This is a genomic window from Kitasatospora sp. NPDC096147 (assembly GCF_044763225.1).
Taxonomy (GTDB): Bacteria; Actinomycetota; Actinomycetes; order Streptomycetales; family Streptomycetaceae; genus Kitasatospora.
Genome location: NZ_JBIWFX010000002.1, coordinates 337,128 through 379,440, shown reverse-complemented (window position 1 = coordinate 379,440; position 42,313 = coordinate 337,128). Strand labels below are relative to the sequence as shown.

Sequence of the window (42,313 nt, the reverse complement as noted above, 5' to 3'; positions counted from 1 at the left end):
GAAGACGACAACCCGCATGCCGGGCACGGACACCCACCTGCAAATGAACCCCCGCACCCGGCATGCAGGTTCGGTTCTTCCGACTCGCGCAGTTCCGCGCGCCCCTGACTGCCCTCCGGGCAGCCCAGCGCCCGACACACAGCGAGTACCGACAAGCAGGCGGGCCACCAGACAGCCGCCCAGGGGCGCGAGGAACGGCGCGCAGCGGAAGACGACAACCCGCATGCCGGGCACGGACACCCACCTGCAAATGAACCCCCGCACCCGGCATGCAGGTTCGGTTCTTCCGACTCGCGCAGTTCCCCGCGCCCCTGACTGCCCGAAGGGCAGTCCTGGCGCGCCTCACCCCCGGCGGGCGGATCGCAGCAGGGCCCGGCCCGGGAGGGCGGTGGCGGTGAGGGCGAGGAGGATGACGGCGGCGGCCAGGGGGAGGGCGAGGGTGGCCGGGACGTGGGGGGAGCCGCCGGTGAGGCCGCGGGCGATGGGGAGCAGGGTGATCCAGGCGATGGTGCCGCCGAGCAGTAGGCCCGAGGAGGCGACCAGCAGGCTCTCCCAGCGGAGCATGCCGCGGACCTGGCGCCGGGTGGAGCCGGCCAGCCGGAGCAGGCCGAGTTCGCGGCGGCGGTCGAGGACGGTCATCACCAGGGTGTTGGCCGCCGCCACGGCTGCGAAGCCGCCGAGCACCGCGGCCATCACCGTGTTCGCCCAGCCGCTGGCCTCGCGGTCGCGGTCGGCCTGGGCGCCGTGCTCGGCCGCGTCGGTGACGGTGACCGCGCCGAGGCCGGTCAACTCCCGCGCCACGGCGGCCCGGTCGGCTCCGTCGGCGGCCCGGACCAGCAGCCGGGCGTCGTAGCCGGTGGTGACGTGGGCGGCCAGGTCGGTGCGGGGCAGGACGGCCTCGCCGAGGCCGAGGCCGCGTTCGTAGGTGGCCACCACGGTCGGGGTGACGGGAGTGCCGTCGCCCAGCCAGAGGCTCGCCTGCTGACCGACCGTCACCCCGAGTTCCTCGGCCACGCTGGTGGCCAGGGCGACCGTGCCGGGGCGGGCCAAGCCGGCCAGGTCGCCGCTGCGCAGGCCGAGGTCGAGGACCTTGGCGTACGAGGCCGGGTCACCGGAGAGGCCGAGGGCGGTGGCGGTGGCCGGGGTGTCGCCGGCCCGGAAGGCCACGGCGGTGTCGAGGACGCCGACGGCGGCGCCGACGCCGGGCAACGCGGCGGCCCGGGAGGCCAGTTCGGGGCTCAGGCCGGCGCCGGTGGAGCTGACCACGTGGTCGGCGACCAGGCCACGGCGGGCCTGGTCGCCGGCCGCGTGGGTGAGGGTGCTCTGCAGGAAGAGCAGGGTGCCGCAGAAGGCGGTGACCATCACGATCGGGGTGATCGCGGAGGCCAGCCGTCGGGCGTTGGCCCGGGTGTTGTCGGCCGCCAGCGAGGCGGCGGCGCCGCGCAGCCGCAGCGGCCAGCCCAGCACCGAGGCGGAGATCCGGGCCAGCAGCGGGCCGAGCAGGCCGACCGCCAGCAGCAGGCACATGACCACGCCCAGCGCCGTGTTGGCGGCGTCCGCGCCGCCGAGGTGGGCGGCCACCCCGGCCAGGGCCACGCCGCCGGCCAGCGCCAGCAGCCCGAACAGCAGCCGGACGGTGCCGAGCCGGGGACGCTCCGCTGCGGACTCGCTGAGCGCCAGCCCGGGCCGCAGCTTCGCCGGACGGCGGGCGGCCAGCCAGCCGCCGAACAGGGCGGAGAGCAGGCCGGCCCCGACGGCGGCCAGCACCGGGATCGGCCCGGTGCTCAGCCGCACGCCCTCGGCGACCATCCCCCGGTCCGTCATCTGCCCGAACCAACAACGGGCCAGGGCGAATCCGGGCAGCACCGCGAGCGCTCCGGCCAGCGGGGCCAGTAGCGCCGCCTCGGTGGCCACCGTCCGGCGGATCTGTCCCGGGGTGGCACCGACCGCCCGCAGCAGGGCGAACTCCCGGGACCGCTGGCCGGTGGCCAGCGCGACGGTGCCGAGCACCACGAAGACGGCGGTCATGGCGGTGATGCCGCCGAAGGAGCCGCCGAGCGCGGTCAGCAGTTCACGGGTGTCGGTGAGCCGGGGCTGCTCGGCGGTGGTGCGGTCGTCGCCGGTGAGGACCTCGGCCGGGCCGGCCACCGTCCGTACCTGGGACGCGAGTTCGGCGGTGGGGACGCCGGGCTTCGGCTGCACCGTGACGGCGTCCACCCGGCCCGGGTGGCCGGCCGCGCGGGCCGCCTCGGCCGGGTCGAGCCAGAGCCCGGTGCGGTCCGGCAGGGTGCCGAGGACGCGGTAGGTCCGCTCCCCGGTCGGTGTGGTGACGGTGAGCCGGTCGCCGGAGCGGTACGGGGTGTCCGCGCCGGCCAGCAGCCCGCCGGGAGCCGGCGACCGGTCGGCGAGCGCGCCGACGGTCGACGGACCGTCAGGGGTGGTGACCGGGAAGGAGAGCTCCGGGACGGCGGCGGCGACGCCCGGCAGGGTGGCGATCCGCTCGGCCAGCGCGAGGTCCACCCTGGCCCGCTCGGGGAGCGTGACCCGGGTGGTCTCGGGCCCCTCGCCGGGCACCGGGAGGGTCACCTCGGCACTGGCCCGGGCTGCCACCACGACGGGGGCGCCGGCGTACTTCACCGGCGGGAGCGAGGCGGTCAGGCCGGTCTGGAGCAGCGCACCGCAGGCGATGGTGACGACGGCGCCGAACAGCAGCGCGACGAAGCTGCCGACGAAGGCCGACGGGCGGGACCGCACCGAGGCGACCGCCAGACCGAGGGCGCTCATGCCGCCACCGCCGAACCGGCCTGCGCGGCACGGGCGGTGAGCCGGAAGAGGTGGTCGGCGACGGTCTGCGGGTCCGGGCGCTCCAGGGCCGAGACCAGCAGCCCGTCGGCCAGGAACAGCGCCCGGTCCGCGTGCGAGGCCGCCACCGGATCGTGGGTGACCATCACCACCGTGGCGCCCAGCTCGTCCACCGCGCGGCGGAGCAGGCCGAGCACCTCGTGCGCGGTGCGGGCGTCGAGGGCCCCGGTGGGCTCGTCGGCGAAGACCACCTCCGGGTCGGTGACCAGTGCGCGGGCGATCGCGACCCGCTGCTGCTGACCACCGGAGAGCTCGTGCGGGCGGCGTCCGCCGTGGTCCGGCAGGCCGACCCGGGCCAGCAGGTCGTCGGCGCGGCGGCGGTCCTGGCGGACGCCGGCCAGGCGCTGGGGCAGCAGGACGTTCTGACGGACGGTCAGCGAGGGGAGCAGGTTGAAGGACTGGAAGACGAAGCCGATCCGGCTGCGGCGGAGCCTGGTCAGCCTGTTCTCCCCCAGGGTGGCCAGGTCGGTGCCGCCGAGCAGCACCTGGCCGGCGTCCGGGCGGTCGAGGCCGGCGGCGCACTGCAGGAAGGTGCTCTTGCCGGAGCCGGACGGGCCCATCACGGCCGTGAACCCGCCCCGCGGCAGCACCAGGTCGATGCCGCGCAGCGCCTGCACGGCGCCGTAGCGGCGCTGCACGCCGCGCAGTTCGACGGCGGCGTCGGGGTGGGCGGGGTGGTGGTGCTGGGCGGCCATCACGGTCCTTCCGGGGCGGGATCTTCGGCACCTCCCACGCTAGGAACGGGACTCGCCGCGGACCATGGAGGCCACAGGCGTCCTCGGGGTGGGGATAACCCCCGGGGTGCGGCCCCGGGCCCGACCGGCCCCGACCGCCGACCGGCCCTGCCGCCGACCTGCCCTGTGCCCGACCGGCTCCGAATCCGACCGACTTCGAGCCGGCCCGGCCCCGGACCGGCCCCGGACCCGACCGGACGGGGCACCTGGGCGTCGCGAGCTGACCAGTCGGCGGACGGGGCGGTAGGGGCCCCCGGGACTGGCTAAGGTGGGTCGGTCTGGCCCATGCGATGCGTTCGGAGGCGGTATGTCGGCGACCCGGTACACCTACCTGGGGCCCGAGGGCACCTTCACCGAGGCGGCGCTGCGGACGCTGCCCGAGGCGGCGACCCGGGAGCTGGTGCCGATGGCCTCGGTGCCGGCGGTGCTGGACGCCGTGCGGGCCGGTGAGGCGAGCGGGGCGTTCGTGCCGGTGGAGAACTCGGTGGAGGGTGCCGTCACCGCGACCAGTGACGAACTCGCCAACGGCGGGCCGCTGATGATCTACCGTGAGGTGCTGCTGCCGATCTCGTTCGCGCTGCTGGTGCGTCCCGGCACCACCCTGGACGACATCAAGACGGTGACCAGCCACCCGGTGGCCCAGCCGCAGGTCCGCAAGTGGCTGGCGGCGCACCTGCCGGAGGCCCGCTGGGAGTCGGCGGCCTCGAACGCGGACGGCGCGCGGCTGGTCCAGGAGGGCCGGTTCGACGGGGCCTTCGCCGGGGAGTTCGCGGCACCGATCTACCAGTTGGAGCCGCTGGTCACCGACATCCACGACGCGGCCAACGCGACCACCCGCTTCGTGCTGGTCGGCCGGCCGGGCCGGGTCTCCTCACCGACCGGGGCGGACAAGACCTCGATGGTGGTCTGGCTGCCGGACGACCACCCGGGCGCGCTGCTGGAGCTGCTCCAGGAGTTCGCGGTGCGCGGCATCAACCTGATGCGGATCGAGTCCCGCCCGACCGGCGAGGGGCTCGGCCAGTACTGCTTCCTGATCGACTGCGAGGGGCACCTGAGCGAGCGCCGGGTGAGCGAGGCGCTGATGGGCCTGCGGCGGATCTGCCCGCAGGTGCGCTTCCTGGGGTCCTATCCGAGGGCCGACCACGGGGCGCCGACCGCGATCCGTCCGGGGACTTCGGACCGGGATTTCAGCGCCGCCGCCGACTGGCTCTCGCGCTGCCTGGACGGGCGCGGCGAACTCTGAGCCGGTTCTCCGGGCGTTCTGTCCGGAACTGATCCGCATCGACCGGTGACGACCGTTCCGGTCGTTTCACGACACGCGGGGCGCTTCACCCGCCCGGTGCAGTGACCGCCCCGGTCCGCCGTCCGCCCCGTCGGGGTGGACGGCGGACTTCGTCCACAGGCCCCCGGGGGCCGTCCACAGCCGGTTCTCCACCGAGTTATCCACAGGCCTGGGGATGAGTCGACAAACCGGCATATCCACTGGACTAGCTGGTCAGATCATCTTCTTAGGGTTGGTAGCCGACTAATCGGACCAGAGTCACCCCTGATCCGGCAAATCACCCGGCCGAGTGGGTAAATTCCCTTACCCGTGTGGCCGTATCGAGGTTTCAAACCTCAATTCCCAGGTGGATCACGGCCGGAAGCGTCATATCCGACTCATCCACAGGGCAGCCGGCGAGCCTGTGGACAGCGACTCCCGAGGCCGTTCTCCACAGCAGTTATCCACAGGCTCCGGGCAGTTATCCCCAGGTCCGCGACAGTGCCCCCGGGCCGCCCCGGAGGGTGCGCGGGGGCACACTCCCACAAAAACGGACAAAAATCCATGGATCGGACACGGGGCGCCACCCGGAAATCCGGTCCGGCCGGAACCCGCCGCCCCGGTAGGCTGGCCCCGTGATTGACCTTCGCCTGCTCCGTGAGGACCCCGACCGAGTGCGCGCCTCGCAGCGCGTCCGTGGAGAGGACGTCGACCTGGTCGACTCCCTCCTCGCCGCCGACGAGCGGCGCCGCTCGTCCTCCACGCGCTTCGACGAGCTGCGCAGTGAGCAGAAGACCCTGGGCAAGCAGGTCTCCAAGGCCCAGGGCGAGGAGAAGGCCGCCCTGCTCGGCCGGACCCGCGAGCTCTCCGCCGAGGTGAAGGCCGCCGAGGCCGAGCTGCGCGAGGCCACCGAGGAGGCCGACAAGCTCGCCCGGAGCCTGGCGAACCTGATCGACCCGGCCGCCCCGGTCGGCGGCGAGGAGGACTTCGTCACCCTGGAGGAGATCGGCACCCCGCGCGACTTCGCGGCCGAGGGCTTCGAGCCCAGGGACCACGTCGAGCTGGGGAAGATCCTCGGGGCGATCGACACCGAGCGCGGCGCCAAGGTGGCCGGTGCGCGCTCCTACTACCTGACCGGCGTCGGCGCGCTGCTGGAGCTCGCCCTGGTCAACATGGCGATCGCGCAGGCGACTTCGGCCGGCTTCATCCCGATGATCACCCCGGCCCTGGTCCGCCCGGCGGCCATGGACGGCACCGGCTTCCTGGGCCAGGCGGCGGAGAACGTCTACCACCTGGCGGAGGAGGACCGGTACCTGGTCGGCACCTCCGAGGTCCCGCTCGCCGCGTACCACATGGACGAGATCCTGGACGCGGAGAAGCTGCCGCTGCGGTACGCCGGCTACTCCTCCTGCTTCCGCCGCGAGGCCGGCACCTACGGCAAGGACACCCGGGGCATCATCCGGGTGCACCAGTTCGAGAAGGTGGAGATGTTCGTCTTCACCCGCCCCGAGGACGCCGAGGCCGAGCACCGCCGCCTGCTCCAGTGGGAGAAGGACTTCCTGAACGCGCTGGAGCTGCCCTACCGGGTGATCGACGTCGCCTCCGGCGACCTCGGCTCCTCGGCGGTCCGCAAGTTCGACATCGAGGCCTGGGTGCCGACCCAGGGCAAGTACCGCGAGGTCACCTCGACCTCGAACACCACCGAGTACCAGTCCCGCCGCCTGGCCATCCGGCTGCGCGACGAGAACGGGGTGCGCCCGCTGGCCACCCTGAACGGCACCCTGGTGGCCGTGCCCCGCACCATCGTGGCGCTGCTGGAGAACCACCAGCAGCCGGACGGCTCGGTGGTCGTCCCCGAGGCGCTGCGGCCCTACCTCGGCGGCCGTGCCGTGCTGGAGCCGGTGAAGTGACCCCGCTGCCCTACCGCCTGGTCGCGACCGACCTGGACGGCACCCTGCTGAACTCGGCGGAGACCGTCTCGGAGCGCAACCGCGCCGCGCTGGCCCTGGCCACCTCGGCCGGGGCGCGGCACATCATCGTGACCGGGCGGGGGGCGCGCTGGTCCCGGGGCGTGTTCGACGAGATCGGCTACACCGGCCTGGCGGTCTGTGCCCAGGGCGCCCAGGTCTACGACGCCGGTGAGCACCGGCTGCTCACCTCGCTCACCCTGGACCGGCGGCTGGCCGCCGCGGCGCTGGCGGTGATCGAGGCCGAGATCGGCACCCTGGCGGTCGCGGCCAGCCAGGACGGCCTGGACGGCGAGGTGATCACCGGACCCGGCTACGAGCTGGAGATCGGCACCGGTCTGCCGATCCGCCGGGTCGGCCGGGACGAGCTGCTGGCCGAGCCGGTGACCAAGCTCTACCTCCGCCACCCCGAGCTCACGGACGACGAACTGACCGCCGTGGCCCAGAAGCTGGTGGGCGATCAGGTCAGCACCGTGATGGCCGGCCCCGGCGTGGTGGAGCTGCTGCCGCTGGGCCTGTCCAAGGCGACCGGGCTGGCGGTGGCCGCCCACCGGCTGGGCGTGAAGGGTGCCGACACCATCGCCTTCGGTGACATGCCGAACGACGTCCCGATGTTCGGCTGGGCCGGGCACGGGGTGGCGATGGCCAACGCGCACGAGCAACTGCTCGCGGTGGCCGACGAGGTGACCACCGGCAACGACGAGGACGGCGTGGCCGTCGTCCTGGAGCGGCTCTACGGCTGAGCCGCCGGGCCGCCCCCGCCGAGGGGCAGCCCCCAGTCGTCCCAGGGGTCCGGTGCCACCCGCACCGGGCCCCTGGCGGCTTCCCCGACCGCTTCCCGCAGGGGCACCGGACAGCCGAGCGGCTCGCCGTCCAGCTCGGCGTACGCGCGGCGCAGGTTGCCCAGCAGCACCGGGCCGGTGGCGGGGCCGGCCTGCCGGGCCGCCTGCTCGGGGGTGAGGTCCCTGCTCCAGCCGTCCATCGCCAGGGCCTGCACCCGGCGCAGCTGACGCTCGGTCAGGTCGAACGCCTCGGTACCGGCCAGCGGGCCGTGACCGCAGACCACGGTGCCCGCGCCGAGGGTGCGCAGGGTCCGCACCGCCCGCCGCATCCCCTCCACCGAACCGTCCCGGGCGCAGACCGGCACGGTGCCGGCCGAGAGCACCCCGCCAGCGAACAGGATGCCGTCGGCGGGCAGCCAGGCGACCACGTCGTGGCGGGTGTGCGCGGGGCCGCAGGAGAGCAGCTCGATCCGGCGGCGACCGCTGTGCACCGTGAGCCGGTCCTCGAAGGTGAGGGCTGGGAGGGCGGCCGGCGGGCCGGGCTCGGCCTCGGCCCGGGCTCCCGCGTGCGCGACGGTGAGGGCCTCGGGGAAGGCGCCCCGGCCGGTGGGGGGCGCGCCGCAGGTGTGGGTGGCCAGCACCAGGCGGACCGGCCCGGCGCCGAGGGCGGCCACCGCCCCGGCCACCGCCCGCTCCCGGGCCGACGGCAGCGCCCCGATCACCGTCACGCCCTCCGGGCCGACCACCAGGCCGGTACAGTCCGGGCGGCCGTCCGGCCCGGGACGGACGAACAGGTGGACGCCGTCGGCGAGTTCGGTCAGCCCGGACGGGGTCGGCGGGGTGGCGGCCGGGCGGGGCAGGGGCAGGGCCCGGGGGGAGGTGGGCCCGCCGTGGCGGGTCTCCGGCCTGGTCATGGTGGGCCCCTTCCGACGGAGCTGCGTGAAGTGCGGGTGGTGTCACGGCGGCCGGAGGCCGACCGCCGGGGCGGGTCCGGGTACGGCAGTGCCCCGGGCGCCCGGTGGGGCGGGCGCCCGGGGTCGGGCCGGGGCGGGTGGTCCGGTGGGGCGGACCGGCCTCGGCGGGGCGGAGCTGACACGGGAGGAACTGACGCGGGCTCAGCCGACGCGGGCTCAGCCGGCCCGGGGCGGGCCGGCGGGGACGGCGCCGGGGGCGGCCCGGGCGGTCGGCGGGCCCGGTCGGGCCGGCCCGGTCAGGAGACCGGGGCCAGCACGGCCGGGCGGTCGTCCGCGACGGCCGACGCTCCGGCCCCGGGCCCGGCCTGGGCACCGAGCCGGAACTCGCGGTGCAGCGCGACCACCGACCGGGTGCAGTCGGTGTCCGGCACGGTGGCCGAGATCCGGGCCTGCGAGGTGGCGATGGAGAGCGGCTCGACGCCCGCGTCCAGCAGGGCGGAGAGCATCCGGCCCGCGCAGCGCGGGTCGCTCATCAGCCCGGCGCCGACGATGGAGACCTTGGCCACTCGGCTGTCCACGGTGATCGCGCCGCTGGAGGCGGCCAGCACCTCGGTGGCGGCGGCGACGTCCTTGCGGGCCACCGTGAAGTCCCAGCCGCACCGGCCCTCGCCGTCGGCGAAGCGGGTGACCACGTCCACCGTGACGCCGGCCTCGGCCAGCTTGGCGAAGCCCTCGGCGCCGAACGGATTGCCGTCGGCGGCCAGCGAGTCCACGGTGATCCGGGCGGTCTCGGCGTCATGGGCCACCGCGATGACCCGGTCGTCGGATTCCAGCATGTCGCATCCCTTCGGGTCCGAGGCCACGACGGTCCCCGGGCTCTGGTTGAAAGCACTGCGTACGTGGATGTCCGCCCCGGCCCGGCCGGCCAGTTCGACCGACCGGGTGTGCAGCACCCGGGCGCCGGCGTAGGCCATCTCGGCCATCACGCTGTTGCGGACGGTGGGGATGTGCCGGGCGTCCGGCACCAGGCGCGGGTCGGCGTTGTAGATGCCGTCCACGTCCGTGTAGATCTCGCAGGCGGCGGCGCCCAGCTCGATCGCCAGCGCCACGGCGGAGGTGTCCGAGCCGCCCCGGCCGAGGGTGATCACGTCACCGGCCGCGTTGACGCCCTGGAAGCCGGCCACCACGACCACCTCGCCCAGCGCCAGCGCCGCCCGCACCAGGGTCGCGTCGATCGCGCTGATCCGGCCGTCGGTGTGCGCGCCACGGACCTGGATGCCGGCCTGTCCGCCGAGCATCGAGCGGGCCGGCAGGCCCATCCCGTGCAGGGCCATGGCCAGCAGCGCGGCGGACTGCGCCTCACCGGTGGCCAGCAGCTGGTCCAGCTCCCGGGGCGGCGGCGCGGAGGTGGCGGTGTACGCCTCCTCGACCAGCAGGTCGGTGGAGTCGCCCCGGGCGGAGACCACCACCACAGTGGGGTGACCCTGGCGGCGGACCTCGGCGACGATCTCGGCGGTCCGGGTCAGCCGCTCGGGGGTGGTGCCCATCGAGGTGCCGCCGAACTTCAGGACACGGATCGGGATTTCCATCGGGGTTGACGTCCTCTCAGCTGTGCACCGGGGCCGGTGCGGTGGTCTCGGGGGCCTCGACGGCCCCGGCGTCCGGGCGGAGCCCGGTGGCGGACGGGTCGACCGCGGACGGGCCGTCGGCCGACGGCTCGGCGGGCACCGCCATCGCGGCGAAGTGGCGGCGGCCGGCGGTCACCAGGGCCACCACGGCCAGGCAGCCGAGCGCGCCGCCGAGGAAGGAGAGCGGCCCGAGGCCGGCTCCGACCAGGGCCAGCCCGGCCACCACCGCGAGCGACTCGGCCACGCCCCAGACGAAGGTCAGGGCGCCGATGGCCAGTGCGGGACGGCCACCGGAGACGTTCACCGCCAGGGTCTGGTAGACCGGGCCGTAGACCATCTCGCCGAGCGTGATGGCCAGCACCGCCACCAGCAGCACCGGCATACCGGTGCCGACCGCCACCAGCAGCCCGGTGCCGGCCGCCATCGCCAGATTGGCCAGCAGCACCAGGGCGGGCTCGCCCAGGCCCCTGGTCCACCGGGTGACCAGGGACTGCAGCGCCACGATGGCGACGCTGGCGACGGCGAACAGCAGGCCGATCCGCCGCACCCCCAACTCCGGTGTGGCGTACGCCGAGAAGACGCCGTAGAACTGCGCGTAGGCGAGTGTGGTGAGGAAGTTGGCGGCCAGCAGCACCGCCACCACCGGACGGGCGGCCCGGCGCTGCGCGGTGGCCCCGGCGGCGGCCGGGGGCGGGCCCGGACGCACCGCGAGCCGGGTCGCCAGCACCACGCCGACCAGGGCGAAGGGCAGCGGGGCCAGCGGGTAGAGCGGCTCGGAGACGGTCAGCACCAGTGAGGAGAGCAGCGGAGCCAGCCCGCCCGCCGCGTTCAGCGCGATGTTCTCGTAGCTGAACGCGCTGCGGGTCTGCGCCGGGTCGAACTGGTGCACGATCAGCGTGAGTTGGGCCAGCGTGGCGAGCGAGCCGGCCAGCCCGAAGACCACCGCGAGCAGCAGCCAGCCGCCGACCGCGCGCAGCCCGGCCAGACCCGCCAGGCAGAGCGCCCCGGCCACCGCCGCCATCACCAGCTGCGAGCCGATCACGAAGGCCCGCTCACTGCCCGGCCGCAGCACCTTGACGAAGAGCAGCGAGCCCAGCCGGTTGGCCAGCACCGCACCGCCCACCACCAGACCGGTCTGACCGGCCGTCAGCCGGTCGCCGGCGAGCAGCCAGACCGGCAGGAAGGGGTAGAGCACGCCCCAGGTGCCGTAGCTGAAGAACCGCAGCACGTACGGCGTCCAGCCGCCCGGCGGTCCGCCCGCCGGTGCCGCCGCCGCGCTCATGAGGTCGGCGTCCAGGCCGGGCGGCGCGGCCCCTCGGTGGTGTGCACCACGACGGCCGCCATGGCCCGCTCGGCCGGTCCGGTCGGGCCGGTCAGGATGCCGAGCCAGGCGGCGTCCCCGGTGCCGGCCGCGCCGACCCGGCCGCCGTCCGGGACCATCTGGGTGTGCAGCGAGACGCCGTCGTCCGGGGCCTCCACCGAGGTGATCACGGCCTCCTGCGCCAGCCCGTAGTAGTAGCAGGTGGTGGAGCGCGGCTCGGCGGTGCGGAACCAGTCGGGGGCGGGCGAGGTCGGCAGGTCGGGCACGCCCAGGGTGAGCACGTGGGCCAGGATCTCGCCCTGCTCCACCCCGAAGGCGATGGCCAACTGCTCGACGTGGCCCGCTCCGCCGAGCCGGCCGGCGTTGGCGTCGATCAGGTACGCCTGCTCGCCGGAGACCAGGAACTCGCTGTGGAAGTACCCCGAGCGCCAGCCGGAGCGGGCGGTCAGCGCGGCCACCGCGTCCCGGCAGCGCTCGCGGACCCGGGCCGGCAGCAGGTGGTCGGCGGGCAGCAGGTTGCTGATCTCGGTCCAGCCGATCCGGCCGCGCTGGGAGAAGCCGAGGAAGACCACCCGGCCGTCCTCGACGTAGCCCTCCAGGCTGACCAGGGTGCCCCGGACGTCGGCCTGCAGCACCCACGGGTGGTCGTCGGCGTCCGGCATGCCGGACGCCTCGACCGCCTCGCGCACCGTCAGCGCCGTCGAGCCGGGCGGGAGTTGGGCGATCCCGTGGGCGCCGGCCTGCTCGGCGGGCTTGAGCACGTGGCCGTACGGGGCGGGGCCGACGGCGGCCGGATCGACCGCCAGTCGGCGGGCCTCGCCGGTGCTGAAGCGCACCGTCGGCGAACCGAACTCCGGGATCAGCCGGGCCACTTCGGCCTTGTTGGCGAGCCGGGCGGCAGCCGGGTCCGGGCCGGACAGGCCGTAGGTGGCGGCCAGCTCGGCGATCAGCGGGAACTTCTCGTCGTACAGACCGGTGATCGCGTACGCCTCGGCCGCGATCTCCGGGTGCTCGGCGAACAGCCGCAGCACCGCCGCCCGGTCCTCGATGTCCACCGGGTGCACGGTGGAGCCGGCCAGCGCGGCGGCCGACCCGGCGGCGAGGGTGCCCGGATCGAGCAGGAAGACCGGCTGGTACCCGGCCGAACGGAGCGCCTGCGGAAGGTACTTGAGGCTCACCGCATTGGCCCCGAGGATGATGATCTGCTTCATGGGTGCTCTCCCTTGGGGACGGCCGGCGTGCGCGGGGTGGCTTGCGGGGCGGGGTCGGAGGCGGCCCGGCGGCGCCGGGCGGGTGGCGCTCCGGGCCGGTGACCCGGAGCGGGCCGGGGCGGAGCGCCTGCGGGCGGGCGGATGGTGGACGGTGGAGCGGTCTCGGCCCGCCGGGCGGCGACCAGCACTCCGGCCAGCAGCAGCAGGACGCCGAGCAGTTGGGCGGCCGAGGGGCGCTCGTCGAAGACCAGCGCGCCGAGCGCCACCGCCCCGGCCGGCTGGACCAGCAGCAGGGTGCTGGTCAGCGCGGCCGGCAGCACCGGCAGCGAGCGGGAGATCAGCAGCCAGCCGACCACCTGGGAGGAGGTCGCCAGCAGGGCCAGCCAACCCAGCGAGGCCGCCGGGGACGGCCCGAGCGCGAAGTCGCCGAGCAGCAGGGCCAGCACCGCCGCTGTGACCGCCCCGCCGAGGGTGGCCTCGAACAGCGGGGCCACCACACCGGGCCGGGCCCCCGCACCGCCCTCGGCCGGCCGCATGCCGGCCCGCAGGACCAGCAGGTAGACGGCGTAGCAGAGCGAGGTGACCAGCCCGTAGACCACCCCGAGCAGCGGGTCGTTGCCGTAGCCACCGCCCCCCAGGCCGCCGACCAGCACCACGCCGGTGAGCATCACCGGCATGGCGGCCAGCAGCCGCCGGGACGGCCGCTCGCCGAGGACCGACCAGGCGGCCACCGCGACGAACAGCACCTGGAGGTTGCCCAGCACGGTGGCCAGCCCAGCTCCGAGGTTCTCGATGCAGTGGCTCCAGGCCACCAGGTCGGCGCCGAAGGCCACCCCGGCGGCCCGGGCGTACCAGCGCGCCCGGCGGGTCAACCGCCCTGCCCCCGTGCGCCGTTCGAGCAGCAGGGCCAGGCCGAGCAGCGGCAGGGCGAGGGCACAGCGGAGCGTGGCCGCCGCCCCCGCCGAGGCTTCGGAGAGCCGGACCAGCACGGCCGAGGCCGCGATGCAGGACGCCCCCGCCAGGACGGCGGCGACGTGCTCCCCGGTCCCCCGCTGCGTGCCCACGGCCGCCTCAGCTCCCCGCCGGGGCGAGGGCCGGGCCGGCCGGAGTGTCGGACGGGGCCGCCGGGGAGGCCGGGCCCGCCGCGCGGGCCACGGTGGTCAGGGCGTCGAGGCCGAAGGCCACCTCCTCGGCGGTGGTGCGCGGCCCGACCGCCAGCCGGACGGCGGCGGGCACCCCGGCGCGCAGCAGGTAGCCGGGGGTGTGGGCACCGTCGATCAGCCAGCAGGCCACCCCGGCCAGACACAGCCGCTCCCACAACTCGGCGGCGGGCAGCCGCTCGTGGGTCACGCAGATGATGCCGGTGTGGTGCGAGCCGGTGGCGTGCACCCGGATGCCCGGTACCTGGCGGGCGCCGTCGCGCAGGGCCAGCGAGAGTGCGGTGATCCGGCCCCAGTCGTTCGACCGGGCCTGCCGCAGGGCGGTCTCCAGCCCGACGAAGGAGGCCACCGCCTTCTCCCCGAGCTCGAACACCCGGGCGCTCCGGTCCGAGCGGCCGATCCTGCCGTCCGGGGCGAAGCCGTGGGTGTGCACGTCCACGCTGACCGGCTCGGCCGCCGCCGCGCGGAACTTCTCCGAGATCACCGAGATCCCGGTGCCGCGCGGACCGAGCAGCGACTTCTTCCCGGTCGCGGTGAACAGGTCGGCCGGGGTGGCGGTCAGGTCGACCGGAATCAGCCCGGCCGCCTGGCAGGCGTCCACCACCAGCAGGGTGCGACGCCCCCGCAGCAGCTCGGCGACCGGGCCGAGCGGGGTGGCCGCGCCGGTGCAGGACGGCATCTGGGTGACCGAGAACAGCGCGACGTCGTCGGTGAGTTCGGCCGCGCACCAGTCCAGGTCGAGATCGCCCGCCGGGGTGAGCGGCACCTCGCGGATGGTGAAGCCGGCGGTCCGCTGGAGGTGCCGGAGCAGCAGCAGGTTCCCGGCCCACTCGAACGGGGTGGTCCAGACGACGTCACGCGCCGTCAGGTCCAGCAGCGCGACCGCGCTGTGCCAGGCCCGGGTGGCCGAGTCGGAGAGCGCGACGTCCTCCGCCCGGCAGCCGAAGAGGTCCGAAACCGCCTGGTACACGCCGCCGTTGAGCAGCTCGCCGTAGGCCCGCTCGGCGAAGTAGGAGCCGACCGTGGCTTCCAGGTCGAGGAAGTCGGCCACCGCCCGCCGGGTCTCGGGGGTCTGCAGGCCGGAGCCCGCCGTGTTCAGGTAGGAGGTCCAGGTGCTGGTGGGGTGTCCGAGTGCCACGGTCTGCTCCCGTCAGCGCTGTTCGCCGGAGTGGGCGTAGGTCAGGGCGGCGCCGTCACCGGCCGTGTGGGCCAGCGTGAGCACCTCGGCGAAGGTCCGCGAGGACGCCTTCGGATCGCCGCCGGCCCGGCGCCAGGCGCGGTACTTGGAGGCGTAGCTGATCATCGTCTCGGTACCGCGGCGGCCGTGGCCCCTGGTCAGCACGCCGCCCCAGAGGGCGTCCCAGCGGGCGTAGGTGGCGTCCTCCAGCAGGATCGCGTGGGCCTTCTTCATGTTCCAGAACGGGATGCTCATGTTCAGGTGGTGCACCAGGTGGTAGTTGTCGTGGTGCCGCCCGAGCAGGTAGTTCTCCACCGCCCAGCCGTGCCGGTTGCGGGTCATCAGGATCGGCGAGCGCTCGCTCTCCGGCATCGGGTAGTGCTCGGCCAGCTCGGAGAGCCAGCCGACCGCGATCGCCGTGGTGAAGAGCGGCACCAGCCAGAACAGCAGCACCAGGTGCCACGTCCCGGTGGCGATCGAGACGCCGGCGATCAGCAGCCACTGGATCGCCAGGGCGACCCGCTCGACCGGCAGGCTGACTGGCATCGAGAGATTGGTCTCGGCGCCCTTGTAGAACAGCCGGTCGCGCACGATGTACTTCACGTAGGTGAGCGTCCGCAGTCCGAGGACCGCACTCAGGATGTTCTCCAGGAAGAACCGGCGGTCCGAGACGCGGTGGTCGTATAGGCCCAACTCGCGGTGGAACTCGTAGTCCGGGTCCTTCTCCGGATCGCCCAGGTAACGGTGGTGGAATCCGATGTGGGTGGTCCGGTACGGCGAGTACAGGTGGAAGATCAGGTATCCCGAGAACACCGTCCCCAGCACCAGGTTGAGGAACGCATTGCGGGCCAGCACCTTGTGCGAGGACTCGTGCAGCAGATTGGCCATCGCACGGTGGGTGGAGCCGATCTGGACCAACGCCAGCGGGTAGAGCCACCAGGAGATCTCCAGGCAGGCCCAGACCGCCACCGCGACACCCGCGTAGTCCGCCAGCAGGGCCAGCGGGGCATGCCAGTTGTCGATCCTCCCGAGGCCGCGCAGACGCTTGCGGACCTCGGGGTCGATCCGGCTGAAGTCGTAGTCGACGTGTCCGCCGGGACGCTCGATGGTACGGACGGGCGGCGCCATGGTCCCTCAACTCCCTGTCGTCGGTGTCGCGTTCCACTGCACTCCGGAACCTAGGAGCGGGCGGACACCGAACGGGCCCGGCTACGACTTGAGTCACATGCCGTTGACCCCGAAGGCACACCCGGGAGAAGAAACGGCGAGGACCTGACACTTTCCGCCGTACGCGGCTGACGCGGCGTCAACACCTGGGTCACCGTGGATTGCAAGCGAGGGGGTAGGGCGCCGCGGAAACAGACCGGAACACCCGGTTCGGTTAACGCCCGCCCGACGAAGAGCGAACCGACCCGGTACCCGAGGGAGAATCCATGCTTCGCCCCTTGTCCACGTTCCACGAGACAGGAGCGCTCCCAGCCATGCCCGGTGGAGAAGTCCGTGTCCTGATTGCCGACGAGAACAGCCTGTTACGCGACACCCTGGGCATCCTGCTCGACGCACAACCCGATATCTCGGTCGTCGCCCAGACCGGCGAACTGGCCGCCCTTCCGGGCCTGGTGGCCGCCACCCGGCCCGATCTCGTGCTGTTCGACATCCACATGGCCCCGGCCGGCGAGCGCGAGGCGATCGTCAACCGGCTGCTGCACGGGGTGCCGGCCACCCGGGTGCTGATCGTCTCGATGCTGGACCACCCCGGGCTGGTGCGGGCGCTGCTCGACCTCGGGGTCCAGGGGTACCTGCACAAGAGCGTCGGCTACGGCGCGCTGGTGGCCGCCGTCCGGGCCCAGCACGGGCCCTACCAGACCGTGGCGGTGCCGATGCCGCGCTCGCGGCCGGTGGCCGCCGACGGGCCGTCGCTCTCCGGGCGGGAGGCCGAGCTGCTGACGCTGGTCGCGCTAGCCCTGAGCAACCGTCAGATCGCGCTGCGGCTGGGCATCAGCGAGGGCACCGTGAAGCGGCACCTGAGCAACATCTTCGCCAAGCTGGAGGCCGTCTCCCGGCTGGACGCGGTGAACAAGGCCGCCTCCCTCCGCCTGATCGACCCGGCCCCCGCCCCGGCTCGCACCCGCCCGGCACCGCGCCACCTGGCCGCCGCCCGCCTCTGACCGGGCGCTCCGCGCCCCCGGGCCGAAGGCCCCACCCGCACGCAACCCCGGACCGAAGGCCCCACCCGCACGCGATCCCGGGCCGAAGGCCCCAGGGGCGCGGGGAACTGCGCGCAGGGGAACGCCAGCACCTGCCACCGGCCCACCAAGCCGAACCGGCAGGTGAGCGGCCTCCCGCCCCGCGCAGTTCCTCGCGCCCCTGGGTCGCTGCAACCGAACGTCGCGCCGCACCGGCACGCCCCCGGGCCGAAAGCGCCACCCGCACGCGACCCCGGGCCGAAGGCCCCAGGGGCGCGGGGAACTGCGCGCAGGGGAACGCCAGCACCTGCCACCGGCCCACCAAGCCGAACCGGCAGGTGAGCGGCCTCCCGCCCCGCGCAGTTCCTCGCGCCCCTGGGTCGCTGCAACCGAACGTTGCGCCGCACGGCCACCACCGCACCGCCGACGGCCCTGCCGGGCACCTCTGCTGGCAGTTGCTCAGCCGAAGTGCCCCGCAGGGCCGTTCGCGTGCGGGGCCGGGCTCAGCAGGCGATGACCTCCAGCGCCTGGGCGATCGCGTTGGCCGCGTTCACCCCGGCGTGCTCCAGCAGGTAGGGCTCGCCGCCGACCAGGTCGTAGTGCACGTCCGGCACGCCGATCCGCCGCACCACCGGCCCGCCGATCTCGGCCACCACCTCGGAGACCGCGCCGCCGAGCCCGCCGGCCACCCGGTGGTCCTCGATGGTGACGAACACCTCGGCCTCGGCCGCCGCCGCGACGATCGCCGCGCGGTCCAGCGGCTTGACGGTGTGCACGTTCAGGTGCCCGACCGGCACGCCGCGCAGCTCCAGCTCGCGGGCGGCCTCGGCCGCCACCGTGTTCGGCCAGGGGCCGGTGGCCAGGAAGGTGATCCGGGCGGGCTCGCGCAGCACCCGGGCCCGGCCGAGCACGAACTCGCCGCGCTCGCGGTACAGCGCCGGGGTGGCGTTGCGGCCCAGCCGCAGGTAGACCGGGCCGGGGCTCTCGGCGACCGCCACGGTGGCCTGGACGGTCTCCCAGGCGTCGCCGGGGGCGACCACGGTGAGGTTGGGCAGCAGGCGGAGCATGCCCAGGTCCTCGGTGGCGTGGTGGGTCGGGCCGAAGTGGCCGGAGGAGAGGCCGCTGTGGGTGCCGACGATCTTCACCGGGAGGTTGGCCCCGGCCACGTCGATCTTGATCTGCTCCCAGGACCGGCCGCTGACGAACGGGCCCATCCCGTTGGCGAAGACCGGCGAGGCGCCGACCGTCATCCCGGCCGCGACCGAGATGAGGTTCTGCTCCGCGATGCCCAGCTCCACGTGCTGGCGCGGCATCTCGGTGGCGAAGTGGTCCTGGTAGTCCATGTCGGCGGTCAGGCAGGCCAGGTCCGGGTTCTCCCGGGCCAGCGCCAGCAGGGTCAGCACGTAGGCGTCCCGGGCCTGGATCTCGGAGCGGCGCTCCCAGACGTGGTCCCGGACCTCGTCCAGGGTGCGGGGGCCGGAGAGGACGGCGCTCATGACCGCTCACCCGCCAGGTCGGCCAGGGCCTGCTGACGGGTCGCCAGGTCGAGGGTGGCCGAGTGGCTCTTCTTGGTGTCGGCCAGGCCCGGCAGGCCGCGGCCCTTGATCGTGCGGGCCAGGATCACGGTCGGCCGGGCGGTCTCCACCGGGGTGGTCAGCGCGTGCCGGATCTGCCCGTGGTCGTGACCGTCCACGCAGAGCACCCGCCAGCCGAAGGCGGCCCACTTGCCGGCCAGCGGCTCCAGCGACATGACGTCCTCGGTGCGGCCGGTGATCTGCCAGTCGTTGCGGTCCACGATGGCCACCAGGTTGTCCACCCCGTGGTGCGAAGCGGCCATCGCCGCCTCCCAGTTGGAGCCCTCCTGGAGCTCGCCGTCGCCGAGCACCACGAAGGCGCGGCTGTCCCGGCCGAAGCGGCGGCCGGCCAGCGCGACCCCGAGGCCGAGCGAGAGGCCGTGGCCCAGCGAGCCGGTGGAGAACAGCACCCCGGGGAGCTTCTTCATCGGGTGGCCGGCCAGCCGGCCGCCCTGCTCCGCGTAGCTCGCCAGCTCGGCCTCCGGCAGCACGCCGGTGGCCGCCAAGGCGGCGTACAGCGCGGCGCTGGCCTGGCCCTTGCTCAGCACCAGGTAGTCCCGCTCCACCGGCGGGCCGGCCGCCGCCGGGTGCCGCAGCACCTCGGCGTGCAGCACCGCGAGCAGGTCGGCGATCGACAGGCTGCCGCCGACGTGCACGCCGTTCGGCGAGGCGGCCATCTCGATGATCATCCGCCGTAGCTCCACGGCGAGGTCTTCTGCCACCAGCTGCGGTGGCGCCTGAGTCAGCATCCTTGGTCCTTCGGTGAGTGGGCGGAGGTGGCCGCTACTGCTGGACGAGTTCGGCGGTCGGCCGGCCTTCGGAGGAGGCCACCACGGCGGGCACGGCCCGCTGGTCGGTGCCCCAGGTCCGGGGCGAGGCGCTGATCACGGCGGTGCCGGCCAGACCGAGCAGCAGCACGGTGCCGACCAGCGACCAGGAGGCGACCGGGCCCAGACCGGTCAGCAGCGGGAGGAAGACCAGCGGCGCCAGCACCACGCCGAGGTTGAAGTGCGCGGTGTAGAAGCCCATGTTCCGGGTCCGGCGCCGCTCCGGGGTGATGGCGCTGATGTGGTCCGGCATCACCGGGTAGACGATCATCTCGCCCACCGTCCAGACCGCCGTGGCCACCAGCAGCAGCCAGGTGGCGTAGTGGCCCAGGCCCATCAGCACGAAGCCGAGCACGGCGGCGGCGTAGCCGATCAGCAGGGTGGCCCGCCGGGTCAGCGCCAGCATCGCGTGGTTGAGCGCGATCTCACAGGTGATCACCAGCAGCGAGTTCACCGCGAAGATCGCACTGGCCCAGCCGGGCGAGGCCCCGAGCACCTCGATCACGTAGATGCTGGCCACCGTGGAGGGCAGTGCGTAGGCCAGGTGGATCGGCGTGGTGGCGGCCAGGAAGATCCAGAACCGGCGCCCCGAACGGTCCGGTCCGCCCTCGCGGGCGGTACCGGCCGCGGGCTCGGCGGCGCGGGCCGTGGCGCCCGCGCCGATCCGGGTGCGGGCCAGCAGGAAGGCCGAGAGCAGGTAGCCGACGGCGGTGCCCCAGGGGAGCAGCTCCGGGTCGATGCTGAACAGCAGACCGGCCAGCACCGGCCCGATCCCCATGCCGGCGTTGATCGCCAGCCGGACCGCCGAGAAGGCGAACCGGCGGCTCTCCTCCGGCATCACCCGGGAGACCAGGGTGTAGGCGATCGGATTGACCAGCTCGTAGCAGAAGCCCCAGACCACGGTCAGCAGGACCAGCGCCCAGAGCGCGGTGGTGAAGGAGATCACCGCCGCCAGCGCGGCCACTCCGAGGAAACCGGCCACCGCCACCCGCTGCTCCGGCAGCCGGGCGGTGAGTGCCCCGGCGAAGACCCCGGCGAGCAGCGCACCGACGCCGAACGCACCGACCACCAGGCCGATCAGATCGGCCGTCAGCCCGTACTCCGCCCGCGCCAGGTAGACCCCGTAGAACGGGTAGAGCACCACGGCGCAGCGGGAGACCGTCACGGTGGTCAGCAGGCCCCTGATCGGGCGCAGGCCCGCCAGGTTCTCCCGCAGACCGGGCTTCGCCGGGGCGGACATCAGGCCTCGCCGCCGATCGGGCGGACCCGGAAGACCTGCTCGCGGACCGACTCGATGAAGCGGAAGTCGGCGTCCACGGTGGCCTGGTCGGCGGCGGTCAGGAAGATCCGCAGCGGGCTGGTGAGCAGGTCGTGGGTGGGCACGATCCGGTCCCCGGCCCGGCGCTTCACCGAGATGTCCACCACCGAGGGCAGGTTGCGGATCGCCTGCACCAACTCCTCGTCCACCGAGACCACTTCGCCGTCCAGCTCGGTCGGGGTGTTGTAGACCACGGCGGGCTGCTGCTTGGTGTAGACGCCGTCCCCGTAGCGGGACAGGAAGTCCTCGGGCCGGACGTACGCCAGCGCGGTCAGGTCGGCGGTGTTGGCGCCGATCGCCAGGTCGTGGAAGGCCGGGTGCAGGTGCCCGTTGACCCGGGCGCCGACCTCGACCAGGGCCGGGCCGTCCTCGGTGATGATCAGCTCGCTGTGGGCCGGGCCGTTGTCGATCCGGACCGCGGCCAGCATCGCCCGGGTGTACGCGATCAGCGCCTTGGCCTCGGCCGAGTCCGGGTCCACCAGGATGTCCCGGTTGTAGATCGGCTTGCCGTTGGCCAGCAGCTGCTTCTCGTACTGCCAGACCCCGGCCACGAAGGCGTGGCCGTCCACGCTCACGGTGTCCACGATGTACTCGGTGCCGCGCAGGTAACTCTGCACCAGCACCTCGGTGTTGGCGAAGTTGAAGACCGTCTCGGTGCCGAGGATGGCCGGGAAGGCGGCCCGCAGCTGCCCGGCGTCCCGGCAGATGAAGACGCCGTCGGTGGAGGCCGAGGCGAGCGGCTTGGCCACGCACGGCCAGTGGCCGTGCCGCTCGGCCCAGGCGACCGCCTCCTCGGCGTCGCCGGTGGTCAGCTGGGCGGCGGTGCGCAGCCCGGCGGCGGCCACCGCCTCGATCATCCGGTACTTGTTGCGGCGGGCCTCGGAGTACGCGGTGCCGTTGCTGCGCACGCCGATCGCCTCGCTGAGCAGGTCCGCCAGCTGCACGCCCGGCTCCTGACCGGGGATCACGAAGGCCGCGTCGAGCTTCTCCAGGGCCCGCTCGGTGGAGCCGTCCGGCTCGTACACCAGGGCGTCCACGTAGTGGCTCCGCTCCCACGGCTGCATCCGCGCGATCGGCTCCCGGGAGCTCTGGACGTGCACCACGTCCACCTCCAGGCGGGCGAACGCGGCCGGCAGGAAGTTCCCCGTACCGTACGCGTCCACCAGCACGCCGACGGCCCGGGTGGTGCCCGGCTGCTCGTTCCGCGCCTGCTCGGAGCGCTTGTCTTCGGTCAGTTTCATCGAGTCCTCCACCTTGCTCGCCGGATCAGGCACGACCGTAGGAGCGGACCTCACCGACCGGGCCCCGCGTACGACTTGCGACACATCGGGCACCCCCCAAAGGCACACCGCTCCGTCGGTGGCGGCCACTAACCTCGGCGGATGGACACGGTGTTGGTGATCGGTGCGGGTGACATGGGCGAGCGCCTGGTGGACGGGCTGGCGGCGTCCGGGGCGGTGCGGCGGGTGCTGGTGGCCGGCCGGGGGGAGGCGGCGCGAGCGGTCGCGGCGGCGGTCGGGAGCGCGCGGGACTGCCGGGTGGAGTCGGTGCGGCTGGACGCCTCCCGGCCGGAGGAGGTGGCCGCACTGCTGACCGCCGAACGGCCCGTCCTGCTGGTCAACTCCGCTGCGGTGCGCGGCCCGTGGGCCACCGCCGGGAGGACCGACCCGGCGGCGGAGGCGGTCGCCGCCGCCGGGCTGGCGCTCCGGCTGCCGTACCAGCTGCCGCTGGTGCTCTCGGTGATGCGGGGGGTCCGACTGGCGGAGTACGCCGGCCCGGTGGTGAACCTGTCGTTCCCGGACGTCACCGGTCCGGTGCTGGCCCGGCTCGGACTGGCCCCGACTGTCGGGCTGGGCAATGCGGGGATGGTCCGGCTACGCGTCCGGGCCGCGCTGCGGGCGGGGCGGCCGGAGGGGGAGCTGCCGCTGGTCCGGGTGCTGGCCCACCACGCGCAGGTGTACGGGGTGATGCGCTCCGAGGCCCCGGCCGATCCGGCCCTGCGCTGCCGGGTGCACCTCGGCGAGCAGGGCGAACGGGCCGACGATCTCGCCTACCTGGCACCGCCGTTGGCCCCCGGGCCGCGGTACAACCTGGTGACGGCGGCGGCGGCCCTGCCAGTGCTGACGGCGCTGCTGCCCGGCGGCGCACCGCTGCGGACCTCGACCGCCTCCCCCGGCGGCCTGCCCGGCGGACTGCCGGTACGGATCGCCGACGGCACGGTGCTGCCCGACCTGCCGCCCGGACTCACCCTGGACGAGGCGGTCGCCTGGAACGAGCGGATGGCCGCCGGGGACGGCGTCGACCGGATCGACCCGGACGGCACCGTGCACCTCACCGAGGCCGTCCACCGGGCGGTGGCCGGGATCGACCCCGGCCTGGCCGCCCCGATCGGCGTGGCGGACCTCACCGAGCGGGCGGCCCGGCTGGACGCCGCCCTCGGCCTGACGGCCTGACAGCACCCGTACCCGGCGCGCGGACTGACCTGGCGTCAGCCGTAGGACAGGTCGGAACAGGCCGGTGCGTCGGCGGACCGGGCGGCCTCCGAGATGGTGCTCGGCAGGGCGGTCGGGGTGGCCGCCGCGCCACCGCCGGCGGCCGGGGAGCCGCCGTTGGCGGCGGCGTAGTCCTGGCCGAGCACCAGGTTGATCCCGGCCTTGGTGGAGGACTCCAGGGTCGCACCGGGGAACAGGTCGGCCACCAGCTGGGCGTTGGCCTTCTGCCCGGGGCCGTACTCGACGGTGGTCTCGGTGCGGTTCTGGGTGGCGGCGTTGGCGGTGCTGCCCACGGTGAACTTGGAGTCCTTGAGCTTGGCCACCGCCCCGGTGGCCAGCCCGGCGGTGGTGGTGCCGTTGTAGACGTTCACCCGCACGCCGGCCCCCTTCACCGGCGCCGGGGCGGACGGGGCCGGGGCCGGGGTGGACGGGGCGGCGGACGGCGCCGGGGCGGGCGAAGCTCCGCCCGCGGCGGGCGCGTTGGCGTCCTGGCCGTCCAGCGTGCGGCCGTCCTTCAGGGCCTTCCAGAGGAGATCCACGTCCGGCTTCTGGAAGGCCACCCGGGAGCCCTCGAAGCGCCAGGGCGGGGTGATGAACTTGATGTTCTTCAGGTCGATGTTCTTCATCTGCAGCGCGAAGGAGAGCAGCTTGGCCGGGGAGCCGAGCGCCTCGTCCACGGTGATCGACTTGGTCGCGGCGTCGGCCAGCGGGAGCAGCGTCCCGGCGTCCATGCCCTTCGCCTTGACGTCCTTGATCAGCGAGGAGAGGAAGGCCTGCTGACGCTTCATCCGGCCGATGTCGGAGCCGTCGCCGATGCCGTGCCGCAGCCGGACGTAGTCCAGCGCCTTCTGGCCGGAGACCTTCTGCTCGCCCTTCGGGAAGATCTGCTTGCCCTTGCGGTGCAGGTTCGGGTTGAGGTCGCCCTCGGAGATGGCGTTCGGCAGGCAGACGTTGACCCCGCCGACAGCGTCGGTGATGGCGGCGAAGCCCTGGAAGCTCACCACGATGGTGTGGTCGACCCGCAGGCCGGTGAGCTTCTCCACGGTGTTCTGGGTGCAGGCCGGGTTGCCCTCCTCGGTGCCGCCGACCGAGAAGGAGGAGTTGAACATGACCCCGGTCTCCTCCTTGGTCCACTTCCCGTTCGGGAGCTTGCACTTGGGGCGGGTGACCAGCGCGTCACGCGGGAACGAGACGCCCACCGCGTGCTTCCGGTCGGCGTAGACGTGCAGCAGGATCGTGGTGTCCGAGCGCGCCCCGCCCTCCTCGCCGCCGCCCAGGTTGGCGTTCTCGCCGGCCCGCGAGTCGGAGCCGATCAGCAGCACGTTGAGCGGGGTGTTGCCGTTGGCGTCCGGCGCGGCGGCGTCCGGGCGGTCCTCGTTCAGACCGTCGCTGCCGAAGGTGTTGAGGTTGCCGTTGAACTTCAGGTAGAGCGCACCGCCCGCACAGACCACCAGGGCCATCGCCCCGGCCGCCACCAGGGCGACGACCTTCTTCCGGCTGCGCTTGGCCGGCGCACCCTTGCCCGCCGCACCCTTGCCCTGTTGCCCGCCCTTCGCGGCGGCCCGGCTGGCGGCCCGCCCCGGCCCGGCCGGCGGCTGCCCGGCTCCCGGCCCACCGGGGCCGCCCGGCCCGCCCGCCCCTTCGGCGGCCAGGGCGGCGGCGGCTGCCGCCTGCTGGGCCCGGCGCGCCTCGGCCCGGCCACCGGTCGGCTGGAGCGGCACCGACTCCGGTCCGGCCTCCGGGGCCGGGGCCTGCGGCTGGGGGGCCCGCTCCTGCGGGGGCACCTGCTGCGGCACCTGCTGGTACTGCTGCTGGTAGGGATCGGGCTGCTGGTAACCCTGCTGCTGCCCCTGGTAGTACCCCTGCTGGTCCTGCTGCGGGTAGGGCTGCGGGTACTGCTGGGGCATCTGCTGCTGGGGGTACTGCCCCTGCTGCGGGTACGCCTGCTGGTAGGGGTCCTGATAGGCCCCCCCGTAAGCGGCGTCGTCGCGCCACCATTCGGCGTGGTCCGGGGACCCCGGCCTCTGGCCAGACATTCGCACACCCTCCACCAGCAGCCAGGTACTACTCCGTCAGCTTCGCCTCGGGGCCCCGGCGGCCCGGAAGGACCGCATACAGCCGGAGAGCGCTTCTGCGGAGCATATAAAGGCAACATTCCCGAGTCACGGGGCGGGCTCCCGATTGGACGGAACCCCGAGGCCCGCCGCCCCGCTCAGAACCGAACCGTACCCGTCCGGACGATCGCGTCCGGACGGGCCGACGGCCGCTCAGTCCTCGAAAACGTCCTCGAAGGCGTCCTCGAACGCCTCCTCCACCACCTCGTCCACGAACTCCTCGACCACCAGGGCACCGACCGCCCCGACCGCCGCCCCGGCGACCAGCCCGCCGCCGAAGCCGCCGTGACCACCGCCGTGACCGTGCCCGCCGCCGTGCCCGTACGAGCCCTTGGCCAGCGCCTCCTGGATCCAGCCGTCCACCAGCCCGGTCAGGTCCTGCCCGGCCGCCGCGTGCTCCACCACGTGGTGGTTGATCACGTCACTGCTCTTCCGGTCGAACTCCAGCACCACCTCGACCCGTTCGGCCGAGGTGATCAGGGTCAGCTCCAGCGCGCCGAACCGGTCCGCGTACTGCGGCGCGGCCAGGTACTCGATCTCCTGGTAGAACGGCAGCTGCTGCCCGGTGCCGTGGATCCGCCCGGCCTCCAGATCGGCGCTGTGGAAGCGGAAGCCGAGCGCGGCGAACGCCTCCAGCAGCCCGCGCTGCACCGGCAGCGGCTCCACCCCGAGCGGGTCCGCGTCGCCCTTGTCCCGGGCACCGGCGATGTCCACCTCGGTGCGCACGCCCAGCGCCATGCCGTGCAGGTGCTGCCCGGCCAGCTCGGTCACCGGGATCTCGTACGGCGCCGGGAAGGAGAACGGCAGGGCCCGCTGCTCGCCGGCCGCCAGCGTGAACGGGCCGGTGACCAGGTGCCCGGCGAACCCGGCCAGGCCGTTCGCCTCCCCCTCGGAGTGCTCGATCTCCACCCGGGCGACCAGGTCGAGGGTGATCGCGTTGACCTTCGCCTCCTGGCTGCCGCCGGTCAGGTGGACCTGACCCTCGATCAGGCCGCCGGGCCGCACCACGGGCGTGGACAGCACCGTGTCGACGGTCGGGCCACCGACACCGAGGGCACCGAGCAGCTTCTTGAACACCATGGGGTGGTACTCCAACTCCGGGAAGGGAAAGGGGAACGGCGAACGGAGAAACGCAGGGTACGGCCAGGCGGTTCCTTCCCGGTGAACCGTCAGAGTCCGACGCCGGCCGCCGCCAGCCGCGCCGCGACCACCTCCCAGGCCGGATCCAGCGCCGCCACCCGCTCGGCGCCCACCCGCAGGTCCTTGAAGCCGCTGGAGGTGGAGAGGACCACCACCGGGCCGTCGAAGGCGTCCGGCCCGCCCTGCTACCGCAGCCCGGCCAGGCCGATCGCCGAGGAGAACTCGCACCAGAGCCCCTGCGCCGCCAACTCCCGCTGCGCCGCCCGAACCTCCCGGTCCGTCAGCAGCAGCGCGCCACCCCGGCTCGCGGTGACCGCCCGCACGCCCCGGTGTCCCCCGTTGGTGACGTCGATGGCGTACGCCTCGGTCGGGCCGACCTCGACCACCGCCGCCGGGGCGCCGGTCCGCACCGCCGCCGCCAGCGGGCCGCCGGCGGCGGGCTCGCAGCCGAACAGCCTCGGCACCGAGGCCGCCACCCCCAGCCGGTGCAGCTCGGCGAACCCCTTCCACACGCCGTACAGCAGCTCCGCGTACCCCGTCGGCACGAACACCGCCGCCGGGGTGCCGACCTCGGCGTGCAGCTCGTACGCCACCGTCTTGTAACCCTCGGCGCCGAAGCCGTGGCCGGTGTGGGTGCGGGTGTGGTTGCTGACGGGGTGGTAGCCCGTCCGCTCGGCGATCTGCCGCAGCAGCGGCCAGCGGGCCTCGACCGGCACCGGCAGCACCACCGCGCCGTAGGCGTTCAGGAAGGACTGCACGGCGGGCGGCGACCCCGCCGAGGCCAGCACCACGCAGCGCAGCCCGGCCCGGGCCGCGTAGGCGGCGGCCGAGGCCCCGTGGTTGCCGGAGGAGGCCACCACGACGCCGGCCGCGCCCTGGTGCACGGCGGCGCTCACCGTGACGCGGTTGAGCCGGTCCTTGTGGCTCCAGGTCGGGTTCCGGGACTCGTCCTTGAGCAGGGTGCCGTCGGGGAGCGCCAGCAGCGGGGTGCCGCCCTCGCCGAGGGTGGGCGCGTCCAGCGGGGGCAGCAGCGGGGCCCAGCGGTCCAGCCCCGGGCCGACCGGCTGCTCGAACAGCCCGGCCGGGACGGCGGCGTAGTCGTAGTCGACCTCGACCGGGTAGCCGGTCTCCGGCGTACTGGTGACCGGGCAGCCCGCGGTGAGCGCGGGCCAGAGCGGGAAGCGGACCTCGGGGTCGCCGAGCGAGACCTGGGCGGTGGCCAGGGAGGCGTCAGCAGTCATGGCGCCAACCGTAGGCACCCGAAGGGTCCTTACGGGCGGCTTCGCCCCGACCCGTCCGCCGGACCGCACGCCGACCGTGTCAGGTCGGCGGCTCCCGCCGACCGCTCCCCCGCCGGAGCCCGACGGCCCGCGTCGGCGTCGCCGTGTTCGGTACCGGCACCGGCACCGACACCCCGACCGGCTACCGGCTACCGCGCTCAGAGCGTCTGGTTGCGCCCCGCGCCCCAGCCGGCCACCGCCGCCACCCCCGCCAGCACCAGCAGCAGCACCAGCGGCAGCTCCCACCCGCCGGTCAGCTCGTGCAGCGCGCCCGCGCCGACCGGCCCGGCAGCCGCCACCAGGTAGCCCACGGCCTGGGTCATGCCGCCCAGTTGGGCCGCGCCCAGCGCGCTGCGGGTGCGCAGCACGATGAAGGCCAGCGCCAGACCGAGCGAACCGCCCTGGGCGATGCCGAGCACCCCGGCGGCCAGCCAGGCCCCCGAGACCGGGGCCAGCAGCAGCACGGTGACGCCCACGCCGTTGAGCACGGCCATCGCGACCGCGAGCCCGCGCTGACGGGTCATCCGGCCGGCGACCATCGGCACCAGGAAGGCCCCGGCCACCTGCACCAGGTTGCTGAACGCGAAGACCAGACCGGCCTCGCCCTTCGCCATGCCGTGGTCCACCAGGATGGTCGGCATCCAGGCGACCAGCGTGTAGACCATCAGCGAGGAGACGCCCATGAAGACGCTGATCCGCCAGGACAGCCCGTTCCGCCAGAGGTTCGCGATCGGCGTGCCGGTCGGCGCCGCCGCGACCACGGCCTTCTCCTGACGGGACTTCAGCACCTGCGGCAGCCAGGCCACCGCCGCCACCGCCGCCAGCACCGACCAGGCCGCCAGCGAGCCCTGCCAGCCGCCGCCGAGCAGCCGCTCCAGCGGCACCGAGGTCGCCGCCGCCAGGGTGGCACCGACCAGCATGGTGGTGGAGTAGACGCCGGTCATGGTGGCGGCCTTCGCCGGGAACTCGCGCTTCACCAGACCCGGCATGGAGACGTTCAGCACCGCGATGGCGACCCCGATCACCATGCACCCCGCGTACAGCGCCACGACGTCGGGCAGCACCCGGAGCAGCACACCGGCGCCCAGCGTGAGCACCGCGCCGAGCACCACCTTCTCCGCACCGAAGCGCCGGGTCAGCCGGGGCGTCAGCGGCGCCCCCAGGCCCTGGAAGAGCACCGGCACCGTGGTGATCATGCCGCTGGCGGTGGCCGAGAGGCCGAAGGTGGCGGCGATCTCCTTGGAGATCGGCGAGACGGCGGCCAGGCAGGCCCGCATGTTGAGCGCGACCAGCACGATGCCGAACAGCATCAGCGCGGGGTGCGCCAGCCTGGTGCGGGTACGGAGCGTCGGGGCGGCGAACTGCGACTGGGCGTGGGTGACCGACATGACGGTGGTGTTCTCCGGGCAGGGCAGGAACGGGGAGCGGGGAATGGGGGCCGACGACGGCAACCGGGTCGGCGGAGGGTGCGCGGGCTACGGACCGGCCTGACCGGTCGTCACTTCCGCGCGGCGATGGCGGCGAGCAGCTGCTCCACGGCGGCCGTCGGCTCCGCGAGCAGCCGCCGACAGGCGGCCTCGGCGAGCTCCGGGTCCCCGCTCTCGATCGCGTCGACCAGCGCCTCGTGGGTGGCCACGACCACCTCGGGCATCTCGTGGTCGCCGAAGGCGGTCCGCATCGACTCGCGCACCGAGGCGCCGAAGTACCGGTAGACCTCGGTCAGTGCCGGATTGTGCGCGGCCTCGACCACCGCGGTGTGGAACTCCAGGTCGTGCTCGACGGTGGCCTCGCGGCCGGCCCGGTCGGGCTCGGTGGCGATGATCTCGGCCTCCCGGGCCAGCGCCGCCCGCATCCGGGCGATGTCCTCCGGGGTGTGCCGCACGGCGGCCAGCCGGGCCGCCTCGGCCTCCAGTGCGGCCCGTACCTCCAGCACGTCCCGCACGCCCGAGCGCTGCACACCGCGCAGCACCGCGGCCGGGTCGGTGGTCGAGGTCACGAAGGTGCCCTCGCCCTGACGGGAGACCAGCATCCCCGCGTGCACCAGCACCCGGATCGCCTCCCGCACGGTGTTGCGCCCCACCCCGAGCCGCTCGGCCAGCTCGTGCTCGGTCGGGATCCGCGCCCCGACCGGCCAGCTGCCGGCACTCAGCTGCTCCCGCAGCTGCTCGATCGTCACGTCCACCAGCGAACGCCGCCCGGCGGCCTGCAGCCCGTCCGCAGTCATCAGGGGGCTCCTTCCGGGGGTTCGCAGCAGTGGACGACAGTCATCCTACAACCTCTTGCCCGGTCATCCTACAACTGCCCCACCGAGGTCCCGCGAGACGGTTGACGAGGCCCTGCCCGCACCGCACCCGGCTTTCTCGGCACCCCTAGCTGACAGGTCGTCTAGCACGCCACTCCCCCCTCCACACCCCGCCGAACGGGGGTGTTGGCGGTGATCCACCCGGTGTGAGCATGTGCTTCACCTTCGGGGGCGCCGCGCGGCCGTCGGGGGAGGTGGCCCAAGGGCCGCCCCCGAAGGGTTCGGGTGGGTGCCCGAGCACACGAGAGAGGGGCCCCGGCTGATGCCGGGGCCCCTCTCTCGTGTGGTGCTCGCGGGTCACTCCTCGGAGGCCAGGGTCAGACCGGCCAGCTTCACCGCGGCCAGGGCCGTGGCCCCCAGGATGACCGCGATCAGCAGTGGTACCGCGACCGAGAGGGCGACGGTGGCGTCGATGGCGCCCTCGGCGGCCACCGACTCGGCCAGGCTGCGGCCCCACTGCTGGACGCTCAGGGTCTTGGCACCGTCCACGAAGTTGCCGATCAGGCTCTCCCAGATCAGCGCGTAGCCGAGGCCGGCCACCACCGCGTTCCGGGTGACCACCGAGAGCAGCAGGAAGATCGCGCTGTAGGCGGCCCCGGCGACCAGGGTGCCGACGGCGTAGCCGACCGCCAGGCCGTCCTCCCCGCCGACCAGCACGTAGCCGGCCAACAGGGTGGGCAGCGCGGCGAACGCCCAGGTGGTCACCACGGCCACCGCGAGCTTGGTGGTGATGATCTGCCAGCGCGGCAGCGGCTTGGCCAGCAGGTAGACGATCGAGCCGTCGTCGATCTCGGTGGCGATCACGCCGGTGCCGACGATCAGGCCGAGCAGCGGCACCAGGGTGCCCAGCGAGAGCTGGCCGAGGATGGTGGTGGCCAGTTGGTGCTTGTCCTCGCTGCCGCTGCGGGCGATCACGGAGATCACCAGCAGCAGCACGGGCGCGGCCAGCAGCAGGAGGCCACGGCGGCGCCCCAGCAGACCGCGTACGGTCAGCCTGGCGACGGTCAGGTTCACAGGGGTCAGCCTTTCGGGTGCGACGGGGCGTCAGTTGGCGACGAGGTAGGAGAAGACGCTCTCCAGGGACTCGTCGGCCGGGGAGACGGTGTAGAGCCGGATCCCGGCCTCCTTGGCGACCCTCGGCAGCAGGGTGGTGAACTGCGGGAAGTTGATCGCCTCGATCCGCAGCGCCCGCTCGTGCCAGTCCAGTTGGATGCCGGCCGTGGAGCTGTCCGCGATCAGCGCGGAGGCCAGCTTGCGGTCGTCGCTGGAGCGGACCAGGTAGCGGTGCGGACGGTCGGTCATCAGCCGGCGGATCTTCCGGAAGTCACCGGAGGCCGCGTGCCGGCCGGCCACCACCACCTCGATGTGCCGGGCCAGCTGCTCGACCTCCTCCAGGATGTGCGAGGAGAACAGCACCGTCCGCCCGGCCGAGCCGAACTGCCGCAGCAGCTCCATCAGCTGGAGCCGCTGACGCGGGTCCATGCCGTTGAACGGCTCGTCCAGCAGCAGCACCTCGGGGTCGTGCACCAGCGCCGAGGCCATCTTGACCCGCTGCTTCATGCCCTTGGAGTACGTGCCGGTCTTCCGCTCCTGGGCGTACTCCATCTCGACCAGGCCGAGCGCCTTCTTCGCCGCCGCGCCCGGATCGGCCAGACCGTGCAGCTCGGCGTTGGCCAGCACGAACTCCCAGCCGGTCAGGTAGTCGTACATCGACTCCCGCTCCGGCACCAGGCCGATCTTGCGGTAGACCTCCTGGTTGCGCCAGATCGGCGCCCCGTCCAGGGTGACCGCCCCGGCGGAGGGTGACAGGAAGCCGCTCATCATGTGGATGAGGGTGGACTTGCCCGCGCCGTTCGGCCCGAGCAGACCGGTGATGCCCGGCCCGATCTCCATGCTCACGTCGTTGACGGCGACCACGTTGCCGAACCAGCGGGAGACCTTGTCGATGGTGATGACGGCCATGACGTTCCCTCAGATCTTCCGGTAGCGGCGCAGCAGCGCCCAGTACGAGCCGGCGATCATCGCGGCCACGACCAGCGCGAAGACCACCACGCCGATCCCGCCCGGGGCGGTCAGCGGCCCGGCCGTCTTGATGTCCAGCAGCTGGTTCAGCATCGCCTCGACGGCGGAGCTCGGGGAGAGCAGGAAGGCCCAGTGCGCGGACTCCGGCGGGTCGATCCGGTTGCCGCCGATCAGCACGTAGACGATCGTCGCGATCACCGAACTCACCAGCAGCAGGCCCATGATGGCGGCCACGCCGAAGCCCCGGCGCGGGGTCAGCGCGGCGATCGCCAGGCCCAGCGCGGCGTAGAGCACCGAGGTGACCAGCGCGACGGCCAGGCCCTGGAGGAAGTGGCCGGTGTTCTTGCCGAGCGGCAGGCCGCCCAGGATCGAGCCCAGGTAGAGCACCAGCAGCGGGGTGACGGTCATCAGCAGCATGGCCGCCGTCATCGCGGCGAACTTGGCCCGCACGTAGTCGCCCCGGGTGATCGGCCGGGAGAAGTACAGCGGCACGGTGTGGTGCCGCAGGTCCCGCGACATCAGCACCGGGGACTGGGCAGCCACGAAGATCTGCACCAGCACGCCGAAGCCGGAGAGGAACTGCGCGTAGTCCACCGGCAGCAGGTCGGTGGCCAGGGTGTCCTGGAGGAACAGGCCGATCGCCACGATCACCAGGGCCGCGGCGGCCAGCCCGGCCGCCACCAGCATCGGCAGCACCTTGGACTTGCCGGAGCGGCCCAGCCCGTAGGCGGCGCGCAGGCTCTGCACGAAGAGCGACCGGGTCGCGTAGCCCCGGCCCAACCGGGGGCCCTGGTAGCTGCGGTAGCCGATGTTGTGGATCACCCCGGTGTCGGCGGGGGCGGTGCCCGGGGGCAGGTGCTCAGACATCGGCGCGGCCTCCGGTGGTCTCGCTGGCGTCGGTGACGGTGGCGGCGGTGGCCTCGCTCGTGGCGGTGGCGTCGGTGGTGAAGATCTCGGAGACCCGGTGGCGGCGCTGCTCCAGCCGGACCAGGCCGAGGCCGAGATCGGCCACCACGTCGCGGACGGTGTCGTAGGTCTCGTCCCCGGCGATCTCCACCAGCATGATCTTGGCGCCGTCCTGACGGACCACCAGACCGGCGGCGGCCAGCCGCTCGCGGACGGCCTCGTCGGCGTCGTAGGCCGGGTCGTCCGGACGGTCCGTCACCTCGACCGCCAGCAGCTGGGTCGCCTCGGTGAACGAGGCGGTGGAGGAGGAGCGCAGCAGCCGGCCGCCGTCGATCACCACCAGGTGGTCGCAGGTCCGCTCCAGCTCACCCAGCAGGTGGGTGGTGACCAGCACCGAGATGCCGAAGTCGCTGTGCACCCGCCGGATCAGGCCGAGCATCTCGTCCCGGCCGACCGGGTCGAGGCCGTTGGTCGGCTCGTCCAGCAGCACCAACTGCGGGTCGTGGACCAGTGCCTGGGCCAGCTTCACGCGCTGCTTCATGCCGGTCGAGTAGCCGCCCATCGGGCGGTAGCGCTCCTCGTACAGGCCGACGTGGCGCAGCGTGTCGGCGGTCCGCTCGCGCGCGGCGGCCGGCGGCAGGCCCGACATCCGGGCCATGTGCACCACGAACTCGGTCGCGGAGACGTCCGGCGGCAGACAGTCGTGCTCGGGCATGTAGCCGACCCGCTCGCGGATCGCCGACCCCTCGGTGGCGATGTCCAGGCCGAGCACCTGGCCCGTGCCGGAGGTCGCCGGGGCCAGCCCGAGCAGGATCTTGATGAGTGTGGACTTGCCCGCCCCGTTCGCCCCCACCAGACCGACCACACCGGGCTGCACCTCTACGGTGAGCTGGTCCAGTGCGGTGACCCGGGGGAACTTCTTGGTGAGGGCGTCCGTCTTGATGACAGTGGTGGACACCGTCCCAACCTAGTGGTCCGGCGCCCGGCGGGGAATGAGCTCGCGAGAGGACCGCCACCCCTACCCCAGGATGACGCGCGGCCGTCCGTCCCCTAGGGGACGGACGGCCGGCCGGCGCACGCGGCGGCTCAGCCGCCGAGCATCGCCCACTGCCCCGTGCCGACCTGGCGGAACGCCTGGCCCGGCACACCGTCCTGACTGCTCATCAACACCAGTCCCGCCACGTCCCCGCGCTGGAGGTACACCACCCTGGTGACCGGCTCGTCCGTCCCGCCCGCCTTGGCCGTGCTGACCTGCACCGTGGAGCCGCTCTTCATCGCCGGGTCGAGGACCTCGCTGCTCGCCTCCAGCCCGGGGTGGTCCTTCGGCTCGTGGTCGTTCATCTTCAGGTAGTGGGCGTTGGCCTCGTCCTCGGAGCCGAAGCGCAGCAGCCAGAGCTCGGTCCGGATGCCGTCGGCCGCCGTCCAACTGCGGTGCACCGCCTCGCGGCAGGCGTTCTGCAGCAACAGGCCACGCGTCTCGGCCGGCTCCTTCGACAGTGCGGCGTAGTCGGTGCAGCTCTTCCGGTCGGCCGGTGCGGCCACCCCGACGGGTGCGGGCAGCAGCAGCTGCCGCAGGTCGGCGTGGTGACGCCCGCCGGCCGTGCTCGCGCCCGGGGCCGGCTTGCCGGACGGGAGCGGAGGCAGCGTCAGCTCCGGGAAGACGTAGCGCCCGTCGTTCGGGGTGCGCAGGCCGGGCAGGTCGGTCCGCTCCTGGACCAGCACCCCGGCGGCAGCGGCGCCCCCGCCGAGCAGCGCCACCAGCACGGCCGCCACCCAGCGGGCCGGCACCTTCCGACGGGGACGGCGGGGCGCCGCCACCACCAGGTCGGCACCGGGTTCAGTGATCGGCTCGGATTCAGCGATCGGCCCGGGTCCGGTGACCGGCTCCACCGGGACTGTCGCCGGTGCGTCCGGCCGGGCCGCGTCGGGCTGCGGCGCGTCCGGCGTGCTCTGGTCCGTCGTCGGCTCGGTCATGCGGATGCTCCCGGGCGGGCCAGCCGGTCCAGCTGACGGCTGAACAGGTCCACGGTCTTCTCCTTCGGCAGCGGGGCCACGCCCTCCACCTCCATCTCGACCCGCAGGTCGCCTTCGGCCGCCGAGCAGATCAGGTGGTCGATCTCCGCACCGGGCTCGGCGGACGGCAGGAAGCAGCGGGCCTGGTCGTGCCCCGCCACGTTCGGCCCGAGGCGGTACAGCCCCGAGTCCGAACCCAGCACGTTCTGCCAGGCGGTGTCCGCCTTCACCGCCTCCTGGTGGTACCTCAGCAACCAGATGGTCACCACGTACGAACGGTCGGCCGCCACGTAGCTGCGCACCCCGGCGCCGGTCAGCGGCGTCTCCTGCCAGTCCTGGCGCAACCGGTCGCGGAGCTTCTCCGGGAGGTCGCGGATCTGGTCCTCGACCCAGCCCTTCCGCTGCTCCTCGGTCAGCTCGGTGTCGTTCCCGTAGGCGCCCGCGTCCGGCCCGACCCGGTGGTCGTCCGGCAGCGGCAGCAGCAGGTCGCGCAGCGACCCGAAGTGGCTGCCGTTCTCCCGGGTGCCGAACGACGGGCTCGGCGAGGCGCTCGCGGACGGCAGGGCGGAGGGCTGTCCGACCGGGGCGGCCACCACACTCCGCTCGGGGTACTGCGTCCGCAGGATGCCGATCCCGATGCCGACGCCCACCACTGCGGCCGCGACCACGGCGGCCCCGGCCCGCAGCGCGAACTGCCGACCGGCCTTCGGCTCCGTCGGCTTCGTCAGCTCCGTCAGCTGCGCCTGCTGCGCCTGCTGCGTCATCAACTGCTGGTGCTCACCCGGGAGTCCGGGGTCGTCGGTGATGCTCATACCAGCCGCTCCCACTGCTGCTTGGCGACGCTCGTGAGCTCGTCCCGGTTGATCGGGGACGGCGAGTACACGGAGATCCGCATCACCAGGTCGCCGCGCCGGGCGGATGCCAGTCCGTAGTAGTACTTCTCGGTGCTCTGCACGTACGTGCGGGGCTTCTCCGGGACCATGTAGAGGCCCCCGGTGATGTCCGGCAGCGGCAGCGGGACCCCGTCCGGCTCGAAGTCCTCGGCCTCGCGCTGCGCGGAGCGGGCCTTGTCCGAGTGGTACTGGATCAGCTCGACCTGCCACTGCACGTCGTTCTTCTCCCAGCCCACCACCGCGTCGCGCCGGAAGCCGGTCAGCAGCAACTCGCGGAAGTACGCGGCGGAGTCGCCGACCCCGTAGGCCTTCTCCCCGACCGAGTGCCAACCGGTGTTGGACCAGAAGCCGTCGTCCCACTCCTTCGTACCGTCCGGCCGGGGCACCAGCAGGGTGCGCAGGTCGCCGTCGATCTTCAGCGGTGTGACGGCCGCCTCGGCCACCGCGTTCGGGTCCGCCGGAGCGGTCGGGTAGACCGGCGAGGGGACCACCAGCGCGGGCAGCGGCGTGGGCGGGCGGCCGTTCTGCACCGCGTAGCCGACCGCACCACCGACCAGCGGGCCGACCAACAGGGCGGCCAGCAGCAGGACGGCGGTGGGGACGCGGCGGCGCGGCCCGGCGGGCTCGGCGGACTCGGATGCTTCCTGGGTGCCCAGGGCTTCCGGGGCGTCCAGGGCTTCCGGGGCTTCCGGGACCTCCCGGGCGTCCAGGGTCTCCGGATTCACCGACGGATCGGCGATCCCGGCGGCCCCGGGGACCTGCGGCAGGTCCGAACTCCCTGCCGCACCAGACGTGTTGCTCGGCTCAGCCACCGGAGGACAGCCTCTCTCGCTGACGCTTCATCGCGTCCTGCAGCGCCGCCTTGTCCGGCGTGCCCTTCACGTACACGGTGACTTCGTACTCGACGTCGCCGACCGACGAGATGCCGAGCATCTCCCCGGTCCACGCCTCCTGTTCGGGCTTGAGCATGATGCCGCGCCCGTCCGGATCGCCGTCGATGGCGAAGCTCTCGCCCCGGTCGGTCTCCATGCCGCCGGCGAACTCCTTCGCCATCTGCCGCGACTTGAAGCGCAGCAGGCGGACGTCCACCTCCTGCTGCCCGTCGGCGGTGCGGTAGCGGCGGAAGGCCGCGTCGTTCCGGTACCCGTAGGAGTCGAGCACCTCACCCATCTCCGCAGCGTTGGAGAACTGCTCCGCCACCTCGTCCTTGCTCAACTTCACGCCGTCCGCCGGGCCGTACGACTCGGCGCCCTCCGGCATCGGCAGCAGGAAGAACCGCAGGTCGCCGCCGTGCGTGGCACCGTCCACCGTGCCGTGCAGCGTCGAGGACGGCTTGGGCTTGGACGTCGGGCTCTGGCTCGGGCTCGGGCTCTGGCTCGGAGTGGCACTCGCGGACGCGGACGTGCTCGGCGAAGCGCTCGCACCCGGGGCGGCCGACCCGGTCGACGGGGCCACGGGAGCGGCCACCGCCTTCCCGCCGTCCGGCTTCCCGACCAGCACGGTGACGGTCGCACTGGCCGCCGTCACGGCGAGCAGCCCGGCCACCGCCAGGCCCACTCCGAGGGCGCGCGGCATCCGACGGCCGGTCCGCACCCCCTCGGCCACTCCACCCTCGGGCCCGACCCCCTCACCGGAGGCGTTCTCGGGCACGGGTTCCGACGCGTGCTCGGACGCGGACAAGTCACTCCCCGGGATGATGCGAACGCGCGGCCCCCGCTCCCCACCGAAGCGGACCGTCACGTGTGAATGCACGGATTATGGTTTGCCCTCCCCCCACCTCCAAGCCGGTTTCTCCGACCTTCCGTCACAATGCCCACCCAACCGGACACACCGTGATCGAACCGCAATCACCGGCCCGGTTTCAGCGCCCTCCGGGGAGCCCCGCCGCCATCCCGTCCAGCAGGGCCCGCAACCCGAACCCGAAGGTGTCGTCCGGCGCTCCGGCGTAGTCGGCCGCCGAGTCGATCCGGGCCCGGAGACGGGGAAGCCCGGCGGACGCCTCCGCCGCCTCCGCCATCACCTTGCCGAACACCTGCTCCGGGTCACCCCCGTCCCGCTCGATCCGGCGGGTGAGCGAGGCCGTGGCCGCGGCCGGCGCCGCGTTGCCCAGCACGTAGGTGAAGACGGCGGCGGCGGCCCGATCGGCCTGCGACCCGGCGAAGCCGGCCCGCTCGTAGACGGCCAGGGTGTGGTCGTCGTGCCGGGCCTTGCCAACGCCGTGGAACAGGTGGGTGGCGAAGGCCTGCACCAGCCAGGGATGGCGGCCGAACATCGCGTGCAGGTCACCCGCCATCAGCTCGGCCGCCTCACGCCAGCAGACCGCCTCGAGGTCCGGCAGCCGTACCTCGTCCCAGACCAGGTCACCGGCCAACACCAGCAGGTCGTCCTTGTTCTTGACGTGCCAGTAGACGGCGGTGGCAGCCGACTTCAGCCGGCTGCCGAGGGCCCGCATGTTGAGGCCCTCCAGGCCCTCTTCGTCGAGCAGCTCGACGGCGGTGCGGACGATCTGCTCGCGGGTCAGCGTGTTGCGTGGCATGGCCTCCACCCTAGGGCGCGGGCGTGCTCCTGCACAAAGTTCAAGAAGGTAGTTGCACAGCGTTCAAGTTCGGCCCTAGAGTACTGGCCATCGGGACTTGCACAGCGTTCAAGTCCGCCGCCACTCCACCCGGGAGCCACCGTGCACACTCTCGCCGCCGTCGCCGCCACCGCTCAGATCCTGGTCGCCGCCGCCTTCGCCTCCATCCCGCTGCTGCGCCACCGCTTCGGCGCGGCAGCGGGTGCCGCCGCCCGCGCCGAACTCCGCCGCCAGGGCGTCCGCCCCGAGGTGCTGGCCGAGAACAGGCTCCGCTTCGACGCCAGCGGCCACGAGTGGTGGGCGCCCGGCTCCTTCGCCGCCGCCAGCCTGCTCGCCGCCGGCCTCAACCTGGCCGGCCACCCGCTCGGCACCACCCTCACCTGGGTCTTCTCCACCATCGCCTTCCTGGCCAACCTGCTGATCCTGCAGAGCCAGCTCGGCGCCGCGAAGTCCGTCCGGGCCGCGTTCCGCCGCAAGGGCGACGCCGAACTCCTCACCATCGACGTCCCCGCCTTCCTCCGCGCCGCCGAATCCGCCTTCCCGGCCTGGACCCGCACCCTCCAGCACCTGCGCCACAGCACCGTCTTCGCCGGCTCCGCCCTGGCCCTCACCGCCGCAGCCCTGATCTGACCCGGAACGCCGACAACTCACAGGCGGCGAACGGCCGGTGAGCACCCACGCCGACGACGTCGCCACGGGGATCGCCGGCAAGCAGACCAGCGCCGCCGGACGTGTCATCGTGGCAACCTGAGCAGAGGACGGCCTGCCCGGCCCGCACGGCACGCGACCCGAGGGCACCTGCCCCAGGTGGACGCGTCCGTGCCTGCGACGAGTGAGAACTCCCGGTCGGCTTTACCACGGCCGACGCCGGACGGCTGTCCCGTGACCACCCCGACCTGATCGGCTCCAGCTTCCCGCTGGACGACGGCCAGGCCACCACCCTCGCCGCACTGCTGGGCACGACGCCGACACCTCCGGGACGGCCTACTTCCCGGAGACCCGGTCAGAAGCCTGACGGAGCGTCCGACCTTCCCCGCTTCTCCCGACCGTCCTGCGCAGGGCCGGTGCCATGCGACCGGGCGCCGTGCTCCTCCCCATCCACCAGCGGAGCAAGGGACGGAATACCCGGCGTCGAGCCGAGGACCTCGGCTTCCACCCGGCTTACGCCTACGGCCACTTGAGCCGGCGGAGCTTCCAAACGCGCACCGTGGTTCGGCTCACTGCCGACCCTGACGGCGGCCACCGCAGCCAAGCGGATCAGGCTCGGCACCCTGGTCACCTCGGTCGAGCCTCGTTCACCCATCGCATCCCGATCTGCGGAAATGCGGATCATGAATACCCTGACCCGCCCTCGGATCAGATGGCGATGAGCCGGATCCGATCACCGCAGAGCCTGGCCATGTCGTCGACGTCCGATGTCAGCATGACCACCGGGCCTGGCTGACGGAGTGCCATCTCGGCGACGGTGGCGTCGATGGCGTACTTGTGACCGTGCAGACCCGCCTGCTTGAGAAGCGCCGCGGAGGCTCTGGCCGCGTGCTCGGTCACGGGCTCGATCCTGACCTGTGAGAGCACCCAGTTCATCCGGGCGGTGTTCGCTCTGGCGTGCGAGACCTCCACGATGGTGTTGGCGCCGATGACCAGACCGGCCCCCATCGAGTGGAATGCCTTGATCATCGCGAGCAGCTCCCGATCCTGCGCGATCCAGGCGGACATTCCCTGGGAGTCCAGCACGACGGTCTCGATCCGCACACTCACGCGGCAGTCGCTCCGCTGCCCGGCTCGGACGAACCCAGAATCCGCGCGTGCGCGGCGGCAAGCTCCTCATCCGTGAAAGCGCCGTGCTGTTCCTCGTACTGGCGGAGTTCTTCCGCGACCAGTTGATGTCTGATCTGCCGGGCCACCGCTTCCGCGACGTAGCCGGAGACGTTGTCGGTGAGCTTCTTCAACTCAGCCACCTGCTCCGTGGGCAGGGTGACCGTGATGCGCGTGGTAGCTGCCATGAAGCAAGCATACCGCCGGTATGCACACTCCGGCCGGCCTCCTGCCGAAGGTTCTACCTGGCGCTTGGAGCGGACTCGACGGGCAAGCCCTCCGCCGTCTGCCTGCCGCGCGTCCGATCTGGGGCAGAGCCCACCTTGGCCAGGAAGTTGCTGGTGTGCGACAACTGCAAGGCGTGGACACCCGACTTGGGAGGAGAGGCCCTGACGGGATGAACCGCACCCATGGACGGCCGCTGATTCGTGCATCTGTCGGGAGCTGCGGAACTCGATGCGCAGACGGTGGATGTCGAGGAAGCCTGCCGACGCTACGCCGAGGACCGATACGAAGTCACGCCTCAGCTCCGGCAGTTCTTGGATAACTACGGTGAACTCACCGTGACCTGGCGCCGGCGAACCTCCGAGGTGGAGGTCACGACGTCGGTGGAGAGAACACTGGAGAGCGCGTAAGCCCTCGCCAGGACCATTCGGTTCTTCGTCGAACGCATCGGCCGGCCCGTCGTGCTGGTCGGCAGTGCCTTCGAGACGGAGGAGACCCTGCTGCCAGCGGACAACGGTGACGTCCTGCTCGCCGGGGACGCCGGGTACCAGCGGGTCGCGAACGGCTTCGGGAACGCGGTCCGAGGCCTCGTCACCGACGAGTGGGGACAAGACGTTCTTCTGAGGAGCCGTGTCCGCCGCGATGGCTCTTGACCTAGCCACCGGGGCGGCCGACGTACTGGCGGCGAAACCGAAGAGGTCGTAGCCCCACCGTGTTTCGCTCGGACGACGACTCGCCGTGCGAGCAGCCGAGCCCGTGGCGCTCGCGTAGGGTCGAGGCATGCGTCTGAGCACCGTGATCCTCCCCATCCACCGGTGGAGCGAGGGGCAGAAGATCTGGCGGCGGGCCGAGGAGCTCGGGTTCCATGCCGCGTATACCTATGACCACTTGAGCTGGCGGAGCTTCCGGGACGCGCCGTGGTTCGGCTCGCTGCCGACCCTGACTGCGGCGGCCACCGCGACCGAGCGGATCAGGCTCGGCACCCTGGTCACCTCGGTCAAGCCGCGTTGATGCATCACGCGCTGACCTGCGGAAACACGGCTTTGCCAGCGGTGTTTCGCAGAGTCGCGGCCCCGTGAACGTCGCGCTTCGTCCCCGACAACGGTGCACCCGAATAGGGACGCTTGGTTGAGGACGGAGTGCTGGGTCTCGCGGAGTTCGTAGGTTCACACCGCCTCGACTTTCGGCTGGCTGGCGCCGTCCGTATTCGCCCGGCTCTGTCGGCCCCTTCCCGTAGCGTAGGAACAGCATCGGCGAGTGGGAGGGCTGTCCGTGACTGAGGTGGGACTCGAGGACCTGCTCAAGGACCTTGACCAGAAGGCGAAGGACGAGTTCGCGTCCACCCCAGAAGTGGTGGACAAGGGACACGACCTCGATGTGTCGGCGCTTCCGATCACAGCGAGGAAGTGGCACAAGGTTGCCGACGCGGTCGCCGTGGTGGCGGACTTGAAGGGCTCAACCAAGTTGGGCACCGCAAAGTGGGCTGCGAGTACGGCCAGTATCTACGAGGCCAGCACCGGTGGAGTCGTAAGGATCTTCGACGAGTTCGAGGCCGACTTCCTGGCGATTCAGGGCGACGGCGCGTTCGCTCTCTTCTGGGGGGACCTCCGATAC

The 42,313-nt window shown here is 73.2% G+C and carries 35 protein-coding genes and 2 pseudogenes (1 of these 37 running past the window's edge); 8 read left to right on the top strand and 29 right to left on the bottom strand.

Translation table 11 applies throughout. The features are described from left to right. Window positions 1–342 precede the first annotated feature (342 nt). Both ACIRBX_RS07195 and ACIRBX_RS07190 read right to left on the bottom strand, forming a co-directional pair. Window positions 343–2,784, bottom strand: coding sequence for an FtsX-like permease family protein (locus ACIRBX_RS07195; protein ID WP_402294256.1), 2,442 nt, complete (start codon window positions 2,782–2,784; stop codon window positions 343–345). Beyond that, window positions 2,781–3,557 carry an ABC transporter ATP-binding protein gene (locus ACIRBX_RS07190; RefSeq protein WP_402294255.1) on the bottom strand — a complete coding sequence of 259 codons (777 nt, stop codon included), beginning with the start codon at window positions 3,555–3,557 and terminating at the stop codon, window positions 2,781–2,783. The genes ACIRBX_RS07195 and ACIRBX_RS07190 overlap by 4 nt, the downstream gene beginning before the upstream one ends. Before the next feature lie 346 nt (window positions 3,558–3,903). Between ACIRBX_RS07190 and pheA the strand changes: the two genes are divergently transcribed. From pheA to ACIRBX_RS07175, 3 genes are all read left to right on the top strand, one after another. Further along, window positions 3,904–4,839 (top strand): prephenate dehydratase, encoded by a 936-nt coding sequence (gene pheA / locus ACIRBX_RS07185; protein ID WP_402294254.1) that lies wholly within the window; start codon window positions 3,904–3,906, stop codon window positions 4,837–4,839. 653 nt (window positions 4,840–5,492) lie between these two features. Beyond that, on the top strand, window positions 5,493–6,767 hold the full coding sequence (gene serS / locus ACIRBX_RS07180; protein ID WP_402294252.1) for a serine--tRNA ligase: 1,275 nt from the start codon (window positions 5,493–5,495) through the stop codon (window positions 6,765–6,767). Then, window positions 6,764–7,567, top strand: coding sequence for an HAD family hydrolase (locus tag ACIRBX_RS07175; protein ID WP_402294250.1), 804 nt, complete (start codon window positions 6,764–6,766; stop codon window positions 7,565–7,567). The genes serS and ACIRBX_RS07175 overlap by 4 nt, the downstream gene beginning before the upstream one ends. On the opposite strand, the gene ACIRBX_RS07170 is transcribed toward ACIRBX_RS07175, so the two are convergent. The 7 genes from ACIRBX_RS07170 to ACIRBX_RS07140 form a co-directional block, all read right to left on the bottom strand. Continuing rightward, the gene (locus tag ACIRBX_RS07170) at window positions 7,558–8,520 is read right to left on the bottom strand and encodes an MBL fold metallo-hydrolase (RefSeq protein WP_402294248.1); all 963 of its coding nucleotides are present in this window, start codon (window positions 8,518–8,520) and stop codon (window positions 7,558–7,560) included. The two genes, ACIRBX_RS07175 and ACIRBX_RS07170, sit on opposite strands and share 10 nt — an antisense overlap. Before the next feature lie 296 nt (window positions 8,521–8,816). Then, entirely contained in the window at window positions 8,817–10,109 is a 1,293-nt protein-coding gene (locus ACIRBX_RS07165) for an aspartate kinase (protein ID WP_402294247.1), read from the bottom strand. Between the two features lie 16 nt (window positions 10,110–10,125). Beyond that, entirely contained in the window at window positions 10,126–11,430 is a 1,305-nt protein-coding gene (locus ACIRBX_RS07160) for an MFS transporter (protein ID WP_402294245.1), read from the bottom strand. Next, a complete protein-coding gene (locus tag ACIRBX_RS07155; protein ID WP_402294244.1) occupies window positions 11,427–12,680 on the bottom strand; it encodes an acetyl-CoA carboxylase biotin carboxylase subunit family protein in 1,254 nt (417 codons plus the stop codon). Before ACIRBX_RS07155 ends, ACIRBX_RS07160 begins: the two co-directional genes overlap by 4 nt. Continuing rightward, the gene (locus ACIRBX_RS07150; RefSeq protein ID WP_402294242.1) at window positions 12,677–13,744 is read right to left on the bottom strand and encodes a DMT family transporter; all 1,068 of its coding nucleotides are present in this window, start codon (window positions 13,742–13,744) and stop codon (window positions 12,677–12,679) included. Before ACIRBX_RS07150 ends, ACIRBX_RS07155 begins: the two co-directional genes overlap by 4 nt. A 7-nt stretch (window positions 13,745–13,751) precedes the next feature. Next, window positions 13,752–14,978: an aminotransferase class V-fold PLP-dependent enzyme gene (locus ACIRBX_RS07145; RefSeq protein WP_402294240.1), complete on the bottom strand. Its 1,227-nt coding sequence runs from the start codon at window positions 14,976–14,978 to the stop codon at window positions 13,752–13,754. 12 nt (window positions 14,979–14,990) lie between these two features. Next, window positions 14,991–16,145, bottom strand: a complete 1,155-nt coding sequence (locus ACIRBX_RS07140; RefSeq protein WP_402294239.1) for a fatty acid desaturase — start codon at window positions 16,143–16,145, stop codon at window positions 14,991–14,993. A 353-nt stretch (window positions 16,146–16,498) separates the two neighbouring features. Here ACIRBX_RS07140 and ACIRBX_RS07135 point away from each other — a divergent pair, with 353 nt between their 5' ends. Next, a complete protein-coding gene (locus ACIRBX_RS07135) occupies window positions 16,499–17,185 on the top strand; it encodes a LuxR C-terminal-related transcriptional regulator (RefSeq protein WP_402294237.1) in 687 nt (228 codons plus the stop codon). 521 nt (window positions 17,186–17,706) lie between these two features. Here the strand turns inward: ACIRBX_RS07135 and ACIRBX_RS07130 are convergent. Genes ACIRBX_RS07130 through ACIRBX_RS07115 form a run of 4 tightly spaced genes read right to left on the bottom strand, consistent with a single transcriptional unit; the run spans window position 17,707 to window position 22,163 of the window. Then, on the bottom strand, window positions 17,707–18,699 hold the full coding sequence (locus ACIRBX_RS07130; protein WP_402294235.1) for a transketolase family protein: 993 nt from the start codon (window positions 18,697–18,699) through the stop codon (window positions 17,707–17,709). Next, the gene (locus ACIRBX_RS07125) at window positions 18,696–19,526 is read right to left on the bottom strand and encodes a transketolase (protein ID WP_402294233.1); all 831 of its coding nucleotides are present in this window, start codon (window positions 19,524–19,526) and stop codon (window positions 18,696–18,698) included. Before ACIRBX_RS07125 ends, ACIRBX_RS07130 begins: the two co-directional genes overlap by 4 nt. A gap of 34 nt (window positions 19,527–19,560) precedes the next feature. Further along, complete coding sequence (locus tag ACIRBX_RS07120; RefSeq protein WP_402294231.1) at window positions 19,561–20,844, bottom strand: MFS transporter; 1,284 nt, start codon at window positions 20,842–20,844, stop codon at window positions 19,561–19,563. Then, entirely contained in the window at window positions 20,844–22,163 is a 1,320-nt protein-coding gene (locus tag ACIRBX_RS07115; RefSeq protein ID WP_402294230.1) for an ATP-grasp domain-containing protein, read from the bottom strand. Before ACIRBX_RS07115 ends, ACIRBX_RS07120 begins: the two co-directional genes overlap by 1 nt. A gap of 141 nt (window positions 22,164–22,304) precedes the next feature. Here ACIRBX_RS07115 and ACIRBX_RS07110 point away from each other — a divergent pair, with 141 nt between their 5' ends. Then, window positions 22,305–23,375, top strand: coding sequence for a saccharopine dehydrogenase NADP-binding domain-containing protein (locus ACIRBX_RS07110; RefSeq protein WP_402294229.1), 1,071 nt, complete (start codon window positions 22,305–22,307; stop codon window positions 23,373–23,375). Window positions 23,376–23,410: 35 nt separating this feature from the next. Here ACIRBX_RS07110 and ACIRBX_RS07105 read toward each other — a convergent pair whose 3' ends face one another. The 14 genes and pseudogenes from ACIRBX_RS07105 to ACIRBX_RS07040 form a co-directional block, all read right to left on the bottom strand. Further along, window positions 23,411–25,450 carry an LCP family protein gene (locus ACIRBX_RS07105; RefSeq protein ID WP_402294227.1) on the bottom strand — a complete coding sequence of 680 codons (2,040 nt, stop codon included), beginning with the start codon at window positions 25,448–25,450 and terminating at the stop codon, window positions 23,411–23,413. Between the two features lie 231 nt (window positions 25,451–25,681). Further along, window positions 25,682–26,608, bottom strand: coding sequence for a sporulation protein (locus ACIRBX_RS07100; RefSeq protein ID WP_402294225.1), 927 nt, complete (start codon window positions 26,606–26,608; stop codon window positions 25,682–25,684). Between the two features lie 89 nt (window positions 26,609–26,697). After that, window positions 26,698–27,909: pseudogene (locus ACIRBX_RS07095) on the bottom strand (pyridoxal-phosphate dependent enzyme). 197 nt (window positions 27,910–28,106) lie between these two features. Further along, window positions 28,107–29,336 (bottom strand): MFS transporter, encoded by a 1,230-nt coding sequence (locus tag ACIRBX_RS07090; RefSeq protein ID WP_402294224.1) that lies wholly within the window; start codon window positions 29,334–29,336, stop codon window positions 28,107–28,109. A gap of 110 nt (window positions 29,337–29,446) precedes the next feature. Continuing rightward, entirely contained in the window at window positions 29,447–30,172 is a 726-nt protein-coding gene (locus tag ACIRBX_RS07085; protein WP_402294222.1) for a FadR/GntR family transcriptional regulator, read from the bottom strand. A gap of 375 nt (window positions 30,173–30,547) precedes the next feature. After that, window positions 30,548–31,264 carry an ABC transporter permease gene (locus tag ACIRBX_RS07080; protein WP_402294220.1) on the bottom strand — a complete coding sequence of 239 codons (717 nt, stop codon included), beginning with the start codon at window positions 31,262–31,264 and terminating at the stop codon, window positions 30,548–30,550. Window positions 31,265–31,294: 30 nt separating this feature from the next. Beyond that, window positions 31,295–32,212, bottom strand: coding sequence for an ABC transporter ATP-binding protein (locus ACIRBX_RS07075; RefSeq protein WP_402294219.1), 918 nt, complete (start codon window positions 32,210–32,212; stop codon window positions 31,295–31,297). Window positions 32,213–32,221: 9 nt separating this feature from the next. Then, window positions 32,222–33,139 carry an ABC transporter permease gene (locus tag ACIRBX_RS07070; RefSeq protein ID WP_402294217.1) on the bottom strand — a complete coding sequence of 306 codons (918 nt, stop codon included), beginning with the start codon at window positions 33,137–33,139 and terminating at the stop codon, window positions 32,222–32,224. Continuing rightward, window positions 33,132–34,136: an ABC transporter ATP-binding protein gene (locus tag ACIRBX_RS07065; RefSeq protein ID WP_402294215.1), complete on the bottom strand. Its 1,005-nt coding sequence runs from the start codon at window positions 34,134–34,136 to the stop codon at window positions 33,132–33,134. The genes ACIRBX_RS07070 and ACIRBX_RS07065 overlap by 8 nt, the downstream gene beginning before the upstream one ends. A 128-nt stretch (window positions 34,137–34,264) precedes the next feature. Beyond that, entirely contained in the window at window positions 34,265–35,152 is an 888-nt protein-coding gene (locus tag ACIRBX_RS07060; RefSeq protein ID WP_402294213.1) for a hypothetical protein, read from the bottom strand. Beyond that, entirely contained in the window at window positions 35,149–36,003 is an 855-nt protein-coding gene (locus ACIRBX_RS07055) for a hypothetical protein (RefSeq protein ID WP_402294211.1), read from the bottom strand. Before ACIRBX_RS07055 ends, ACIRBX_RS07060 begins: the two co-directional genes overlap by 4 nt. Further along, on the bottom strand, window positions 36,000–36,896 hold the full coding sequence (locus tag ACIRBX_RS07050; RefSeq protein ID WP_402294209.1) for a hypothetical protein: 897 nt from the start codon (window positions 36,894–36,896) through the stop codon (window positions 36,000–36,002). The genes ACIRBX_RS07055 and ACIRBX_RS07050 overlap by 4 nt, the downstream gene beginning before the upstream one ends. Further along, window positions 36,889–37,734: a hypothetical protein gene (locus tag ACIRBX_RS07045; protein WP_402294207.1), complete on the bottom strand. Its 846-nt coding sequence runs from the start codon at window positions 37,732–37,734 to the stop codon at window positions 36,889–36,891. The genes ACIRBX_RS07050 and ACIRBX_RS07045 overlap by 8 nt, the downstream gene beginning before the upstream one ends. Window positions 37,735–37,945: 211 nt before the next feature. After that, the gene (locus ACIRBX_RS07040) at window positions 37,946–38,620 is read right to left on the bottom strand and encodes a TetR/AcrR family transcriptional regulator (RefSeq protein ID WP_402294205.1); all 675 of its coding nucleotides are present in this window, start codon (window positions 38,618–38,620) and stop codon (window positions 37,946–37,948) included. Window positions 38,621–38,761: 141 nt separating this feature from the next. Between ACIRBX_RS07040 and ACIRBX_RS07035 the strand changes: the two genes are divergently transcribed. Further along, a complete protein-coding gene (locus tag ACIRBX_RS07035) occupies window positions 38,762–39,289 on the top strand; it encodes a hypothetical protein (protein ID WP_402294203.1) in 528 nt (175 codons plus the stop codon). Window positions 39,290–40,015: 726 nt separating this feature from the next. On the opposite strand, the gene ACIRBX_RS07030 is transcribed toward ACIRBX_RS07035, so the two are convergent. Together ACIRBX_RS07030 and ACIRBX_RS07025 are read right to left on the bottom strand one after the other, a co-directional pair. After that, window positions 40,016–40,417: a DNA-binding protein gene (locus ACIRBX_RS07030; RefSeq protein ID WP_402294201.1), complete on the bottom strand. Its 402-nt coding sequence runs from the start codon at window positions 40,415–40,417 to the stop codon at window positions 40,016–40,018. Then, window positions 40,414–40,662, bottom strand: a complete 249-nt coding sequence (locus ACIRBX_RS07025; RefSeq protein ID WP_402294199.1) for a hypothetical protein — start codon at window positions 40,660–40,662, stop codon at window positions 40,414–40,416. The genes ACIRBX_RS07030 and ACIRBX_RS07025 overlap by 4 nt, the downstream gene beginning before the upstream one ends. Before the next feature lie 817 nt (window positions 40,663–41,479). Between ACIRBX_RS07025 and ACIRBX_RS07020 the strand changes: the two are divergent. Continuing rightward, a pseudogene (locus ACIRBX_RS07020) lies at window positions 41,480–41,695 on the top strand (LLM class flavin-dependent oxidoreductase); the annotation flags it as partial. A gap of 276 nt (window positions 41,696–41,971) precedes the next feature. Further along, window positions 41,972–42,313: the 5' portion of a hypothetical protein gene (locus tag ACIRBX_RS07015; protein WP_402294197.1), read on the top strand. It continues 591 nt past the right edge of the window; only the first 342 of its 933 coding nucleotides appear in the window; its start codon is at window positions 41,972–41,974; its stop codon lies beyond the right edge, outside the window.

Coding starts and splice junctions, on each gene's coding strand:
- ACIRBX_RS07195 (WP_402294256.1), bottom strand. CDS start 2,784: ATGAGCGCCCTCGGTCTGGCGGTCGCCTCGGTGCGGTCCCGCCCGTCG.
- ACIRBX_RS07190 (WP_402294255.1), bottom strand. CDS start 3,557: ATGGCCGCCCAGCACCACCACCCCGCCCACCCCGACGCCGCCGTCGAA.
- pheA (WP_402294254.1), top strand. CDS start 3,904: ATGTCGGCGACCCGGTACACCTACCTGGGGCCCGAGGGCACCTTCACC.
- ACIRBX_RS07170 (WP_402294248.1), bottom strand. CDS start 8,520: ATGACCAGGCCGGAGACCCGCCACGGCGGGCCCACCTCCCCCCGGGCC.
- ACIRBX_RS07165 (WP_402294247.1), bottom strand. CDS start 10,109: ATGGAAATCCCGATCCGTGTCCTGAAGTTCGGCGGCACCTCGATGGGC.
- ACIRBX_RS07160 (WP_402294245.1), bottom strand. CDS start 11,430: ATGAGCGCGGCGGCGGCACCGGCGGGCGGACCGCCGGGCGGCTGGACG.
- ACIRBX_RS07155 (WP_402294244.1), bottom strand. CDS start 12,680: ATGAAGCAGATCATCATCCTCGGGGCCAATGCGGTGAGCCTCAAGTAC.
- ACIRBX_RS07140 (WP_402294239.1), bottom strand. CDS start 16,145: ATGGCGCCGCCCGTCCGTACCATCGAGCGTCCCGGCGGACACGTCGAC.
- ACIRBX_RS07135 (WP_402294237.1), top strand. CDS start 16,499: ATGCCCGGTGGAGAAGTCCGTGTCCTGATTGCCGACGAGAACAGCCTG.
- ACIRBX_RS07130 (WP_402294235.1), bottom strand. CDS start 18,699: ATGAGCGCCGTCCTCTCCGGCCCCCGCACCCTGGACGAGGTCCGGGAC.
- ACIRBX_RS07125 (WP_402294233.1), bottom strand. CDS start 19,526: ATGCTGACTCAGGCGCCACCGCAGCTGGTGGCAGAAGACCTCGCCGTG.
- ACIRBX_RS07120 (WP_402294231.1), bottom strand. CDS start 20,844: ATGTCCGCCCCGGCGAAGCCCGGTCTGCGGGAGAACCTGGCGGGCCTG.
- ACIRBX_RS07115 (WP_402294230.1), bottom strand. CDS start 22,163: ATGAAACTGACCGAAGACAAGCGCTCCGAGCAGGCGCGGAACGAGCAG.
- ACIRBX_RS07110 (WP_402294229.1), top strand. CDS start 22,305: ATGGACACGGTGTTGGTGATCGGTGCGGGTGACATGGGCGAGCGCCTG.
- ACIRBX_RS07105 (WP_402294227.1), bottom strand. CDS start 25,450: ATGTCTGGCCAGAGGCCGGGGTCCCCGGACCACGCCGAATGGTGGCGC.
- ACIRBX_RS07100 (WP_402294225.1), bottom strand. CDS start 26,608: ATGGTGTTCAAGAAGCTGCTCGGTGCCCTCGGTGTCGGTGGCCCGACC.
- ACIRBX_RS07090 (WP_402294224.1), bottom strand. CDS start 29,336: ATGTCGGTCACCCACGCCCAGTCGCAGTTCGCCGCCCCGACGCTCCGT.
- ACIRBX_RS07085 (WP_402294222.1), bottom strand. CDS start 30,172: ATGACTGCGGACGGGCTGCAGGCCGCCGGGCGGCGTTCGCTGGTGGAC.
- ACIRBX_RS07075 (WP_402294219.1), bottom strand. CDS start 32,212: ATGGCCGTCATCACCATCGACAAGGTCTCCCGCTGGTTCGGCAACGTG.
- ACIRBX_RS07070 (WP_402294217.1), bottom strand. CDS start 33,139: ATGTCTGAGCACCTGCCCCCGGGCACCGCCCCCGCCGACACCGGGGTG.
- ACIRBX_RS07060 (WP_402294213.1), bottom strand. CDS start 35,152: ATGACCGAGCCGACGACGGACCAGAGCACGCCGGACGCGCCGCAGCCC.
- ACIRBX_RS07055 (WP_402294211.1), bottom strand. CDS start 36,003: ATGAGCATCACCGACGACCCCGGACTCCCGGGTGAGCACCAGCAGTTG.
- ACIRBX_RS07040 (WP_402294205.1), bottom strand. CDS start 38,620: ATGCCACGCAACACGCTGACCCGCGAGCAGATCGTCCGCACCGCCGTC.
- ACIRBX_RS07025 (WP_402294199.1), bottom strand. CDS start 40,662: ATGGCAGCTACCACGCGCATCACGGTCACCCTGCCCACGGAGCAGGTG.